At 59.5% G+C, this 53,332-nt stretch carries 51 protein-coding genes and 3 pseudogenes; 24 read left to right on the top strand and 30 right to left on the bottom strand.

Going from position 1 to position 53,332, the window contains the following annotated elements; genetic code table 11:
- Nucleotides 1–130: 130 nt before the first annotated feature.
- Nucleotides 131–1,327 carry an MFS transporter gene (locus tag M5B99_RS24980; RefSeq protein WP_248806563.1) on the bottom strand — a complete coding sequence of 399 codons (1,197 nt, stop codon included), beginning with the start codon at nt 1,325–1,327 and terminating at the stop codon, nt 131–133.
- Between the two features lie 142 nt (nt 1,328–1,469).
- On the opposite strand from M5B99_RS24980, the pseudogene M5B99_RS24975 reads away from it, so the two are divergent.
- A pseudogene (locus M5B99_RS24975) lies at nt 1,470–1,826 on the top strand (succinylglutamate desuccinylase); the annotation flags it as partial.
- A gap of 21 nt (nt 1,827–1,847) precedes the next feature.
- Here M5B99_RS24975 and M5B99_RS24970 read toward each other — a convergent pair.
- Nucleotides 1,848–2,987: an aKG-HExxH-type peptide beta-hydroxylase gene (locus M5B99_RS24970; RefSeq protein ID WP_248806561.1), complete on the bottom strand. Its 1,140-nt coding sequence runs from the start codon at nt 2,985–2,987 to the stop codon at nt 1,848–1,850.
- 204 nt (nt 2,988–3,191) lie between these two features.
- Nucleotides 3,192–3,449, bottom strand: coding sequence for an Os1348 family NHLP clan protein (locus M5B99_RS24965; RefSeq protein ID WP_248806560.1), 258 nt, complete (start codon nt 3,447–3,449; stop codon nt 3,192–3,194).
- A 348-nt stretch (nt 3,450–3,797) separates the two neighbouring features.
- Between M5B99_RS24965 and lexA the strand changes: the two genes are divergently transcribed.
- The 4 genes from lexA to M5B99_RS24945 are packed head-to-tail and all read left to right on the top strand — an operon-like array spanning nt 3,798 to nt 9,550.
- Entirely contained in the window at nt 3,798–4,418 is a 621-nt protein-coding gene (lexA, locus tag M5B99_RS24960; protein WP_248806559.1) for a transcriptional repressor LexA, read from the top strand.
- Entirely contained in the window at nt 4,415–5,047 is a 633-nt protein-coding gene (gene imuA / locus M5B99_RS24955; RefSeq protein ID WP_248806558.1) for a translesion DNA synthesis-associated protein ImuA, read from the top strand. The genes lexA and imuA overlap by 4 nt, the downstream gene beginning before the upstream one ends.
- A 7-nt stretch (nt 5,048–5,054) precedes the next feature.
- Entirely contained in the window at nt 5,055–6,473 is a 1,419-nt protein-coding gene (locus tag M5B99_RS24950) for a Y-family DNA polymerase (RefSeq protein ID WP_248806557.1), read from the top strand.
- On the top strand, nt 6,470–9,550 hold the full coding sequence (locus M5B99_RS24945) for an error-prone DNA polymerase (RefSeq protein WP_248806556.1): 3,081 nt from the start codon (nt 6,470–6,472) through the stop codon (nt 9,548–9,550). Before M5B99_RS24950 ends, M5B99_RS24945 begins: the two co-directional genes overlap by 4 nt.
- Nucleotides 9,551–9,812: 262 nt before the next feature.
- On the opposite strand, the gene M5B99_RS24940 is transcribed toward M5B99_RS24945, so the two are convergent.
- Nucleotides 9,813–10,037: a YgdI/YgdR family lipoprotein gene (locus M5B99_RS24940; protein WP_248806555.1), complete on the bottom strand. Its 225-nt coding sequence runs from the start codon at nt 10,035–10,037 to the stop codon at nt 9,813–9,815.
- Nucleotides 10,038–10,196: 159 nt separating this feature from the next.
- Here M5B99_RS24940 and M5B99_RS24935 point away from each other — a divergent pair, with 159 nt between their 5' ends.
- Entirely contained in the window at nt 10,197–10,898 is a 702-nt protein-coding gene (locus M5B99_RS24935) for a glutathione S-transferase N-terminal domain-containing protein (RefSeq protein ID WP_248806554.1), read from the top strand.
- A gap of 63 nt (nt 10,899–10,961) precedes the next feature.
- Here the strand turns inward: M5B99_RS24935 and M5B99_RS24930 are convergent, their stop codons facing one another.
- Nucleotides 10,962–11,576, bottom strand: a complete 615-nt coding sequence (locus M5B99_RS24930) for a TetR/AcrR family transcriptional regulator (protein WP_248806553.1) — start codon at nt 11,574–11,576, stop codon at nt 10,962–10,964.
- Nucleotides 11,577–11,679: 103 nt separating this feature from the next.
- Here M5B99_RS24930 and M5B99_RS24925 point away from each other — a divergent pair, with 103 nt between their 5' ends.
- Nucleotides 11,680–12,267 (top strand): hydrolase, encoded by a 588-nt coding sequence (locus M5B99_RS24925; RefSeq protein ID WP_248806552.1) that lies wholly within the window; start codon nt 11,680–11,682, stop codon nt 12,265–12,267.
- Here M5B99_RS24925 and M5B99_RS24920 read toward each other — a convergent pair whose 3' ends face one another.
- Together M5B99_RS24920 and M5B99_RS24915 are read right to left on the bottom strand one after the other, a co-directional pair.
- Complete coding sequence (locus M5B99_RS24920; protein ID WP_248806551.1) at nt 12,268–13,107, bottom strand: NAD-dependent protein deacetylase; 840 nt, start codon at nt 13,105–13,107, stop codon at nt 12,268–12,270.
- A gap of 100 nt (nt 13,108–13,207) precedes the next feature.
- A pseudogene (locus tag M5B99_RS24915) lies at nt 13,208–13,402 on the bottom strand (FKBP-type peptidyl-prolyl cis-trans isomerase); the annotation flags it as partial.
- Between the two features lie 30 nt (nt 13,403–13,432).
- Between M5B99_RS24915 and M5B99_RS24910 the strand changes: the two are divergent.
- The 3 genes from M5B99_RS24910 (at nt 13,433) to M5B99_RS24900 (ending at nt 16,116) form a co-directional block, all read left to right on the top strand.
- Complete coding sequence (locus tag M5B99_RS24910; RefSeq protein WP_248806550.1) at nt 13,433–15,055, top strand: recombinase family protein; 1,623 nt, start codon at nt 13,433–13,435, stop codon at nt 15,053–15,055.
- Between the two features lie 142 nt (nt 15,056–15,197).
- Nucleotides 15,198–15,521 (top strand): hypothetical protein, encoded by a 324-nt coding sequence (locus tag M5B99_RS24905; RefSeq protein ID WP_248806549.1) that lies wholly within the window; start codon nt 15,198–15,200, stop codon nt 15,519–15,521.
- A gap of 286 nt (nt 15,522–15,807) precedes the next feature.
- Nucleotides 15,808–16,116, top strand: coding sequence for a Rap1a/Tai family immunity protein (locus M5B99_RS24900; protein ID WP_248806548.1), 309 nt, complete (start codon nt 15,808–15,810; stop codon nt 16,114–16,116).
- Between the two features lie 254 nt (nt 16,117–16,370).
- On the opposite strand, the gene M5B99_RS24895 is transcribed toward M5B99_RS24900, so the two are convergent.
- Complete coding sequence (locus M5B99_RS24895) at nt 16,371–16,940, bottom strand: recombinase family protein (RefSeq protein ID WP_248806547.1); 570 nt, start codon at nt 16,938–16,940, stop codon at nt 16,371–16,373.
- A 109-nt stretch (nt 16,941–17,049) separates the two neighbouring features.
- Nucleotides 17,050–17,289, bottom strand: a complete 240-nt coding sequence (locus M5B99_RS24890) for a hypothetical protein (RefSeq protein WP_248806546.1) — start codon at nt 17,287–17,289, stop codon at nt 17,050–17,052.
- A gap of 380 nt (nt 17,290–17,669) precedes the next feature.
- Here M5B99_RS24890 and M5B99_RS24885 point away from each other — a divergent pair, with 380 nt between their 5' ends.
- A complete protein-coding gene (locus M5B99_RS24885; RefSeq protein ID WP_248806545.1) occupies nt 17,670–18,647 on the top strand; it encodes a hypothetical protein in 978 nt (325 codons plus the stop codon).
- A gap of 662 nt (nt 18,648–19,309) precedes the next feature.
- On the opposite strand, the gene M5B99_RS24880 is transcribed toward M5B99_RS24885, so the two are convergent.
- The 8 genes and pseudogenes from M5B99_RS24880 to M5B99_RS24845 form a co-directional block, all read right to left on the bottom strand.
- Nucleotides 19,310–19,939 (bottom strand): replication/maintenance protein RepL, encoded by a 630-nt coding sequence (locus M5B99_RS24880; protein WP_248806544.1) that lies wholly within the window; start codon nt 19,937–19,939, stop codon nt 19,310–19,312.
- Nucleotides 19,940–20,659: 720 nt separating this feature from the next.
- Nucleotides 20,660–22,882, bottom strand: coding sequence for a hypothetical protein (locus M5B99_RS24875; RefSeq protein ID WP_248806543.1), 2,223 nt, complete (start codon nt 22,880–22,882; stop codon nt 20,660–20,662).
- On the bottom strand, nt 22,879–23,253 hold the full coding sequence (locus M5B99_RS24870) for a hypothetical protein (protein ID WP_248806542.1): 375 nt from the start codon (nt 23,251–23,253) through the stop codon (nt 22,879–22,881). Before M5B99_RS24870 ends, M5B99_RS24875 begins: the two co-directional genes overlap by 4 nt.
- Nucleotides 23,254–23,478: 225 nt before the next feature.
- Complete coding sequence (locus M5B99_RS24865; RefSeq protein WP_248806541.1) at nt 23,479–24,033, bottom strand: hypothetical protein; 555 nt, start codon at nt 24,031–24,033, stop codon at nt 23,479–23,481.
- A gap of 199 nt (nt 24,034–24,232) precedes the next feature.
- A complete protein-coding gene (locus tag M5B99_RS24860) occupies nt 24,233–24,640 on the bottom strand; it encodes a hypothetical protein (RefSeq protein WP_248806540.1) in 408 nt (135 codons plus the stop codon).
- A gap of 63 nt (nt 24,641–24,703) precedes the next feature.
- Nucleotides 24,704–24,862 carry a hypothetical protein gene (locus tag M5B99_RS24855; RefSeq protein WP_248806539.1) on the bottom strand — a complete coding sequence of 53 codons (159 nt, stop codon included), beginning with the start codon at nt 24,860–24,862 and terminating at the stop codon, nt 24,704–24,706.
- Nucleotides 24,863–25,522: 660 nt separating this feature from the next.
- Nucleotides 25,523–25,720 (bottom strand): annotated as a pseudogene (locus M5B99_RS24850) (FKBP-type peptidyl-prolyl cis-trans isomerase); the annotation flags it as partial.
- The gene (locus M5B99_RS24845) at nt 25,717–26,202 is read right to left on the bottom strand and encodes an RrF2 family transcriptional regulator (protein ID WP_248806538.1); all 486 of its coding nucleotides are present in this window, start codon (nt 26,200–26,202) and stop codon (nt 25,717–25,719) included. The gene M5B99_RS24845 and the pseudogene M5B99_RS24850, both read right to left, overlap by 4 nt.
- Nucleotides 26,203–26,341: 139 nt before the next feature.
- Here M5B99_RS24845 and M5B99_RS24840 point away from each other — a divergent pair, with 139 nt between their 5' ends.
- On the top strand, nt 26,342–27,250 hold the full coding sequence (locus M5B99_RS24840; protein WP_248806537.1) for an NAD(P)/FAD-dependent oxidoreductase: 909 nt from the start codon (nt 26,342–26,344) through the stop codon (nt 27,248–27,250).
- Between the two features lie 85 nt (nt 27,251–27,335).
- Here M5B99_RS24840 and M5B99_RS24835 read toward each other — a convergent pair whose 3' ends face one another.
- Nucleotides 27,336–27,602 (bottom strand): hypothetical protein, encoded by a 267-nt coding sequence (locus M5B99_RS24835; RefSeq protein WP_248806536.1) that lies wholly within the window; start codon nt 27,600–27,602, stop codon nt 27,336–27,338.
- Between the two features lie 111 nt (nt 27,603–27,713).
- Here M5B99_RS24835 and M5B99_RS24830 point away from each other — a divergent pair, with 111 nt between their 5' ends.
- Both M5B99_RS24830 and M5B99_RS24825 read left to right on the top strand, forming a co-directional pair.
- The gene (locus M5B99_RS24830) at nt 27,714–28,733 is read left to right on the top strand and encodes a branched-chain amino acid aminotransferase (RefSeq protein WP_248806566.1); all 1,020 of its coding nucleotides are present in this window, start codon (nt 27,714–27,716) and stop codon (nt 28,731–28,733) included.
- A gap of 145 nt (nt 28,734–28,878) precedes the next feature.
- Complete coding sequence (locus M5B99_RS24825; RefSeq protein ID WP_248806535.1) at nt 28,879–29,784, top strand: LysR family transcriptional regulator; 906 nt, start codon at nt 28,879–28,881, stop codon at nt 29,782–29,784.
- 212 nt (nt 29,785–29,996) lie between these two features.
- Here M5B99_RS24825 and M5B99_RS24820 read toward each other — a convergent pair whose 3' ends face one another.
- The 3 genes from M5B99_RS24820 to M5B99_RS24810 form a co-directional block, all read right to left on the bottom strand.
- Entirely contained in the window at nt 29,997–30,770 is a 774-nt protein-coding gene (locus M5B99_RS24820) for a substrate-binding domain-containing protein (RefSeq protein ID WP_248806534.1), read from the bottom strand.
- A 204-nt stretch (nt 30,771–30,974) separates the two neighbouring features.
- Nucleotides 30,975–32,273, bottom strand: a complete 1,299-nt coding sequence (locus M5B99_RS24815) for an MFS transporter (RefSeq protein WP_248806565.1) — start codon at nt 32,271–32,273, stop codon at nt 30,975–30,977.
- Between the two features lie 332 nt (nt 32,274–32,605).
- Nucleotides 32,606–33,484: a LysR family transcriptional regulator gene (locus M5B99_RS24810; protein ID WP_248806533.1), complete on the bottom strand. Its 879-nt coding sequence runs from the start codon at nt 33,482–33,484 to the stop codon at nt 32,606–32,608.
- Nucleotides 33,485–33,728: 244 nt separating this feature from the next.
- Between M5B99_RS24810 and M5B99_RS24805 the strand changes: the two genes are divergently transcribed.
- From M5B99_RS24805 to M5B99_RS24795, 3 genes are all read left to right on the top strand, one after another.
- Nucleotides 33,729–35,042 (top strand): MFS transporter, encoded by a 1,314-nt coding sequence (locus M5B99_RS24805; protein ID WP_248806532.1) that lies wholly within the window; start codon nt 33,729–33,731, stop codon nt 35,040–35,042.
- 164 nt (nt 35,043–35,206) lie between these two features.
- Nucleotides 35,207–35,761 (top strand): phosphonate metabolism protein/1,5-bisphosphokinase (PRPP-forming) PhnN, encoded by a 555-nt coding sequence (gene phnN, locus M5B99_RS24800; RefSeq protein ID WP_248806531.1) that lies wholly within the window; start codon nt 35,207–35,209, stop codon nt 35,759–35,761.
- Nucleotides 35,762–35,937: 176 nt separating this feature from the next.
- Nucleotides 35,938–36,750, top strand: a complete 813-nt coding sequence (locus M5B99_RS24795; protein ID WP_248806530.1) for a hypothetical protein — start codon at nt 35,938–35,940, stop codon at nt 36,748–36,750.
- Here the strand turns inward: M5B99_RS24795 and M5B99_RS24790 are convergent.
- Nucleotides 36,747–37,664 carry a LysR substrate-binding domain-containing protein gene (locus tag M5B99_RS24790; RefSeq protein WP_248806529.1) on the bottom strand — a complete coding sequence of 306 codons (918 nt, stop codon included), beginning with the start codon at nt 37,662–37,664 and terminating at the stop codon, nt 36,747–36,749. The genes M5B99_RS24795 and M5B99_RS24790 overlap by 4 nt on opposite strands.
- 143 nt (nt 37,665–37,807) lie before the next feature.
- On the opposite strand from M5B99_RS24790, the gene M5B99_RS24785 reads away from it, so the two are divergent.
- Both M5B99_RS24785 and M5B99_RS24780 read left to right on the top strand, forming a co-directional pair.
- A complete protein-coding gene (locus M5B99_RS24785; RefSeq protein WP_248806528.1) occupies nt 37,808–38,818 on the top strand; it encodes an aldo/keto reductase in 1,011 nt (336 codons plus the stop codon).
- Nucleotides 38,819–38,926: 108 nt separating this feature from the next.
- The gene (locus tag M5B99_RS24780; protein ID WP_248806527.1) at nt 38,927–39,343 is read left to right on the top strand and encodes an SRPBCC family protein; all 417 of its coding nucleotides are present in this window, start codon (nt 38,927–38,929) and stop codon (nt 39,341–39,343) included.
- A gap of 23 nt (nt 39,344–39,366) precedes the next feature.
- On the opposite strand, the gene M5B99_RS24775 is transcribed toward M5B99_RS24780, so the two are convergent.
- Nucleotides 39,367–40,761, bottom strand: a complete 1,395-nt coding sequence (locus M5B99_RS24775) for a sensor histidine kinase (RefSeq protein ID WP_248806526.1) — start codon at nt 40,759–40,761, stop codon at nt 39,367–39,369.
- Nucleotides 40,739–41,422 carry a response regulator transcription factor gene (locus tag M5B99_RS24770; protein WP_248806525.1) on the bottom strand — a complete coding sequence of 228 codons (684 nt, stop codon included), beginning with the start codon at nt 41,420–41,422 and terminating at the stop codon, nt 40,739–40,741. The genes M5B99_RS24775 and M5B99_RS24770 overlap by 23 nt, the downstream gene beginning before the upstream one ends.
- Nucleotides 41,423–41,738: 316 nt before the next feature.
- Between M5B99_RS24770 and M5B99_RS24765 the strand changes: the two genes are divergently transcribed.
- Nucleotides 41,739–43,361, top strand: a complete 1,623-nt coding sequence (locus M5B99_RS24765) for a glucan biosynthesis protein D (protein ID WP_248806524.1) — start codon at nt 41,739–41,741, stop codon at nt 43,359–43,361.
- 103 nt (nt 43,362–43,464) lie between these two features.
- Here M5B99_RS24765 and msrA read toward each other — a convergent pair whose 3' ends face one another.
- Genes msrA through msrB form a run of 3 tightly spaced genes read right to left on the bottom strand, consistent with a single transcriptional unit; the run spans nt 43,465 to nt 46,565 of the window.
- Nucleotides 43,465–44,193 carry a peptide-methionine (S)-S-oxide reductase MsrA gene (gene msrA, locus M5B99_RS24760; RefSeq protein ID WP_412548761.1) on the bottom strand — a complete coding sequence of 243 codons (729 nt, stop codon included), beginning with the start codon at nt 44,191–44,193 and terminating at the stop codon, nt 43,465–43,467.
- A 20-nt stretch (nt 44,194–44,213) separates the two neighbouring features.
- Nucleotides 44,214–46,019 (bottom strand): cytochrome c biogenesis protein DipZ, encoded by a 1,806-nt coding sequence (locus M5B99_RS24755; protein ID WP_248806523.1) that lies wholly within the window; start codon nt 46,017–46,019, stop codon nt 44,214–44,216.
- Nucleotides 46,020–46,046: 27 nt separating this feature from the next.
- A complete protein-coding gene (msrB, locus tag M5B99_RS24750) occupies nt 46,047–46,565 on the bottom strand; it encodes a peptide-methionine (R)-S-oxide reductase MsrB (RefSeq protein WP_248806522.1) in 519 nt (172 codons plus the stop codon).
- A 159-nt stretch (nt 46,566–46,724) separates the two neighbouring features.
- Between msrB and M5B99_RS24745 the strand changes: the two genes are divergently transcribed.
- Nucleotides 46,725–47,441: a response regulator transcription factor gene (locus M5B99_RS24745; protein ID WP_248806521.1), complete on the top strand. Its 717-nt coding sequence runs from the start codon at nt 46,725–46,727 to the stop codon at nt 47,439–47,441.
- A complete protein-coding gene (locus M5B99_RS24740) occupies nt 47,438–48,898 on the top strand; it encodes a sensor histidine kinase (protein ID WP_248806520.1) in 1,461 nt (486 codons plus the stop codon). Before M5B99_RS24745 ends, M5B99_RS24740 begins: the two co-directional genes overlap by 4 nt.
- A 2-nt stretch (nt 48,899–48,900) precedes the next feature.
- Here the strand turns inward: M5B99_RS24740 and M5B99_RS24735 are convergent, their stop codons facing one another.
- A complete protein-coding gene (locus tag M5B99_RS24735) occupies nt 48,901–49,491 on the bottom strand; it encodes a TetR/AcrR family transcriptional regulator (protein WP_248806519.1) in 591 nt (196 codons plus the stop codon).
- Between the two features lie 114 nt (nt 49,492–49,605).
- A complete protein-coding gene (locus tag M5B99_RS24730) occupies nt 49,606–50,523 on the bottom strand; it encodes a LysR substrate-binding domain-containing protein (RefSeq protein ID WP_248806518.1) in 918 nt (305 codons plus the stop codon).
- 94 nt (nt 50,524–50,617) lie between these two features.
- Between M5B99_RS24730 and M5B99_RS24725 the strand changes: the two genes are divergently transcribed.
- Nucleotides 50,618–51,499, top strand: a complete 882-nt coding sequence (locus M5B99_RS24725; RefSeq protein ID WP_248806517.1) for an EamA family transporter — start codon at nt 50,618–50,620, stop codon at nt 51,497–51,499.
- A gap of 11 nt (nt 51,500–51,510) precedes the next feature.
- Here M5B99_RS24725 and M5B99_RS24720 read toward each other — a convergent pair whose 3' ends face one another.
- On the bottom strand, nt 51,511–52,641 hold the full coding sequence (locus M5B99_RS24720) for a patatin-like phospholipase family protein (RefSeq protein WP_248806516.1): 1,131 nt from the start codon (nt 52,639–52,641) through the stop codon (nt 51,511–51,513).
- A gap of 378 nt (nt 52,642–53,019) precedes the next feature.
- Here M5B99_RS24720 and M5B99_RS24715 point away from each other — a divergent pair, with 378 nt between their 5' ends.
- Nucleotides 53,020–53,313 (top strand): hypothetical protein, encoded by a 294-nt coding sequence (locus M5B99_RS24715; protein ID WP_412548760.1) that lies wholly within the window; start codon nt 53,020–53,022, stop codon nt 53,311–53,313.
- Nucleotides 53,314–53,332 lie beyond the last annotated feature (19 nt).

The following is a 53,332-nucleotide window of genomic DNA, read 5'->3' as shown; positions in this document are numbered from 1 at the left end:
TGGGAACACAGCTTCCACAGTGGATTGGGGTAACCACAAGTTCTGTGTGCGCCGCAACCTGTGGGAGCGGAGCTTGCCCGCGAAGAGGCCCCTGAAGCCGCTAGAGATGCCGGCAGACCTCAAGCATCCGTTATGCCACCGCCATCTGCCGCTTCCGACGGCTCGCAACCATCAGGAAACTCAGCAACGCCACTAGCGGCATCGCACTGCCCAGCGCCATGATCGCCAGCCACCCGCCTTGCTCATACAGCACGCTGGCCAAGGCCGAGCCAGTGGCGCCGCCGATGAAGATGCTGGTCATATACAAGGCATTCAGGCGACCCCGGCTGGCGGCATCGAGGGCATAGACGGAGCGTTGCCCGAGCACCATGTTCATCTGCACCGCGAAGTCCAGCAGCACGCCGGTCACGGCCAGGCCGATCACACTGTAGGCCGGATGAATCAGCGCCGGTGCAAAGCTCAGGGTTGCCAGCAGCATCGCCAGCCAGGAGGCCCGGTGCGTATGCCCGGCATCCGCCAGTCGACCAGCCATTGGCGCCGCCAGGGCACCCATCGCCCCGACCAGGGCGAACAAGGCGATCTCCGACTGCGACAAACCCTGCACCCGCGACAGCTCCAGCGGCACGGCGGTCCAGAACAGGCTGAAGGTGGCGAACATCAGGCCCTGGTACCAGGCGCGCTGGCGTAGTACCGGCTGGTCACGGAACAGTTTTCCCAGCGACCCCAGCAGTTGCCCGTAGGTAGCGCTGTGGCTGGGCTGACGCTTGGGCATGGTAGTGAGGATCACCAGCATGATGAGCAGCATCAGCACGGCAGCGGCGATAAACACCGTGCGCCAGCCGAAATGGTCGGCGACCACGCTGGACAACGGTCGCGCCAACAGGATGCCCAGCAACAGGCCGCCCATGATCCCGCCGACCACGCGTCCGCGTGATTCTTCGGGAGCCAGGTGCGCGGCCAGGGGAATCAGAATCTGTACCGACACCGAACTGAAGCCGATCAGCAGCGACACCACCAGGAACACCCCGGGCTGGCGGGCCAGGCCGGCGGCCACCAGGCTGATCACCGCGACCAGCGCGGTGCCGATCATCAGCTTGCGGTTTTCCAGCAGGTCGCCCAGCGGCACCAGGAAGAACAGGCCCAGGGCGTAGCCGATCTGGGTCAGGGACACGATCAGGCTGGCGCTGTGGGCGGAAATACCGAGGTCCGGCGCGATCAGTTCAATGATCGGCTGGGCGTAGTAGATATTGGCCACGATGGCACCGCAACAGAAGGCGAACAGCATCACCAGGGCGCGGGTCATCACGGGGGCGGGGTGGTTATTCATCGGCGAAGGCTCTGGAACGGACGGAAAGCGAGTCTAGAGATTGGCGGACGACGGTGTAAGAGGGTCACAGGCATAGTCGATATCAGCCTGGTTGATTGTCCAGAGGTTTCTGTGGTGACTGTCCGACCGCCATCGCCAGCAAGCCGGCTTGTATGCCTGGCTGTGTACCGTCGGGGTGATCGACGAGGCGCCGTTGCTGGTGGATTGGCCGGTGCAGACGGTGGAAATGGGGCATATGGAGACGATGCTCGCGCCCCGGCCCGGGGTCCTGGTCTTCGAGAAAGAGCTGGGCGACTTTGTCGCGCAAGGGCAGCGTTTTGCGCGGATCGTGGGGCGTCCCGGGGATGCCTCTTCCGAGGTGGTCCTGCACGCGGCCCAGGCCGGTCGGCTGGTTACCCGCCACCGGGACAGGCTGATAGCGCAAGGCTCGGTGGTGGCGAAATTCACCGGTAGCCGGGGGTCGCACAACTGGACGGGAGGTTTGCTCGATCCCAACTAGGCCTCCCGCCACCGGTGGCTCCTACACGGCCATGCCCAGGCTGCCCGCCGTCGCGCTCGAGCGGCTCAGCAGGCCGGCATGGCGATTGTGCAGGGCATGCACCTCCTGGGCGAGATTGTCCAGGAAGGTGCGCCCACGCGGCGAGAAATCGTCGCAGGCCTCGAGCTCCGGCAGGGCCTTGATCAGCCCACGCAGGATACCGAGCATCCGTTCTTCGGCCCGCTGCATTTCCACGGCCGGGCGCTGACGCACGCGTTCCAGGTATTTGACCTGGGCAAGCGCGGCGAAAAAGGCATGGAGATAACCCTGGAGATCCCGTTGCAGACCGGACCAGGGCAGGCTGAACAGGCGTTCCCCGGCGCGCTGTTCGTCGATGATCGGGCAGACTTCGACCAGGCTGTACAGCAGTTGGTGGGTGGTCTCATGGACCAGCGACTCCTCGATATCTAGGATCGAGTGATCCTTGGCCGAGAGCAGGATAGTGCCGGTATAGCGCGCTGCCGAGCAGCTGCGGAAGGTCCCGTCGGGCAGGTAGCAGATCAGCTTGACCAGATGCCGGAATTGCTCGTAGCAGGCCGGCCAGGTATTGGCGATGCGTGACAGGGCGACGCTGACCACGTCGCGGAAGAAGTGGATGGAGTAACCGCTGCGCTCCAGGTGCCTGCGGGTGCTTTCGTCTTCGGGGAACTCATAGCTGGGCGGTGTCGCGGCGGCGATCAGCGGATCGACGTTGAAGCGCCGGATCGGTGGATGGTTCGAGTACTTGTGATCGACCGCGGTCTGGGTGATGCGTTGCAGGACCGCCGGCAACTCCAGGAGCATGTCCTGCAAGGACGCGGTGTCCTGCGTCAAGTCGGTCAGGACCGCATTGGCATGCTGGAACGCCAGGGCCATCCAGATCTGGAACACCGGGTCGTTGATGATCAGGCGGCGCTGGGAGACCGGCAGCAGGATCAGGTTTGTCGCGCTGGAAAAAAACGGATTGAGTCGGAGGCTGCCTTCCAGGCGTTGGAAGCATTCGGCATAGAGCGCGGCGAAGGTGCTGTAGCGCTGCAGGCTGAGCCGATCGAGCAAACGGTGAAAGCGGTCCGGGGTGGCGTCGGGTAAAAACGTGTTGTACTGGAAAAGGTCGTCGAGTTGGGAATGCAGTCGGGTGGTCATGTCGTTGTCCTCGGAGGTAACTCGATGAATGACGAGCGCGCGATAACCCTCTTTCAAGAAAGAGAAAGGCCGGGATTTAAAGAGTTGGCAGTGTTCGGTTGACAGTGAAACTCAATAACTGTTTGTCAGGCGTTAATTCAATGGGATGTAACAAGAACTTCGTGATGGACATCCCTGTGATGGATCACGGACACCCGTCGCGATTCAATCCGTTCGAACCTGTTGCTGATCGAAGCCAGCATGGGCCGCGAGCGGGCGGCGCAGGGCTTTCGCGGCCGTGGTCAGGTGGGCAAGGTCCAGGCCCTTGAGCGCCACTACCTCGTCGATACGCAGGGTCATGCCCAGGTCCTTGGCGGTACTGGTTGGATTCGTCTGCAACTCGGTGGCGAATGACTCGTCCCTTATCGCGAGCCCCAGAAGGACAGCGAGACGTTCCGGGTGGTGGGTATTGGAATGGGGCATGGTGGTCTCCGGATAACGGTTGAAACTTTTATAAGCGAAGCAGTCCAAGGGCTGTTTTCAAGGGGGGAAGTGCTCGAGTGAATATAGCAAGAAGCTTGTGTTTTTCAATGTGGAATTATTGATTTTACGGAAGTTTTAAAAAGTCGAGTATGCGCCTGATATGGAGGGGCTTTATTGAAAGAGTTTTCAATGTTTTATAAGTAGGATGGTTCTGTAGTCATATTCATGCACTGAAGGCGGATATCCATTCTGTTGTTCTGGCCTGGCCATTCGCCGTTACCGGACCATGGCGCACAGGCCCGTGTCTCGACTGACGGCTCTTGTCAGGAAAATCCCACAGGAGTACAAATGTACTCCATGACGACTTTAAGCCCCCGCCGTTCCGCCATCCTGACCTTTATCCGCGAGCGCATCGTGCGTAACGGTCAGCCTCCGAGCCTTGCCGAGATCGCCGAGGCCTTTGGTTTCGCCTCCCGCAGCGTGGCGCGCAAGCACGTGGTGGCCCTGGCCGAGGGCGGTTTTATCGAGGTCAATGCCCATCAGGCGCGGGGCATCCGCCTGCTCGACCAGGCGCCGCGGGCCGCGTTGCTGGATATCCCGCTGCTGGGCCGGGTCGCGGCCGGCCGGCCGATCGATGTCGATGCCCAGGAGCATCGCCGCTTGCTGCTCGATCCCGCACTGTTTTCCCGTGCACCGGATTACCTGCTGCAGGTGCAGGGCGACTCGATGATCGGCGATGGCATTCTCGACGGTGACCTGGTGGCGGTGCGCCGCACGGGGGAGGTGCGCAACGGCCAGATCGTCGTGGCCCGGCTGGAGGGCGAGGTCACCATCAAGCGTTTCGAGCATACGGCCACGGGCATCCGCCTGCTGCCGCGCAACCCGGCCTATGAACCTATCGTTGTCGATCCCGAGCATCAGGAACTGACCATCGAAGGCGTGTTCTGCGGTCTGGTACGGCCGGCATGAGGGGCGCGATGGTGGCCCTGGATACACTGCTCGACGAGCGCCGGGTATGGAAAGGCCGGGCGGTCGCGCCGCTGGCCGAACCGCCGTCCGATCGTCAGCCCAGCGGCCATGGAGCCCTCGACGCGGCCTTGCCCGGAGGGGGCTGGCCATCGGCAGCACTGACGGAAATCCTGATTGCCGGGGAGGGTGTCGGCGAGTTGCAACTGGTCTGGCCGACCCTGGCGCGGTTATCGGCCCGGGGCGAGCGGATTGTCCTGGTGGCGCCCCCCCATGTGCCCTATCCCCAGGCGTGGTTGAGCGCGGGGGTGGACCTGCGGCAGTTGGCGGTGATCCAGGCGGCACCGCGGGATGCCTTGTGGGCGGCCGAACAGTGTCTGCGTTCCGGCAGTTGCGGCGCGGTGTTGTGCTGGCCGCAACAGGCCGATGACCGGGCCTTGCGGCGCTTGCAGGTAGCGGCGGAAACCGGTCAGACCCTGGCCTTCGCCTACCGCTCGCTGGCGGAGGCGATCAACCCCTCGCCGGCGGCCCTGCGGATTGCCGTCGAGGGTCGCCCCGCGCAGTTGCGGGTGCTCAAGTGCCGGGGCGGGTTGGCCCACTCGGCACCGATTGCCTTCAGCACCGGGCATTGAGGCGGGTATGCGTTGGGTCTGCATTGTTTTTCCGCAATTGGCCTTGGACGGAGTGCTGCGGCGAACCCCTGAGCCTGAAGCGCCGCTGGCGCTGCTGACGGGCTCGCCGCAACGCCGCGTGGTGCAGGCGGTGAACGCGTCGGCCCGGGCCTTGGGCCTGCGTCCCGGGCAATCGCTGACCGCCGCCCATGCCTTGACCAAGGCCTTTGCCAGTGCCGAATACGATCCCGTCGAAATCGAGCAGTGGCAACAGTTTCTCGCCGCCTGGGCCTACCGCTTCAGCTCCCAGGTCAGCCTGCGTTATCCGCGGGCTTTACTGTTCGAGATCGAATCCAGCCTGGGCCTGTTCGGGCCCTGGCCGCAGTTGGAGGCGCGTTTGCGCGAAGAACTGACCGGCCTGGGCTTTCGTCACCGGATTGTCGCTGCGCCCAACCCGGCGGCGGCCCGGGTCCTGGCCAATGCCTACGACGGCCTGGCCCTGGCGGACAACGGGTCCTTGCGACAGGCCTTGGGGCAGATGCCGATCGACCGGGTCGGTTTGGAAAATGAGGTGGCCACGGCGTTGTCGCGCATGGGCCTGCGAACCCTGGAGCAAGTGCTGGCCTTGCCCCGGCATAGTCTGGCGCGGCGCTTCGAGGCGTCATTGCTCAAGCACCTCGACAGCTTGCTCGGTGAGCGGCCGCTGGCCCTGGCGTTCTATCTGCCGCCGGATCGCTTCGCGGCGCGGATCGAGCTGAATTTCGACGTGACCTCGAACCAGGCCTTGCTGTTTCCCTTGCGCCGCCTGACCGGGGACCTGGCGGCGTTTCTCTGCGGGCGCGACAGCGGTGTGCAGCGTTTCGAGCTGATCCTCGAACATGCCGGGGGCGCGGACACACGGATCAAGGTCGGCCTGCTGAGTGCCGAGCGCGATCCTTCGATGCTCTTCGAACTGGCCCGCGGGCGGCTGGAGCAGGTCCAGGTCGAGTCGGCGGTGCGTGGTTTTCGCCTGGAGGCCGAGGACCTGCCGGCCTTTGTCCCGCAGCACCGCGAACTCTTCGAGGAGCGCCCGCAACAGTCCTTGCCCTGGGAGCAACTGCGCGAACGCCTGCGTGCCCGGTTGGGGGATGACGCGGTGCAGGGGCTGCGTTTCCAGGCCGATCACCGCCCCGAATGCGCCTGGCAGCCGCTCCCGGCAAAGACAGCCGAGCCGCTGGCTGCCGCCGGCCCGTTGCGGCCCGGTTGGCTGCTCAAGGCGCCGTTGCCACTGCCCGAGCAGGCGGCGCGGGTCCTGCTGGGGCCGGAGCGGATCGAGTCGGGCTGGTGGGACGGCGCGGATGTGCGCCGCGACTATTACCTGATCGAGACCCGCGCCGGCCGTCATGCCTGGGCCTATCGCACAGTGGGAGAAAGCGGCCCCTTGCTGCTGCAGGGCTGGTTCGCATGAGCGTCGACTATGCCGAGTTGCATTGCCTGTCGAATTTCAGTTTCCAACGCGGGGCTTCCAGCGCCCGGGAGTTGTTCGAACGGGCCAGGGAGCAGGGCTATCAAGCCCTGGCGATCACTGACGAATGTACCCTGGCGGGGATTGTCCGAGCCTGGCAGGCCGGGCAGGAGAGCGGCCTGCCATTGATCATCGGCAGTGAAATGCAGGTTGAGAATGGACCGCGGATAGTGTTGCTGGTAGAAAACCTGGCGGGCTACCAGAGTCTTTGCCGACTGATCACCCAGGCCCGGCGGCGTGCGGAAAAGGGCCGTTATCAAGTGTTGCGGACGGACTTTGCACAGGCGCTGCCGGGGTTGCTGGCGCTGTGGCTACCTGGACAGGTCATTAGCGACGCCGAGGGCCGCTGGTTGCGCGAGCGTTTTCCCGAACGCCTGTGGCTGGCCGTGGAACTGCATTGCGGCCAGGACGATGAGCGGCGTTTGGCGCGCTTGCTGGCCCTGGCCGGCGAACTGGCGATTCCCGCCGTGGCCAGCGGCGATGTGCACATGCATGTGCGGGCGCGCCGTGCCCTGCAAGACACCCTCACCGCCATACGCCTGCACACCCGGGTGGCCGATGCCGGGCAACAGTTGCATGCCAATGGCGAGCGGCATCTGCGCAGTCTCGAGGCCTTGCGCGGGATCTATCCGGCGGCCTTGCTCGCCGAAACCCAGGTCATTGCCCGGCGTTGTAGCTTCGATCTCGGTCAACTGCGCTACCAGTATCCCCGTGAACTGGTGCCGCAAGGGCAGACCCCGACGTCCTGGCTGCGTCACCTGACAGAAGAGGGCGTTCGCCGGAGATGGCCCGAAGGGATCAGCCTTCGGGTCCGGGACCTTATCGAAAAAGAGCTGGCATTGATCGCCGAGCTGGAATACGACAGTTATTTCCTGACGGTGCAGGATATCGTCGACTTCGCCCGCAAGCAGGGCATTCTCTGCCAGGGGCGTGGTTCAGCGGCGAACTCGGTGGTGTGTTATGCCCTGGGGGTCACTGAGCTGAACCCGGATCGCACCAATATGCTGTTCGAGCGCTTCCTCTCCCGCGAGCGCAACGAGCCGCCGGATATCGATGTCGACTTCGAGCACGATCGTCGCGAAGAGGTGTTGCAATACGTGTTCCGGCGTTATGGCCGGAACCGGGCGGCCTTGACGGCGGTAGTCAGCACCTACCATGGCGCGGGGGCGGTACGGGATGTGGCCAAGGCGTTGGGCCTGCCGCCGGATCAGATCAATGCCCTGGCCGACGCCTGTGGCCACTGGAGCGATGAGCCGCCGGCGCCGGAACGCTTGCGCGAAAGCGGCTTCGATCCCGACAGCCCGGTATTGCGGCGAGTACTCGGCCTGACCCGGCAACTGATCGGTTTTCCCCGGCACCTGTCCCAGCATCCGGGCGGATTCGTGATTTCCGAGCAGCCGCTGGACACCCTGGTCCCGGTGGAGAACGCGGCCATGGCCGAGCGCACCATCATCCAGTGGGACAAGGACGACCTGGACAAGGTCGGCTTGCTCAAGGTCGATGTCCTGGCCCTGGGCATGCTCAGCGCGCTACGGCGCTGTTTCGACCTGGTGCAGCAGTATCGCGGCGGGCCGCGCTGGACCCTGGCGAGCTTGCCACCGGACGATGAGCCGACCTACGCGATGATCGGCCGGGCCGACACCATCGGCGTGTTCCAGATCGAGTCGCGGGCGCAGATGTCGATGTTGCCACGGCTCAAACCGAAAAATTTCTACGACCTGGTGATCGAGGTGGCGATTGTCCGGCCGGGGCCGATCCAGGGCGGCATGGTGCATCCGTATCTGCGCCGGAGGAACAAGGAGGAGCCCGAGACCTATCCATCGCCGGAACTGGAAGAGGTCCTCAAGCGCACCCTCGGCGTGCCGCTGTTCCAGGAACAGGTCATGCAGATTGCCGTGGTGGCGGCGGACTACACCCCGGGCGAGGCCGATCAGTTGCGCCGTTCCATGGCTGCCTGGAAGCGCCACGGTGGGCTTGAGCCGCACCGTCTGCGGCTGGCCGAAGGCATGGCGAAAAACGGCTATGCACCGGAGTTCGCCGCGCAGATCTTCGAGCAGATCAAGGGCTTCGGCAGCTACGGGTTTCCCGAATCCCATGCTGCCAGCTTTGCCTTGCTGACCTACGCCAGTTGCTGGCTGAAGTGCCATGAGCCGGCGGCATTCGCCTGTGCGCTGATCAACAGCTGGCCGATGGGCTTCTACAGCCCGGACCAGATCCTTCAGGATGCCCGGCGTCACCACTTGCAGATCCGCCCGGTGGATGTGCGGGCCAGTGCTTGGGATTGCAGCCTGGAACCGACCGATGGTCCGCAACCGGCGCTGCGCCTGGGCTTGCGGATGATTCGTGGGTTTCGCGAAGAGGATGCGCAACGGATCGAAATGGCACGCAAGGCCGGGGACTTCGAGGATATCGCCGACCTCGGTGAGCGGGCAGGGCTCGATACCCGGGCCCAGGAGCTGCTGGCCGATGCCGGTGCCTTGCAGGGCTTGGCGGGCGACCGCTACCAGGCGCGTTGGGAAGTGGCCGGGGTCGAGGCGCAGCTTGGGCTGTTCGCCGGGCTGTCGAGGGCAACCGAGGCACCGGTGGCTTTGCCGCGGCCGAGTGTCGGCGAGGATCTGCAAGCGGATTACGCCAGTCTTGGCACGACCTTGGGGCCGCACCCGCTGGCGTTGTTGCGCGGGCAATTGAAGGCTTTACGCTGTCGCAGCTCGCGGGAACTGTTGGCGGTTGAGCACGGGCGGCCGGTGAGCATTGTCGGCCTGGTCACCGGGCGCCAACGGCCGGGCACGGCCAGCGGGGTGACCTTTGTCACCCTGGAGGACGAATTCGGCAACGTCAGCGTGGTGGTTTGGCGCGACTTGGCCGAGCGGCAACGGCAGGTTCTGGTGGGCGCGCAGTTGTTGAAGGTGGACGGGCGCCTGGAAACCGAAGGCGATGTCCGGCATGTGATTGCCGGGCGCCTGAGCGACCTGGGCTCGATGCTGGCGGATATCACCGTGCGCAGCCGGGATTTTCGCTGAGGTCTGGATAATGGGGCGTCTGTGCCGGCCCCTTCGCGGGCAAGCTCCGCTCCCACAATGTTTACGTCGGACCTGAATCTTGTGCACGATGGAGATCCAATGTGGGAGCGTGCCGGCCCCTTCGCGGGCAAGCTCCGCTCCCACAATGTCCGCGTCGGACCTGAATCTTGTGCACGACGCAAATCCAATGTGGGAGCGGAGCTTGCCCGCGAAGAGGCCCTCAAGACCACCCGATGTCTACGACCAAACCCTGCCCTCAATGTCAATCCTTCGGCTTGACCGTCGCCACATCGGACGCCTTGACTCGCACCTGCTTGCCGGAAATATCCTTGAACTCATAGAAACCATCGGCTGAGTGGGTTTGAGGGGCGTCCTTGGTCAGGTACTGGGTACCGTTCTGCAAGGTCACCACGGTGGGCGTGGAGCAGCCCGCCAAGGTCAGTAACGCAGCTGCCAGTAATGGCAGGCTGAGAATTTTCAGATACATGATGCCCTCTCTGTTTCAGTGATTGACGGCTTATGGCGCAAAAAAATGTCAGGCCCGACGCTACAGGCACGGCCATGGGCTGTGCCTATAATCAGCGCCCTGACGGGGGGAAGGTCCTGACCCGTTGCCGCATTCCCTACCGCTTGCTGGAAGCTTTCCATGACTGATCTTTCCGAGTTCACCATCACGCATAAATGGCCTGCACAACATCCAGACCGTCTCCAGCTCTATTCGTTGCCTACGCCCAACGGCGTCAAGGTCTCGATCCTGCTCGAAGAACTGGGCCTGCCGTATGAAACGCACCTGGTCAGTTTCGCCACCAATGACCAACTGACGCCGGAATTCATGGCGTTGAACCCCAACAACAAGATCCCGGCCATCATCGATCCCAACGGTCCCGACGGCCAGCCGCTGCCATTGTTCGAGTCCGGGGCGATCCTGATCTACCTCGCCGAGAAAACCGGGCGCTTCATGTCCAAGGACCTGGCCCGGCGTTATGAAACCATCCAGTGGGTGATGTTCCAGATGGGCGGTATCGGGCCGATGTTCGGCCAGCTCGGTTTCTTCCACAAATTCGCCGGTAAGGACTACGAGGACAAGCGCCCGCGCGACCGTTACGTCGCCGAGAGCAAGCGCCTGCTGGGGGTGCTGGATCAGCGTCTGGAAAGCCGCCGCTGGATCATGGGTGACGACTACGGCATCGCCGACATCGCCACCTTCCCTTGGATCCGCAACCTGATCGGTTTCTATGAAGCCGGCGACCTGGTGGGCATCAAGGATTTCCCTCATGTGCTCCGCGCCCTGGCGCAGTTCGTGGCACGCCCGGCGGTGATCAGGGGCCTGAGCATTCCATCGGCATAAGAAGAACGCGCAGGGGGACTCAATGGAACTGCCGAAGGTGGACCCAGGCGGTCTCGGCAGTTCCTACAGCGAGTCCAGATGCTGGCCCAGCAGGCTCTTGAATGTCCGGACGACGCCCTCGGCGATTTCGGCGGACTCGTGGGCTTTGAGCGATACGGCGATTTTCATCAGCTCCAGCAGCATCACCGCCGTCAGTGCATGGCGCTCGGCCGGCAGCGGCGGTTGCGCCTGGGCCAGCAGCCCGGTTAGCAGCGACAGCAGGCCCGAGCGCGTCGCGGCCTTGGTTTTCTTGTCGATATCGCGCCGTTCGGCCAAGGCGATGAACGCCGGATTTTCCTCCAGGAAGAATGACAACTCCTCCAGTATCCGCTCGGCCAGCTGACGCGGGCTCAGGCCGGACGCCTGCTGCGCCAGGCTTTCCAGGCGACCCCGCAGCACCTCCAGCTGCGCGCCGTGCAGGGCCTGGGCCAGCAGTGCCTTGGTGGGAAAGTATTGGTACAGCGAACCAATCGACGCCTGGGCCAGGGCGGCCACTTCGGTCATGGTCGCCGCGTCATAACCGTGTTCGGCAAAGACCCGGGCGGCGGCCGCCATCAACTCGGCCACGCGCTGCTTGCCGCGCTCCAGCCGTGGCGTGTGGATGCTGACATTTTTTTTACTTGAAGTTTGTGAGGGCATCCTCATATCCTGATTGTGAGGCTGTCCTCATATTCTAACCGCAGCTTCGCCGTTCGCGCTTGCCAGGTTGCGCAAGCCGACACCTGTCGACCAGGAGATCATCATGTCGCTTACGCTCGATCCTCGTACCTGTGCTCTTGTGATCATCGACCTGCAGCAGGGGATCATGGCCATGCCGGTTGCGCCCCATGCTCCGGAGGCGGTCGCCGAACGGGCGGCGCGGCTCGGTGCACACCTGACCCAGGCGGGCGGCCTGGTAGTCGTCGTGCGTGTGGGCTTCGCCAGCGACTACGCCGACAAACTCAACCAGCCGGTGGATATACCCATGGCCGTGCCGCCGGGTGGTTTGCCGGAAGATTGGGCGCTACTGAGCCCTGTGATCGCTGCCTTGAACGCCCCGGTGCAGATCACCAAGCATAGCTGGAGCGCCTTCTACGGCACCGAACTGGACCTGCAATTACGTCGTCGCGGGATTACCACGGTGATCGTCTGCGGCATTGCCAGCAACTCCGGCGTTGAGTCCACCGCCCGCGACGCTTGGCACCACAACTACGCCGTGGTGGTGGCCGAGGACGCTTGTGCGGGCCTTGGGGAGGACACCCATCGCTTCTCCATGGAGAAGGTCATGCCGCGCATTGCCCGGGTCCGCTCGACCCAGGCGCTGATCGAGGCGCTGCCGATCCGTTGCTGATCAGCCGAGGTGCTCGGCCAGCAGCGGCAGCAACTGTTCGCATGAGGCTTCGAACTTGAAGTCCAGTAACTCATCGGCGCGGGTCTTGCCCAGGTTGATGGCGATCAACGGCTTGCCGTGTTCGGCCATCAACTTGCACAGGCGAAAGGCCGAATAGGCCATCAGCGACGACCCGATCACCAGCAACCCCGCCGCCTGTTCGGCGCAGGTCAGGGCCCTGGCGGCGGTGAGCGGGGCGACATTTTCGCCGAAGAACACCACGTCGGGTTTCAAGCGCTCGCCATCGCACTGCGGGCAGCGGGGCACTTGAAAGCGCGACTCGAAGGCGCTGTCCAACAGGGTGTCGCCGTCCGGTGCCTGGACCGCCTCGACCCCGGCGAGATAAGGGTTCTGTGTCTCCAGGGTGAGCTGGACGGAATCGCGCTCCAGACGGGCGCCGCAATCCAGGCACAGGACTTTGTGCAGGCTGCCATGCAGTTCGATCACATTGTGACTGCCGGCCTGCTCATGCAAGGTGTCGACGTTCTGGGTGATCAGGCCGCTGAGGTGGTGTCGCGCCTGCAGGCTGGCCAATGCCCGGTGGGCGGCGTTCGGCCGGGCCATGCGCACCCGTGGCCAACCAAGCATGGCCCTGGCCCAGTAGCGGCGTCGGGCCTGGGGTGAACCGAGGAATTCCTGGATCATCATCGGTGGTTTGCCCCGGCGCACACCTTCGCGGTCGCGGTAATCCGGGATGCCGGAGGAGGTGCTGATACCGGCACCCGTGAGCACCAGAAAGGGCTGTTCGGTCATCAGTGGCAAGAGCGTTTCCAGGGCCGCGCTGACCTGCGGGTCGGGCATGGGAATATCTCCGGTGAACGAGTGGCTGATGCGGCGACGATCGGCGCTCGCCTTGGTACGAATCGCCGTGATCGATACTCAAGGATAGACGCAGGAGGGCTCAATCGTCCCGCGTCAGCACTTCCAGCAACTCGATTTCAAAGGTCAGGTCGGCGCCCGGTGCGACGAGCGAGCCCATGCCGCGTTCGCCATAGGCCAGGTGCGCCGGCACGCACAGTCGGCGCTTGCCGCCGACCTTCATGCCCATCAGGCCGATATCCCATGTTCTTCGTATGTAACCCTTAATGACTGGTATCATACCGACCATCAAGGGCAGGGCACCGACATGCAAAAGAAGCAGGCAATCTCATACGTTCGATTTTCAAGTGCCCGTCAGCGGGATGGGTCCAGCGTAGAACGACAGGAAGGCATGATTGCTGAGTGGATGAGGAAGAATGAAGACGATTATGAACTGAGTAAACTGAGCTTCAAAGACCTAGGCAAGAGTGGATTCCATGGGGAGCACATCGAAAAAGGTGGGGGATTCGGGAAGCTCCTCGTTGCTGTAGAGCAGGGTGCTATCAAAGACGGTGCTGTGGTGCTTGTAGAAGCTCTCGACCGTACAGGTCGCCTAGAACCACTGGAGATGCTGACTCAGGTCATTGCACCGATCCTCAAGGCTGGCGTCTCTATCATCACACTGGACGATGGCACCGAGTACACCAAGGCATCTGTAGGTGGTACTCAAATCTTCCTACTAGTGGCAAAGATTCAGGCTGCACACGGCTACTCAGAAACTCTCTCAAGGCGAGTGACGGCCTCATATGCGAAGCGTAGGGACAAAGCTAGGACGGAGGGTGTTACCCCTGAACGTATTACACCTGTATGGCTAAACAGCGATGGTACGGTACGTGATGAAATAGTCCCTTGGATCAAAACCGCATTCGAGTTGTACGTTTCAGGAATGGGCAAGGCCACCATTGCCAAACGAATGCGTGATTCCGGTGTTGAGCGTCTGGCTAAATGCAGTGGTCCGACCGTCGAAGGCTGGCTACGGAACAAGGCTGTGATTGGCAAATGGGAAACGCTGGCCGGGACACCTGACCATCAGATCATCGATGCCATATACCCTGAAGTGATTGAGCCATCCCTGTTCTACAAGGCTCAGACCCATGCTGAAGACGTGAAGACAAAACGACCAGCGAAAACAGCCAAGCACTTCCTTGTGGGACTGGTACGGTGCGGATCATGCGGGAAAAACTACATCATTCAGAACAAAGACGGCATGCCTCACTCTATGCGTTGCCGCACCCGGCAGAACCTGAAGGGCTGTGATAACTCCCATATCGTGCCCAAGCCTGTAATGGATGCGATTTATAGGTACACATCAGCCAGGGCCGCCAATGAAGCAATGACCCGTCAACAGATGGGCGTAGACGAAAAGGAGATAGCAGTTCAAGAGGGTAAGCTGTTAGAGCTGAGCAGACAGTTCGATAACCTTGCCAAGACAATCAGAGAGCTTGGGGCAGAACCTGAGTTCATGGAAGCTTACAAGAAGGCCAAGGCAGAACGTGAAGCAACAGAGAATTCTCTAATCATCCTACGCTCAACCGTGGCAACACCAATCGGGAATTACTGGCGGGAGAAGGGAGAGGTGTCGGACCTTGAAAGAGACGACCCACAGCTACTGGCTGCCATGCTACGTACCGTCGATTATTCAATTACTGTCAATCTAGATGGACGGATTACATCATCTCATTCTGATGTCGTCTATAGGTATGCGGGTGTTGATCGACGTGCTAACCAATACAAGCTCATGGCAGGCGATAAACTGATCCTTGTTCTTAAAGAGCGTGATGCCAACCGGCTGGATACAGAGAAGTGCGATCCGATTGAACCAGCCGAGGTAGGGGGAGAATCGTGGATGGACGAGGAAGACCACGAAAACCTTCGTCTCCAGTACGAATGACCTACCACAAACGATCGACACCGTGATCATGCTCCTCAGCTACAATCACCTGGAGACGTCTTTTAGGAACGTAGTGGCGTACTGCCCGAATCAACCCAGTGCAGCAAAAGCAGTGTCTAGACCAAAGCTTCAAGGAGGAGTCATGACAAGAGATCAGTTGATTGATGCTGTATTGGCAGAGATGGAGCGAGTATGGGGAGAGAACGGTTTCGGAGGTGAAACAGAAGAGTATAAATGGCTGTATGAAAATTACGGCATATCTGAAGAAGACGACATTCATTGGCAGGATGTCTGCAATGACTGGGGCGGGACACTACAGGAGTCACTGGAAGGCTTGGGGGAAGAAGTAATTGCCGAGGCAATCGAATTTATTAATGACGACACCCGTGTAGTAAAATTTCTCGAAAAATTCCTAAAGCAATACCGAAGCTCTACTGCTGTGTACTATCAAGAGTCAGAGGGTTAACTCTTGTGAACTCCGTTCACGGGGTATCCCGTCCACAGTGTGCTCCCGTAAGCTCTCGCTTACCCGTGCAAGCTGGATAGACGTCGTAGCACTCTGTCTATCCATATTGCGACGGTAATGCAAATGGACTACAGCCCACGTAATATGTGGCTTTCAGCACATTCACAATTTTGAACCGTACACGAGACGAATCAATGACCGGCCAACCACAAACAGGGGCACGATGATGAAAGCAGGGACAGCGGTAGCGGTGACACTGGTAGTGGCAATGGGATGCAGTCAGGCCATGGCTGATGGAAACGCATTGCTAACCCAGTGCCAACAATTCATCAAGGCCTCTGACAGAGATAGAGATTTTGACCGAGGCCAAGCTGGCATGTGTGTCGGGTTCATTGAAGGAGTTTTGAGTACAACAGCGTTTTTCAGCGAAAACTTAGAGAATCAAGCCAAGCTCTGTGTACCGAGAGATGCTACAAACGGCCAACTTGCGAGGGTTGTTGTCAAGTATCTGAAAGACAATCCCGCGAAGCTTAATCAAGGCAAAACCGGTCTAGTGTGGCTTGCAATGAAAGATGCCTACCCTTGCACTAAATGACTGAGCTTTTTTCCTAACCCTATCCGCCGCCCAGGAACAGAGTGCACTGAACGAGCTGATCAGACCATCTGGCTGGAAAATAATGAATTTCACGGTAGGTGATGAGTCCGGTCCGGGGTAGGCATTCCAGTTGCCGAGTGATTCTAAAATAACTCTCAGAGGCTGCGTGAAGCTGCGTGAGAGGAAATTACGTGTAAATACCTCTATGCCACACACATCTTCTCAACGTGTCTCAGGGTTGATCTCAAGAGGTTTCAGGCCTTGTTCCAATGACGTTTGACAGTGGCAATACCGATCTTCAGTTCTGTCGCTACCTGTGCTTGTGTCTTGTTCTGTGACTTCAAGCATTGCACAGAGGCTGTCGTGTCAGTGGCTTCAGGACGACCAAGTTTCTTACCTTCAGACTTTGCACGGGCCAAACCAGCTTGTGTACGTTCGATCAACAGGTCACGTTCAAACTCTGCTACAGCATTCAACACTTGCATGGTCATTTTGCCTGCTGGTGAGGTCAGGTCTACCCCTCCAAGGGCAAGGCAGTGCACACGGATGCCTGTAGCTGCTAGATGCTCAACTGTCTGACGTACATCCATAGCGTTACGGCCAAGACGGTCTAGCTTGGTCACGATCAATACGTCTCCTGACTCCATCCTATCCAGCAGCTTCTGAAAGCCTGACCGTTCCTTGGCTGCAATGCTGCCTGAGATTGTTTCCTCTACTACACGGCTGGCCTGCACATCAAAGCCTGCTGCCTTCACTTCTTGCACTTGGTTCTCTGTGAACTGGGAGGAGGTGCTGACACGACAATACAAGAAGGTGCGGGACATGTGGGTGACTCCTTGGGATCGTTTAACGTGGTATCAGTGTACCAAGGTATCACAAAATCAAGAAGTCTATTTTTATGATGCTGGATACCGCCTGTCTGGAAGGTATCGTTTAACGGTCGTTTGATGAGCCCAGGTCGGCCTGTTCATACAAGGGGCCGGTCAATATCTGAATATCACCTTCCTTCGTACTGCAAGCTCCCTGGTATCCGTCTTGTACCTCCTCATCGAAGTAGGCCCACCGGAGAGTCAACAACCGTTCAAATACAGGGACATCCGCACCTGTTATGTCGGTGAGCCCTTTATGAATCCGGGTCAGCAGTTCACGTAACTCTTCTGTACTGGTAGACATTCTCAACTCCTTATAGATAGCCGATAGAGGCTATGTGAGTGAAAGCTCTGGCAGCATAGATGTCAATTCGCCATTCTCTGGCACTAACGTGCAGTCTGGCAGACTTAAGGAGGGGTTGGGATGATCAATCTGGCGTTTTGTGACTAAATTTGTACTTTTAGTCATAAAACAATCATTTTGATGAGAATCAGAAACTATCTTAACAAGTGCCTATACCACACCCCCGGAAATACTGGGGCAAGCCAAGTTCTAAAACATTATGGAGATTGAACTAGGGTGAGAAATCATGGGTTTGTATGAGTTATTTGATAGTTGTCTACTTCAACTCCTGATGGCGCTGTGCTAGCCTGTGGTGATGTAATATCACTGGACTAGCTAAATTGAAGATAAGATTTCTGGTGCTGGCAGTTGGATTATTGGCTGTAACATCGATACCTGTTTCAGCAAAAAATAAACCCGGCGGAAATGAGACGGCTCTAGATCCATTTCAAGTGAACTTTAAAGATAAATACTTTCTTTCTGAAGGGTGCGATAAGTATTTAGCTGGCTATGACTCAGCAGTGCAAGCGGAAATTAAAAAAGAAACTGAGCCTATGATTGCTGAGGACTTGCTAATGTTTGTATCCGGCGGGAACACTGCAACCAAAATTCTACAGAAAGAATTTAAAGAAAAAAATATTGAATTCAGTGCCTCTCTGGTCGGCGGGTATGACAGGCTGAAAGATAGAAAATATCATAAGGATTTTTCTATGCTGTATAGTGATGATATCTATAGTCATAAAGCCGCCCTGGATGCAGGGGCGGCCCTCCGTGCTCGTAAAAAAAATAAAATACAGCCAGAGAAAGTAACGGTGGGAGGTAATTACGCGATATGCATGATGGCTTCTGCCGCTGCAGGCAAGGGTAGGTTTGCAAATTACACTGAGAAATATGTCGATTACATTCTTGCTCGACCTGAGAAAGCTGCAATAGGATACTTCGAGATATCTACAGATAAGGCATATGCTACAAATAAAGTTGGTACAGGGAATTCGTTTGTAGAGCCGAAAACCTGGGAGGGCTCTCGCTTTTTTGTTGTAAATGCCTCATTCAAGAACCTCGATACAGAGTCCAGGCTACCTGCCGAGGGTAGTTTGCTTGTCAACTACAACGGAAAGGATTATGTATTTGATACTGTCGAGCCAATAATGCTTGAGGGTTACAATATATGGTTTAGAGGTGTAAATCCGTTAATTACCATGAAGACCAAGATTGTTTATAGAATTCCTAATGAGATTGAGGGTGAAGTGTTCTGGCGGCCGGGAAGAAATTCAAGTGGCACTCGTCTTTGGGTTGGCAGGGTTAGTGCCGTCAAGTAACTATGAGCACAGTTGTGGCATGTGCATAGCTCAAGGAAGGGGCGAAGCCTGATGGGGGGGCGTGCATTTGACTCTCCAACTACTACTTCAGGCTCTAGCTCTCAGGTTGCACTACCTTGAAACTGAGCACAGAACGGAGTTCTAAACTGAGTACTTTAGAAGAGGCGATAGCCTTGAAGGTTAGCGGATAGAATGATGATAATCAATCCGCCTATGCAAAGTGTACTACCTGTGACCTAGCGGTCTGAGAGAATCAATTTCAATAATCAATATGATCAGCCTGCGGCTGGCCTTTGATCTTGATCTTGTTTACTGTGCACAAGAAGAATACGGCAGTATTCATGTGTGCTCACTGTAGCGTTAGCGAATGGATACCCCAGACCGTAGGTCTGAGTAATACCTTTCTTTTCTGGCAGATTGATTATCATCAATATATCTGCCTGTACCCTTCGAAGCTATCGCCTCTCTTGCAAGGGGATTAAACGTGAAGTTCCTTCACAGGGTAAACCTGTAAGCTCTCGCTTACCGTGCAATCCCTTCGACGAAGGTCGCCGAAGAACTCTTTTATATAATAGGAATTTTTCGACCCTCTTGTATTACGTGGCTTCCAGCCCAATTCTTGCGTAGGTTTTTTAAATTACCTACGGGAGGATTACGGGAAGTTACGCTGCAATGGCGAGGTGCTCGCCTGCTCCAGTCTCAGTGTGCAGGCTGCCTACCGGGCGATACCACTCTTGGATATAGTGCCCCTGGGCCTTGTCGTGGCCTCGAAAGACCAATCGTGGATTCAAGGATAGTTTGATCTCGCCCTTACGGATATTGTCACTCCGTGACGTGGACACTCTGAGCATGTTGGCATCCATCAACACCTTCAGCTTCTTCATCAGGTTTGATTCAGCGGTGCCCAGTGACTTAGCCAAACCCGCCTGAGTCATGAAGATGACATTACGATAGAGAACAAGATCGTGCAACTTCTCCAGTAAGCGTAGCTGTGGGATGGTGATACGGCAGTCAACACCAGTGCGACGCCATAGGCCATGGGCATAGTCAACTTGTTCGTGTAGCGGGTGTAGTTCGTGGGGCGGCAATGTACGTCGATCAAAGTGGCTCAGATGATCCTGGAAGTCGTCCACACTTCGGCACTTGCCCAGTTCACGTTGGTAGTTGATAACACCAGAGAATACAGAAGGCTTACTATCGTGCCCGTGGATTTCACCAGTGTGTTTGTCAATGATCAAACCGTCAGCACTGATGAGGGTGGTTGCGGTAATCAGTGGATGTACGTCATGCATGGTGGGGCTCCTTGTTCAGTTCTGTTCAATAGGCAATTCCTCTCGGGTAGTGCCGGGTTGGTTTGTTCAAATCGCAGACGCAAAAATACCGCGCTCCAGGCTCACTGTGTTTCAGTGGTGGATGCGGTTCGGTTGGCTGCGATGTCGGTGAAAAATATAGGAAGATGGTCGCTGTGTCAAGCGTAGATGTTGTGAGTCAGTCTGTAAGCTCCTGTAGGGCTGTCTGGCGGCATTCAATAAATGAGACAATCCAACGTGGCACCCCGTACTTGCTTTCGACCATATGACGCCATACACGTTTTCCTGTTGATGCTGCCAGAGCGTATGCTGCTGTCATGGCTTCTGATTGTGTTCTGTAATACATGTTTACTCTCCTGTTGTTATTGAGGTGGGTTGGGGTATTGCAGCTTGAGCTAATCGTAGAGTGATCTGACGATCCACCCATAACTGCATATCTGCACGATCTTGACTTCGATCTACTACGGTCTGCTTGTAGAAATTCAGGGTGAATTCATTGCTAGCGGCAATGGCGTTACGCTCTGCCATCAGGGCATACTTTCTATTCTCTTCTTGAGAGTGGGCGTATGAGTAGAGTGTGAGTCCGCCAATAGCCGCGATTTGGAAGGCGGCTATATACAACATGGCTTTGATTAAAATAGGTGATCTCCTAATAAAGTGGTTAGAGGAAAAAGCGGCCAATAGTCAACCGCTAATCGTTATTTACTGAGCTTTCGTGCCGATGGCTGTATTGGATGTATCGAACACTGCCCGCAGTTCGCTATGAACTACACTTCTAGCGTGCTCTGCAATCTCATGAGGATCAGCACCAGTGCTAGTATTCACGGTAATGTTAGTTATCGGAGCATTAGTAGTAGTGTTGTTCGTCGTATTGTTATTCGTGACTGAAGGTGCTTGAGAAGCTTTGTAGAATGCATCATTACTAGACATGATTCCTGTCGCTTGCGGATTGTTGTTAGCATCAGCCACAGCCATCTTTACCATCCCCTGAAGTATTGGTGTTTGCATCAGGTCTTCTAACTTTATAGGTAAACGGCTTGTATCAAACTTCGAAGTGTCCAGTGTAGGAACTGGGCTGAATGGATCAGGGGCTGATACTTTCAAGTTGCTTGCTGGGCCGACCTTATCCTTATCTTGATCAACATTAAATAACCATCGCCATAAAACGTCAACGGGATCACGGATGTTATCCCTATCAGCACTAACTGTTTTTCCAGTTAAGGCACTTGGGTCTACGGCAGGTCCTTCAACAGTCCCGACAGAAGCGACATCGGCAGCACGTTGAGCAGAGTCTTGAACCGTACCGTCAAAATTCTTCCCTACTAATGTACGGAGCAGCCCTGTTTGAAACTGCGTCAAGGCCCGATCAAAATCCTTGAGGGCGTTATTCACTGGTGCCATGGCAGCCACTAGTTCCCGTTCAGCCGCGATACGATCACCGAGGGCTCCTATGAGCTGAGGATCTTTCTGGATGTTATCGGTCTGTAAGAACTTGTCATTCTTCAATCGTGCCTCTTGTGCTTCAATACTGCCCTTGTGTCGTGCCAATACTTCAGGGTTATTAATAACAGCTTGATGGATGCCAGCATAAAAAGCGTCTGCGGTTAACTTCCCGGCCTTTTGTTGTTTATAGAAGAACTCTTGGGCCTTATCATCTTTACCCTTGTAGCCAAGAGCATGAGCTGTCCCCACATACACATCTTGAGATATCTTGCCACCTAGTTCTGCCATTAATGGGCGGGTGTTCTGGCCTGTTGCATGGCCTTGAGCCAAAATATGGTCAAGGTGAAGTGCGATACGCCGCTGGTTAGCATCTGAGACATTACCAATACGGAATGCGGCATATCGATCGTCCAGAACATCGGCGGCTTTTTCAGGTGAGTAGCCATGCTTCATAAGACTGGCGGAACTATTGTTGTACTGGCGAGCTGACTCCGTATCGATTTCCATCCCGTAATCTGTGAAAGTCTCTTTATACCGCTTGTTAAGAGTGTCACGAACCTTGGGATCTTCAGAGGCCGACATTAGAGCAAAGTCGAATTGTTGAGAATTAGCTGTACTTTCCTGTCTATGCTCCACTCGGGCTGTAAGCATGCTGGCAGCACTTGAGATGGCGTATACAGCCATTGCGATACCGGACAGGGCACCAACCATGCCCAGGCCACCTGACTCTGCTACAACAGGTGCTGGAGTGTCCTGGCGAGCTTGCCACACTGTTTGGCGATTTTCTGCCCATTTAAACTTAGCCGCCTGCCGGGCAGTATTCTCTTCCAGTTTAAGCTCACGGGCCTTTCGATCAGCCATACGCTGTTGATAACGCTCAGTGGCTCGCTGACCTCGTTCTCTCGCTTGTTGTAAAATTAGTTCGGCTCTTTGAGTCGCTGAGAGGGCCGCTACTTGTTTCTCTTGTAATAGGAGAGTCTTGGCTTGCTGTTGACGTAGAATTTCCTCTAGGCGTGACTGACGTAATTTGGCGGTCTCTACACTATGCTGATTTTTTAATTGAATTCCTTGGGTTCTCAAGTGCTCCTGTTCAACTTTGGCGGACTTGGTTTCCAACACTGCCTGAAGCTGTTTCTGCTTGAGGGATTGTGTACTTAGGAAAGCTTCTTCCTTGAGTCCGGAAAATTTCAGCTTACTCTGTTGAAGCTCGGCTGCAAAAGTAGCTCTCTGTGCCTTGGCTAGTTCGGTTTCCAACTTCAATGTACGGCCCTTGGACTGTTCCACAGACGCATCTAACTTTTGCGTAGAACTCTTAGGAGAGACTCCCCCTAGCTTCGCAGCTAGTTTATCCGCTTGGGCACTGAGGGCGGTCATACGTTTAGAGATTTGATTCAGACTATTGTCGAATCTAGTTAGGCCACTTAGGTCAACTAGAAAGCTAAGATTGCCCGTTAGCTGGGCAATTGATTCGTGGAGGCTCATCGGCTTGCTCCAAACGAATGACCCGGGGTTGACTGGTCATAGTCGACTAATTTCTTACTCACAATGCTGTTGAAGATTTTGACACCATGCCCGCGATACAATACCGTAAACTCTTGACAATCACCTGAGTCACCCAGGTAGCTCTCAACAGTCTCGATTACTACCTTGCTCCCGCTCACCAATAGAACAACTCCACCAGAAACCTTGAACCAAACGTACTTAAGGCTCTTCCTGCCAAAATGGCCGGACATCAAACAGCGAAGGTCTTGTGTTAGCTGCTTCATATTTATATCTGCTCCGGCGAGGAGAAAGGCACTCCGCTGAGTCCCCTCCTGAGCAATGTAATTAATATGCTGTTGTAACTTACGCATTGGACAACTTCCTCTTGGTTTGTGACTCTCGGTTCAGTTGTAGGATATGTTCAATCAGGGCTGAACCCTCCAACTTGGTAGAGGACTTACCACTTACTTCTAAGATTTTTTCGTATAGGGCTAATAGCTCTTCATAGCTCCTGTTAAGTGTCGGGGTCTCAGCAACTACCTCTAGGGCCTTCGGTTCCTCTGGTGCATACTTTGCCTTGAGAATTTCATGCGTACTCATTGTGCTACTCCTTCTTCAGTTAGCTTCCCCTCTGCAATCAACTGGGCTTTTAGTTTGTCACGGGCTGCTAGCAACTCCTTACGTTTGGTGGCTTCCAGCTTAGTGATGCGTTTAGCTTCGGCTTCAATCCGTGCCTTCTCTTCATTTGCCACCATCATGGCAACCTGCTCAACCAGATGACACTCAAGTGCAACGTCAATGTCTGTCTGATACTGAGTCCGTACTTGGTCGAAGATAATGGCGAGGTCAGCTTGCTGTGCTTCCTCAGTTTTATGCATACGGATTTTCATGTAACTAGGGAAGCCTGAAACTACTGTGATTGCCTCGGCTTTCATTAGGTCTAGAGGGATAAAGCCTTCACAACGTTTCTGGTGATACATCTCAACGCCTTCAGCAACTGTATTGCTTACGAACTCAACAATACCGCCTACATTGCCAACCCGGTCAGGAGATTCAATTGTTTTACGGTAGGTGGTTTCAGCATGTTGGCAACGAGCTTTATATTCGGCGGTACTGAATACGTGTTGCATAATTGGGGTGGTAATAGACATTGTGTGTTTCCTCATATTAGTGTTTGCCCGACAGGGCGATATTGGTCTACGGCCCAGGAAGGGCTGAGATGGTGATGTTTTCAATGGTTTGATATGCGGTCTATAAGGGCTGTAGAGCACGTTTAGCTGCAACTGGCACTATGGCCTTAATTGCAGGAGAAACGCCTTCATAGCCCCGTATAATCGTTTGTAGCTAGTCTCAGTATCCGTAACGGATCATATAGGCACGGGCGGCTACAATTCCGGTGTGGAGTGCGTCACTAAGGTCATCAGCACTGGCTAGAGAATGTTGAACTAGGTAGTTTCTAACTTCTTCTTCTCGGGAAGGCTTATGCTTATCTTGTTCAGCACGGATTCGCTGACTCATTGGCTTAGCGCCACCCTTGCCCTTGGTCACACGATCATTAACAAACGAAGACTTCTGCATCAACTCACCGATGTCCAGTAGAGTGTCAGCGTCCTTCTTCAAGTGACGATAATAAAAGTCCAACGACTTCTCATTGCTGAGAACGAATGTCTTGAGCGCAGTGTTAGCAGGGATGTACGAGGATGTTACTATTCCAACAATCAGATTGGATGGAGCGTTAACAACGAAGTATGTTGCCATGGTGGTGTTTTCCTTATCATAGTGGTGAGTTATCTCCTTTCTTGGTGGCGTGGGTGTTGTTGGTTATCGAGCTTCGTTCGGGTAATAGAGCTTCACTGCAAACAGCGGCACTTGAAGCTCATCTGCAATCTGCTGCGGGCTCATGTGGTGGCAGTGCTTCAGTACGTAACTCCGTAGGTATTCGAGTGAGTCAGCCTGTCGTTGTTCTTCAGCAGTATTCATGTATTAGATTCTCCTGTGGTTGTTGTGATTGATGTTCTGGCAATTGCACCAGTTGACGTTTCTTGGAATTGAATGCATTAACCCTGCATAGGGTCGAGCAGTACACTTTGGTGATGCGTTTTACTTTGTGCGTTATGCCGCATTGCGGGCATAGGCGTTCTACGGCCATGAGTTCTCCTTGGCTGGATATGTTTGACGGTGTGATGTTTACGCTAAGGACACGAGAGCAAAAATAAAGACTCTAATTAGAGCCTTTAAAGGATTCACATCATGTCGGGGATGTTACGAGCATTACGAGGGGGAATTCTTGTATGTCTGGACCAATCCATAATCCTGATGCGAGACACACTATCACAGCGACAGTTTCGTTAACTGCCTAAGAGTTTTGCCATCCACTCTGTAAGGATCAGGAAACCATCGAAGGTGGCCTGTAAAGAGGGGATGTTTATTTCTCGCTCTCTACATGTCCTATTATACACATGTTTCCGAAAATTGCAAGCATTATCTTGCAAAAATAGCAACTATTTTATTCAAATTAGAATGCTTTAATCATGGTCGATATGGCATAAGTCTTATTCTGCGTGGCTTCTAGCGATGTCCATCTGATGCTGGCATATCTATTTTCTGACAAGCGGTATGAATTTTAAAAACCTACATAGAAAGGTGTTGCTCCCAGCCCTTGATCACTCGTCCCGTGCCGATCACGCATTGGAACGGCTTGCCCCGGCCATGGGACGAGTCGAACTCGCTACCATCCTCGAGTGTGCCTCGATAGTGCGTGGTGATCAACGCGCCCTTGACCACGGCCTTGCCGTCGCCTTCCAGCAGGTCCGTCACCTGCAATTCAGTGTTTGTCATGACTTCTCCAGGGACGGTAGCCCATGCAGGATTTCCAGGTCGGGGTTTTCCAGGCGTTTCTGTGCCAGGCGTCGGTCGAAATCACTCGCCAGCTCGGCCAGGGTGACTTGCCCCAGGCGCGTGATCAGCAGCGCTTCGGCTTCCTGCAGGACATCGGTCAGCCGGGCGTTGACCGCCTGTTCCACCAGGCACTGCGGTTCTTCTCGCGACAGGCCCATGGCAAACACTTCGGGCGCGCCGAGGGCCCGGTGGATATCCAGCAAGGTGATCTCGCTCAGGGGCCGGGCCAGGGTCCAGCCGCCGCCGTGGCCTTTTTCCGAGTGCACATAACCGTGATCCCGCAGCCCGGCCATGGTTCGGCGGACCACTACCGGGTTGGTGCGCAGCATCTGCGCAATGGTCTCGGAAGTGGTGCGCTGGTCGTGCTGATCCATGTGGATCAACACGTGGAGCATGCGGGAAAGGCGACTGTCGTTGCGCATGGGCGGTTTCGCAGGAAAAAAACAGAGCACAGATATAGCAAAATCGACCGTCCGTAACAAGACGAGTTACAGGAGTTGACGTGGGACTATTACGTAACTTATAAAGTTCCGTAAATTCGATCCAAGAGGTGTTCTGTTCATGTCGCATTTTGTAGTGGTGGTGGGTGCCAGTTTTGCCGGGTTGTCGGCGGCCATGCAGTTGGCTCGGGCCCGGCAGAGGGTATTGCTGATCGATTCCGACCGGCCGCGTAATCGGTTCGCGGCGACGGCCCATGGCTTCCTGGGACAGGACGGCCAGTCACCCCGGGCGATTCGGGACGAGGGGCTGCGTCAGTTGTTGCGCTATCCGAGCATTGAGTTCGTGCAAGGTGAGGTGGTGTCGGCGCGCCAGGTCGATGCCGGGTTTGCCGTGGTGTTGGCCGATGGGCGGGAAGCGCTGGCGGCCCGGTTGGTCCTGGCCACCGGCCTGCGCGATGAATTGCCGGCGATTCCCGGTCTGCGGGAGCGTTGGGGCAGCACGGTGCTGCATTGCCCGTATTGCCATGGTTATGAAGTCCGTGATTTGTCCTTGGGAGTGCTGGCGACCATGCCGTTTTCCGCGCACCAGGCCGGGATGATCCCCGATTGGGGGCCGACGGTGTATTTCACCCAGGGGATCCATGAACCCGATGCCGAGCAACTGATCCATCTGCAAGCGCGCGGTGTACGGATCGAGCGGACCCCGGTGGTCGAGTTGCTGGGCCAGGCGCCGGCGCTTGAGGCAGTGCGCTTGAGCGATGGTCGGCTGATCGAGGTCCAGGCGCTGTTCACCGGGCCGAAAACCCATATGGCCAGCCCGCTGGCGGAACAGTTGGGGTGCCTGTTCGAGGAGGGGCTCCAGGGCTTTTACATACGGGTCGACGAGCGCAAGGAAACCAGCGTGCCGGGGGTGTTTGCCGCCGGTGATGCGGCCAGTCCGATGCATAACGCGACGCTGGCTTCAGCGGCCGGGGTCATGGCCGGCTTCGCTGTTCATCAGTCGTTGATGGCCGAAACCGCGACCCATTAAAAAAATATGGGCGCACGTTCCGTTCGGAGCAAGATGGCCACTGACCATTTATCCGTCGTGTACCTATGTTCAAATTGGCTGTTTTTCAATGATGGCCCCATGGCTTGAGGCTGTTGTCGCAGTGCTCGTGATTGCGTTGATCGGGGTGCTGCTCTGTCGTGAGCGCAGGGCTCGCCGGGAACTGGCCGAGTGCCGGGCACAGTTGCACCAGTTGAGCGAATGTGGCCGACAGTTCGACACCGGTGACGAAATCGAACGCTTCAAACCCGCTTTGGACGCCAGGCCGCGTCACCGCTCCCTGCCGGCTGAAGGTCGCCCGCTGGGGGACCGGGCATAAACGCATGTAGGACATGCACGTCGTCCAGGCTGCGATTTCCTGTCTGAATAGAGTATTGTGGTTGCCTGCGAAAAAAATGTCATAAGCCTGAGCGATTCAGGCGGTTATCAGATGATTGAGGGTGCCATGGGTCAGGAAAGCATTAACTGGGACAAGCTGGGTTTCGATTACGTCAAGACCGACAAGCGCTACCTGTCGTACTACCGTAACGGTGAGTGGGACAAGGGTACGCTGACCGAAGACAACGTCCTGCATATCAGCGAAGGTTCGACCGCGCTGCACTACGGCCAACAGTGCTTCGAAGGCATGAAGGCCTACCGTTGCAAGGACGGTTCGATCAACCTGTTCCGCCCTGACCAGAACGCCGCGCGCATGCAGCGCAGCTGCTCGCGCCTGCTGATGCCGCACGTACCGACCGACGTGTTTATCGAAGCCTGCAAGCAGGTGGTCCGCGCCAACGAGCGTTTCATCCCGCCTTACGGTACCGGCGGCGCGCTGTACCTGCGCCCGTTTGTGATCGGCGTGGGTGACAACATCGGCGTGCGTACCGCTCCCGAGTTCATTTTCTCGATCTTCTGCATCCCGGTCGGCGCCTACTTCAAGGGCGGTATGAAGCCGCACAACTTCGTGATCTCCAGCTATGACCGTGCCGCTCCACAAGGCACCGGCGCGGCCAAGGTCGGTGGCAACTACGCCGCCAGCCTGATGCCGGGTGCCGAAGCCAAGAAGCGTGGCTTTGCCGACGCCATCTACCTGGACCCGCTGACCCACTCGAAGATCGAGGAAGTCGGTTCTGCCAACTTCTTCGGCATCACCCACAACAACGAATTCGTCACACCGAAGTCGCCTTCGGTCTTGCCGGGCATCACCCGTCTGTCGCTGATCGAACTGGCCGAATCGCGTCTGGGCCTGAAGGTCATCGAGGGCGATGTGCTGATCGACAAGATCGCTGACTTCAAGGAAGCCGGTGCCTGCGGTACTGCCGCGGTGATCACGCCGATTGGTGGCATCGAGTACAACGGCAAGCTGCACGTGTTCCACAGTGAGACCGAAGTCGGTCCGGTGACCCAGCGCCTGTACAATGAACTGACCGGCGTCCAGACCGGCGACGTCGAAGCCCCGGCGGGTTGGATCGTCAAAGTCTGATCCGGGCAGTCTGAAGAGCCTGGTCTGAGTCATGAGGCCGGGCTTTTTATTGTCGGATGAATGACGCACATTCAGTTCGACCCATGCATCGAATCAACGGACTCGTGCGTTAAACTGATCAATCAGTTTCCGACGAGTCAGCCCGGTGGCCATCAACTTCGATTTGAACGACTTGCAAGCCTTCCGTGCCGTGGTCGAGCAGGGCAGTTTTCGCAAGGCGGCCCAGGCGATCAACATTTCCCAGCCGGCCTTGAGTCGGCGTGTGGACAAGCTCGAGGAGGCCCTGGGGGTCCGGTTGTTCGAGCGTACCACCCGGCGGGTCAGCCTGACCCAGGTGGGCAGGGCGTTCGCGCCGACGGTGGAGCGGCTGTTGGACGACCTGGACCTCGCACTGCTGGGCATCACCGACGTGGCTTCGACCCGGCTTGGGCATGTCACTGTGGCGTGTGTACCTTCGGCGGCCTATTACTTCATGCCCAAGGTGGTGGCCCACTATCACCGGCAATACCCGAAGATCAAGGTCAAGGTGCTCGACTCCAGCGCCAATGACGTGCATGCCGCCGTGCTCAGTGGCGAGGCGGATTTCGGCCTGAGCTTCACTGGTAACCTGCAAGCGGAAATCGAATTCGAGCTATTGGTCGAGGAGCGTTATGTCATGGCCTGTCGCCGCGATCATCCATTGGCCGGCCGGGCCAGCGTGACCTGGACCGAGCTGTACCAGCAGGACTACATCAGCCTCGACAGGACTTCGGGCAATCGTTTCCTGCTCGACCAGGCGCTGGTGGGCATCGAGGCGCAGAAAACCGGGGTGTGTGAAACCCGGCACGTCACCACCATGATCGGTCTGGTGGAGGCGGGATTGGGGATCGCGGCGGTGCCGACCATGGCGATGCCGGTGGGCGATGAGCATCCGATTCTCACCAGTGTGCCGCTGATCGAGCCGGAGGTGATGCGCAAGGTCGGGCTGCTCAAGCGCCGGGGACGAGTGCTGACCCCGGCGGCGCTGGAGCTGGAGCGGCTGATTGTGGAAATGAAAGTTTCGCATGTGTAGGCCCGGCTTGCCGGCGATGGCGTTGGAGCGGACGCCGCAAGGCTTGAGGGCTTCATCGCTGGCAAGCCAGCTCCTACAAGGGGCGATGTCGAACGTAGGATTTGCGTACGACACAAGCCCGTAGGAGCCGGCTTGCCGGCGATGGCGTCAGTATGGGCACCGAATGACTTGAAGATCCTGTCGTCGGAAGGACTGTCACAAGGCGCGTGTCCTCAATGCGCAATGGAGTCCAGCCCGGTGGCCTTCACGGTGGCCTGGGCTGCCGGAGCGGCGAGGTAGTCAAGCAAGGCCTTGGCCTGTGCGGGATGCTCGGCCCCCACCGGAATCCCGGCGGCAAACCGCGTCACCGACTGCACCGATTCCGGGATCTTGCCGACATAGGTCACCCCTGGCACCGGCAGCAGTTCGCTGACCTGCTGGAAGCCCAGTTGATAGTCACCGTTGGCCACCACCGAAGCCACCGGGATTTTCGGCACCATGGTCGCCTTGGGCTTGAGTTGCGTTTCAATGCCCAGGCGCCTGAACAGCTGATCCTGGATATACACGCCACTGGCACTGTCGGAGTAGGCCACGGACTTGGCCTTGAGCAAAGTGTCTTTCAACTCTTGCTCGGTACCGATGGTCGGCTGGGCACTGCCGGCGCGCACCACCAGGCCGATCCGCGAGTCGGCCAGTTCGACCCGTGAGCCGGGCAGGACCTTGCCTTGCTTGATCAATTCGTCGAGGGCATAACCGACCATGATCAGCACATCGGCTTTTTCACCGCGCTCCAGCCGGTTGGGAATGGCTTCCGGGGCCTTGCCCATGGACGGACCGAGAATGGTGTCGAGGGTGTTGCCGCTGTCAGCGGCGAATTTCGGGCCGAGGAGCTTGTAGGCAGCGGTGAAGCCGCCGGAGGTCATCACGCGGATTTCTTCGGCCTGGGTCGCCAGGCTTGCCAGGGTCAGGCTGCCGAGCAGGGTGAGTTTGAGAATCACTGCTTTCATCGGATCTCTCTTGTTTTTTGGTATTGAAAAGGCGGGCTTGGGCTCAAGGCTCATGAGTCTGTGGTGCCTGTTCCGCGGTCTTTGCGGGCAAGCTCCGCTCCCACAAGTTCTCGGTTATACACAGATCAGGCGTACAACTCGGACACTGTGGGAGCGGAGCTTGCCCGCGAAGAGGCCCTTCAGGTCACCCTAAAAACACCGGACTTACATCGCTGGCTGGAACTGCACCCTGGCCTTGCGATAGAGAAACAGCGTCGCGCACAGGGCGCAGAGCGCGGCGAAACTCATCCAGTAGCCCGGCGAGGCCTTGTCCCCGGTGTACTGGATCAGGGCGGTGGAGATCGCCGGCGTGAACCCGCCGAACACCGCTGTCGCCAGACTGTAGGCCAGGGAGAAACCGGCCACCCGGACTTCCACCGGCATGATCTCGGTCAGGGCCGCGACCATCGCGCCGTTGTACATCCCGTAGAGGAACGAGAACCACAGCAGCACCAGCAGCATGCTGGTGAAACTCGGCGCCTGGACCAGCAGGGACAGGGCCGGATAGGCCGTGGCCAGGGTCATCCCGGACATGGCCAGCAGCACCGGACGGCGACCGATACGGTCGGAGAGGGCGCCGCCCAGGGGCAGCCAGCAGAAGTTCGAAACCCCCACCAGTAAGGTCACCAGCAGGCTGTCGGCGGTGCTCAGGTGTAGCACGGTCTTGCCGAAGGTCGGCGCATACACGGTGATCAGGTAGAACGCGGTGGTGGTCAGCGCGACCATCAGCATGCCGGCAACCACTATGACCCAGTTCTGCGCCAGGGTGTTGAATACCTCGCGCATGCCCGGACGGTGCTTGCGCTTGGCGAACTCCTCGGTTTCCGCCAGGTTGCGACGCAGCAGGAAGATAAACGGCACGATCATGCAACCGACCAGAAACGGGATGCGCCAACCCCAATCGGCGACCACGCTGGCCGACATCCACTGGTTCAATCCGTAGCCCAGGGCCGCCGCGATGACCACGGCCACTTGCTGGCTGCAGGACTGCCAGGCAGTGAAGAAACCCTTGCGGCCCGGTGTGGCGATTTCCGACAGATAGACCGAGACACCGCCCAGTTCGGCGCCGGCGGAGAAGCCTTGGAGCAGGCGGCCGATCAAGACCAGGGCCGGGGCCAGCAGGCCGATGCTTTCGTAGCCGGGCACGAGCACGATCAGGATGGTGCCGCTGGCCATGATCGACAGGGTGACGATCAGGCCTTTGCGCCGACCGACGTCATCGATATAGGCGCCGAGGATCACGGCACCCAGCGGCCGCATCAGGAAGCCGGCGCCGAACACGGCAAAGGTCATCATCAGCGAGGCGAACTCACTGCTGGCAGGGAAGAAGGCGGCGGCGATATAGGTGGCGTAGAAGCCGAACAGGAAGAAGTCGAACTGTTCGAGGAAGTTGCCCGAAGTAACGCGAAATACCGCGCCCGCCTTGGCACGGGCGGAACTGGCGGTCGGTGTCGTGGCGTGCATCGTGAAGGTCTCCAGCATTTTTATGGCCTGCATCGCAGTGCAGATTTTTATTGGACGGGATACTGGAGCAGCGCTATAGATTTGATAAGTGCATTTTTAGAATGGATTGATGCGCATGGCGGATTAATACTGAATATTTCCGCTCAAGGTGTGGCGGGTACTGTGGCGAGCGGGCTTGCCCGCGTTCGGCTGCGCAGCAGTCGCAAAACCAGCTACCTCGGTCTACCTGATGCAGCGGATTCGCAGGTTTCAGGGCCGCTTCGCCGCCCAGCGCGGGCAAGCCCGCTCGCCACAAGGACAGGCTCGGCTTGAGGTCTTCTTGTGGCGCTGTCTCAGGCAAAGCGCCTGACCATGAACTCGATAAAACTGCTCAGCTTGGGCGTCATCTGCTTATCCGGCAGGTAAACCAGATGCAGTGGCCGATCCAGGGTCTCGTGGTCGGGCAGCAGGTGGACCAGGCGCCCGTCCTTCAGGGCGTCTTCCACCAGTGTCTGCGGTAGCAGGACGATACCGATGCCTTCCAGCGCCGCGTTCATCAACGCGGTGCCGTTATTGGCCGCCAGTTGCCCGTCTACCCGGATACTCTGGCTGCTCGCACCGTGGAACAACCAGTCGCGCTGCGGCGTGGCCCGCAGGAATACCAGGCAGTTATGTTGCCGCAGATCCTCCGGCACCTGCGGCGTACCGTGGGCTTGCAGATACGCTGGTGAAGCGCAGGCGATGCGCCGGTTCTTGCTCAGCAGGCGCCCTACCAGCCCGCTGCTGGGCAATTCGCCGTAGCGAAACACCAGGTCGTAACCATCCTCCACCAGGTCAACCACCCGATCGTTGAACTTCAACTCGATCTCCACTTCCGGGTAGGCCTTGAGGTAGGCGGCGATTGCCGGGATCAGCCGATCCGAGGCCAGGGTCGGCGAGGCACTGACCCGCAAGCGGCCGCGGGGATGGGCGCGCTGTTCCCGGGCAATCAATTCGGCGTGTTCGATCTGCCCGAGGATCGCCAGGCACTGGGTGTAATAACCCTGGCCGATCTCGGTCAGGCTCTGGCGCCGGGTGGTGCGATGCAGCAGGCGCGTGCCCAGGTGTTTCTCCAGGCCCTGGACATGGTTGCCGACCATGGTCGAGGAAATCCCGATGGACTGCGCCGCGGCGCTGAAGCTGCCGTGATCCACCACCTTGACGAAGACCTTCATGCTTGCCAGAACGTCCATTGCCAACCTTTTATTGGGAGTGATCCAAGAAAGCGCTAGTTTATCAAGTGAGACTAGGGGATCACCATGGGCGCAGACGCCGGCTGAACCCGCGCTCGATGTCGTATAGCCGTGGTTCAGCAAAACGTCGTCATCGATATTGGGCAAAACGCTATGATCCGCTCTGGTCAGCGGGTTTCGGGGGTGTGCGATCAGCGGCTTATCGGGAATTTTCAGACCGCGTTTATCGCGTCAGGTCAGTGGCATGTTGGCGATCCTGATCTCCATCGCCCTGGCTTCGCTGGACACCGCCATCGCCAACACAGCGCTGCCGGCCATCGCCACCAGCCTGCACACCACACCGGCAGCCTCGGTGTGGATCATCAACGCCTACCAGTTGTCGGCGATGGCGACCATCCTGGCCTTCGCCTCGTTCGGCGGCGTGATCGGCCATCGCAAGATCTATCTGTTCGGTCTGGTGTTGTTCACCGTCTCATCGGCGCTGTGTGCAATGTCCAGCACCCTCACCGAGTTGACCCTGGCCCGGGTCCTCCAGGGCGTGGGGGCGAGCGCGATCATGAGCGTCAACGGCGCGTTGATCTTCAGTCTGTTTCCCCCGGAAAAGCTCGGCAGGGGCATGGGCCTCAATGCTCTGGTGGTGGGCATGTCGTTCGCCGCCGGGCCGACAGTGGCCTCGCTGATCCTGTCCGTGGCCAATTGGCCCTGGCTGTTCGGGGTGAATATTCCGATTGGCCTGGTCGCCCTGGCCATGGCCATTCCGTCGTTGCCGCATACACCGCCCAACGGTCAGCGCTTTGCCTGGGGGACGGCCGGCCTGAGTGTCGTGACCTTCGGCTCGCTGATCTATGCGCTGGGGGAGGGCGCGCAGTTTGCTGGCGCGCTGCCGATCTGTCTGGCGTTGCTGGTCTGTGTCTGCGCCGGTGGCCTGATGCTGCGTCGCGAGGCCGGGCACCCGGCACCGATGTTTCCGATCGACCTGCTCAAGCGTCCGATGTTTGCCCTGTCGGCCCTCACGGCCGTTTGTTCCTTCGCCACCCAGGGCCTGGCCTTCGTTTCGCTGCCGTTTTTCTTCGAGACGGTATTGGGCCGTGACCCGGTTCAGACCGGCTACCTGATGACACCCTGGTCGGTGGTAGTGGCGTTGATCGCGCCGTTTGCCGGGCGTCTGTCGGACCGCTATCCGCCGGGCCTGCTCGGCGGCATCGGCTTGGGCGTGTTGTCGCTGGGCATGTTGTCTCTGGCGATGCTGCCGGCGGATCCGAGCGTCCTGGAGATCGGTGTGCGCATGGTGATCTGTGGCCTGGGCTTCGGTTTCTTCCAGTCGCCGAACCAGAAAGCACTGATGACCAGTGCACCGCGTGAGCGCAGCAGCGGGGCGAGCGGGACGATTGCCACCGCGCGTTTGCTCGGCCAGTCCACCGGGGCTGCACTGGTGGCGCTGAGTTTCGGTTTGTCGAGCCACTCCGGACCTATCCTGGCGCTGTATATCGGTGCCGGCTTTGCCGCCGTGGCCTGTCTGGCGAGCTTCTCCCGACTGGCGGCGCGCAACCCGGCTTGACGCCGGTGCAACCGCCCGGTCCAGGTTGGGTGTTGCTGCTTGTCGAGCTGTTGTAGACGCGTCTGCCTTGTCCCCCCTTCTGTCCTCGAACACGCCTGTGGTCAGTGCCTGATTGTCGCGAGTGTTGTACTGTGCGCGCGACAACCCATGGGGGGGGACTGTGGATGGCTGGCCGATTGATCTATCTCATCGGGCCTTCGGGCTCGGGCAAGGACAGTTTGCTCGATGCCGCCCGCGACCCCCTGGCCGCGCATGGCTGCCGGATTGCCCGGCGGGTCATCACCCGTTCGGCCGAGGCGGTGGGCGAGGCGGCGCAGTCGGTCAGTGCCGGGCAATTCGCAACGTTGCAGGCCCAGGGCGCCTTTGCCATGAGCTGGCAAGCCAATGGCCTGTGCTATGGCATCCCGCGCCTGGTCGACGACTGGCTGGCCGCTGGCCTGGATGTGCTGGTCAACGGCTCACGGGGCTATCTGCCCAAGGCGCGCGCGCGTTATCCGGATTTGCAGGTGATCCTGCTCACCGTCGACCCGGCGGTCTTGCGTGAGCGGTTGCTGGCCCGGGGGCGGGAGAGCTTGCCGCAGATCGAGGCGCGCCTGGCGCGCAATGCTGAGTTCACCGCCTTGCTATTGGCGGCGGAGGATCCCTCGATGAGTTTGCTGGATAACTCCGGCCCCCTCCGTCAAAGCCTGGAAACGTTGTTCAGGCTGATCGGAAAATAGTGGGACTTTATAAAGAAGCAGCGGTCTTTTAGGAAGCTTCTTATTGTTTTTGTCGTTTTTAAATAAATGGAAAACTCAAGTAATAAATTGGCCTTTTTTTACCTCGTTGAACACGGCTCGGGACTGATACTTTAATTGAAGATTCCCGGGTTTTTTAACGCGAGAGGTAGGCCGATATGAGTGTGGAGCGAGACAAGTTTGCCGCCAGGGTGAAAGAGCTTTCCCAGTACAGTCTCAAGATGGACAGCGTGCTCCTGGACATGGCCCTGGCACTGTCCGGACTCATCCCCTATGGCACGGGGGCCAGCGTGGCACCACTGGTGGGTTCCTACAAGATGGGGCAGCCGAGTTCGGCCCTGGTGGATAATCCCTATTTCGTTGTGAATGGTGTTGACGCGCGGCCTTCACCCAAGACCAAACACCTGTTGCAGCATCGTAAAGTGCGTAATTATGTACAGTCCTTTACCGGAACGGCAGCGGCGCTCGGCAGCACGGCGTTGCCCGTCAATCCTTATGCGTTGATTCGCGAGGGAAGTTCCGCCGGGGTGTCCGCCATGCACTTGCATCGTTTTTCTGAAATGGCCAGGAACTGCCGGCAGAGTAAAACCTTGTGTCGGTGGTTTGAATTATTGAAACTCATGAAAACCCATAAGTTGTTCAACAAAGGCCTCGGGGTCGGCTTGGCGGCTATTCCTGGTGGGGTATCGTTGGCCGTCAGCCTGCCTATCAAACTCTGTCTGGTGGCGAAGAATACCGGCGTGGCGGCCCAGGAGTCGGCGCTGTGCAAGATCATTGCAATGGAGCTGCACTGGCGCGCCTATCAGGAGCAGAACCTGTTGAAGGGCAGTGGCGGCGGCCCGGCGACCGCCATCGTCCGCGAACTCATGACACGTCGCGGCGTAATGTACGGCTTTTCCCATAACTACATGGCACTGATCCAGGAGCCGGCAGGCTGGAATGCCTTTGCCGCCAAGATCATGGACATCTAGAGGCGTGTCGGCAGGTCGATCGCAATCGCGCCCTGCACCAGCACTTCCCTGAAGGTCGCCACCAGCGGCCGCAAGTTGATCCGGTGCCAGGCCGCCCACAAGGGCGTGGTGTAGATCATCCAGGGCAATTCCCGCAGTACCACGCCCTGGGGCGTGTTGTGTCGCAGGCTCTGCTGGATCATGGTCAAGCCCAGCCCCGCTGCCACCAGCCCCAGCGCTGTCAGCGGTTCATTGGCTTGCAGCCGGACATTGGGGTTGAATCCGGCCTTGATGCAGGCCTGGATGAAATCGTCCTGCCTACCGGTGCGCTGGGGGTGCTGCACGGCAATCCATTCCTGTTCCAGAAAGTCCGCCGGGGTCAATTCGCTCAGTTGCGCCAGCGGATGCCATTCCGGCAGGGCCAGCAGCATGGGGTCGTCGAGCACGCGGGCGCTGTTCAGGTCCGGGTCATCCGTCACAGGCGGCTCGCTGACCAGGGCGATATCGAGGCTGCGCTGGCGCAGGCCTTCCAGTTGCTGTGCCGAATTGAGGCTGTAGAGGGCGATATGCACATCCGCCCGCTCGGCGCGCAAGCTGCGCAGGGCCTGGGGCAACACACCCGAATGCATGGCGTTCTCGATGTAGCCGATGCACAGGCCACCTTCTTCGCCACGACCCAGCCGTCGCCCGAGGGACTCCAGCCGGTTGGCATGGGTCAGGAAGGCCCGGGTCTCGGCGAGAAAGGTCTGGCCGTCGGCGGTCAGGCGGATGCGTTGCAGGCTGCGCTCGAACAGGGTCAGGCCCAGGCGTTCCTCCAGCTGGGCGATTTGCCGGCTCAGGGGTGATTGGGAGATATGCAGTCGCTCGGCGGCCCGCCCGACGTGCTCTTCTTCGGCGACGACCACGAAATAGCGCAGCTGGCGTATATCAATCATTTCAGACCTTTCAGGACTCAAGTTGTGCAAATTATGTCTTGGACGGTCAAAAGTACGCAACCTAGTATTGATCCCGACAGCGAGATCCGCGTCACTCCGGTAGGTGAGGCGGACTCATCATTTCCATTCAAAGGATCATTACGATGAGCATCAGAGACAAACTGCCAGGTACCCTGGGTTTCGGGACCGCCCCATTGGGCAACATGTTTCGCGCCATTCCCGAGGAAGAGGCCCTGGCCACCGTCGATGCGGTCTGGGCCCAGGGCGTGCGTTACTTCGACACGGCACCGTTCTACGGTTCGGGGCTTTCGGAAATTCGCCTGGGCGAGGCCCTGGCCAAGCACCCACGGGATCAATACGTGCTCAGCAGCAAGGTCGGCCGGCTGGTGCTGGATGAAGTGGAAGATGTCGCCGCCCGCGACCTTGGGGAAAAGGCCGGAGTCTTCGAACATGGCCGTCCCAACAAGATGGTCAATGACTACTCCGCCGATGCCACGCTGCGCTCCATCGAGGGTAGCCTCGAGCGCTTGAAGACCGACCGTCTGGACATCGTCTGGGTGCACGACATTGCCCAGGACTTCTATGGTGACGAATGGCTGGAGTATTTCAACCAGGCGCGCAAAGGTGCCTTCCGAGTGCTCAGCCGTCTGCGCGAGGAGGGCGTGATCAAGGCCTGGGGCCTGGGGGTGAACAAGGTAGAACCGTGTGAGTTGACCCTGCAACTGGACGAAGCGCAGCCCGACGGTTTCCTGCTGGCGGGGCGCTACACCCTGCTGGATCACGAGCGGGCCCTGCAGCGCTTGATGCCCGAGGCGCTGGCACGGCAAGTCGATATCGTCGTCGGTGGCCCCTACAGTTCCGGGGTGCTGGCCGGCGGGACGCATTTCGAATATCAACCGGCATCGTCACAAATTATGGCTAAAGTTGAACGGATAAAGACCATCGCGCAACGCTTTGGGGTGAGCCTCAAGGCCGCGGCCTTGCAGTTCTCCCTGGCCAATCCGGCCGTGGCGGCGGTGATTCCCGGCGCCAGCCGGCCAGAGCGGATCGCCGAGGATGTGGCGGCCCTGCGGGAGCCGATCCCGCTGACGTTCTGGCAAGCGTTGCGTGACGAAGGGTTGGTGGCGGGCAATGCACCGTTGCCGCTGGTCTGAAACCAGAAAGGAGCTTATGCCTGTCAAACGGTCCGATAACGTCGCTGGCGTCAGTGGTTCCAGTACCGGGATCAGACCGGCTATCCCACTTATCCCTGGAGATTATTCATGGCCGCAACATCCGTAACCCTCGAAATCGGTGCGCCACCGGAGCAGGTCTGGCAACTGATGGGGGGGTTCGACTCCCTGCCGGACTGGCTACCGTTCATTCGTCAAAGCCGCCTCAGCGAAGGCGGGCGTGTGCGCAGCTTGCACACGGCGGACGGTGTGCTGATCGTCGAGCGCCTGGAAGCGTTTGACAACCGCGCCCGGCGCTACAGCTATTCCTTTATCGAGCAACCGTTCCCGGTGGCCGACTACCTGGCCACGATGCAGGTCCGTGAAGGGAATGATCCGCACACTTCGATCGTCGAGTGGGCGGGAATCTTCACCCCGGTGGACGTCAGCGAAGAAGAAGCGGTGGAACTGTTCCACGGGATCTATGCCGAGGGCCTTGCGGCCTTGAGGGCCAATTTCCCGGGCTGAACCCAAGGCTTGGGTCTTGGGGTTCAATCCATGCTGATCAGGCTGTTCCGGCAGTTGAGGATCAAGCGTGCACCGGTCTGTTCGGCACTGCCGATGTCGAGGGTGAAGCCGTGCAGGTTGACGATGGCGGCGACAATCGACAGGCCCAGGCCGAAGCCGCCGTGCTGGGCACCCTCGTCGCAGCGATAGAAGCGCTGGAACACCGCTTCGCGCTCGGACACCGGGATACCGGGGCCGGAATCGAGGACTTCGATGCGGGTACTGCCCGCATCGTTGCTCGCCATCAACACCACCTCACCGCCCGGTGGGGTGAACTTGATGGAGTTGCTCAGGAGGTTGGCCAGGGCTTCGAACAACAAGGCCCGGTCGCCAGTGATCGCTGGCAGTGTCTCGGGCGCTTCGAGGCGCAGGTGGATCTCGGCTTCCTCGGCCAACGGCAAGTAAAAGTCATGCAGCTCGTGCAGCAGCGGCAAAGGGTTCAGCACCAGGAAGCCGGAGCGCCGCTGATGGTCTTCCAGTTCGGAGATGCGCAACAAACCGCGAAAACGCGCCATCAAGGTATCGGTCTCGGCAATCACCCCATCCAGTTGCAAGGACTCCGGCGAACCCTCGGCGGTCTGTTGCTGGATCCGATACAACTGGGCGCGCAAACGGGTCAGCGGCGTGCGCAGGTCATGGGCAATGTTGTCGCAGACCCCCTTGACCTCGTGCATCAGCCTCTCGATCCGGTCGAGCATGGCGTTGACGATCGCCGCCAGCATATCCAGCTCGTCGCGGCGGTTTGACAGCGGCAGGCGATGCCCCAGGTCGCCGGCGATGATCGACTCGGCGCTGACCTGGATCGCGCGAATCCGCCGGATCGGTTGGCGACGCAGCAGGTGCCAGCCGGCAACGCCGGGCAGAATGGTCAGTGATACCGCCCAGAACAGGGCGTGGAGAATGATCCGGGTGATGCCGAACAACGAGCCGTTGTCGCGTACCAACACCAGCCAGCGTCCGTCGTGGGTCTGGGTGACCACCGCATCGCAACTGTCCTGGGGCAGGTTCGGGTCGTCGGAGTCGATGCAGTTGGCCAGCTCATGGATCCTGCCGTCCATGGGCAGCTCGTCGGGGATTTCCTGGATCGGCCCGCTCAGGTGTATTTTCTGCTCGTTGAACAGGCCATAGGCGTCCACCCCGCGCATGTCGAAGGTCATGCTGGTGGTCAGTGCTTCCATCAGCGGTTGGCCCTGGAAACGCGAAAACAGGTGTTGGCGTTGCATCAACGAATGTCGGGCGAGGGTACTCAGGTAACCGGATACCTCGTAGTACAGCACCCCCATCAGGCTGCAGCTCCAGGCCACGAACAGGAAACTGTAGAGAGCCAGCAGCCGGCTGGTGGAGGAGCGCCAGCCTTTAGAGGGGTTCGGCAATGACATAACCCGAGCCTCGCACGGTGCGAATCAGCGGCGCCAGGCCCGGGCCGTCGATCTTCTTGCGCAGACGACCGATATGAACGTCGATCAGGTTGGTGCCGGGGTCGAAGTGATAGCCCCAGACCTCTTCGAAAATCATCATCCGTGAGAGGATCTGTCCGGTGTTGCGCATCAGGAATTCCAGCAGCTTGTACTCGGTGGGCAACAAACTTAGCAACTGATCGGCCCGGGAGGCTTCGCGGGTCATCAGATTGAGCTCGAGATCGGCCACTCGCAATGAAGTCTCGAATTCCCGTGCCGGGCTCTTGCGCCGCAACAGCACTTCGACTCGCGCCGCCATTTCGTCGGAGGCGAAGGGCTTGGTCAGGTAATCGTCGCCGCCGGCGCGCAGGCCGCGTACGCGTTCGTCGACATCGGAGAGGGCGCTGATCATCAGGATCGGCGTGGCCACCCCGATGGTCCGCAGCGTGGTGACGATGGCCAGACCATCGAGTTCCGGCAGCATGCGATCCAAGGTGATCAGGTCATAGTCGCCGCTGACAGCGCGGACCAGGCCTTCGCGGCCATTGTCGACCCAGTCAACTTCTAGCCCGTGGCTGCTCAGTTCAGCCACGATTTCCTTGGCGGTTACAGCATCATCTTCGATGGTCAGGATGCGGGTCATGGATTGCCTCGACGGACCTTCAAAACAAGTGGGCAAGTGTGCCAAGAACCGCGTGAAAACATTCTGAAAAAATCTTCACGGGCCCTGGGCAGCTGTTCACAGGGTGCCTCGGGTCTCTTGAGAGGCTGGAAACATATAGCCACACCTTGGCTGAATAAAGGCTGTCAGTAAGTTTTCTGTAGGATGTTGCGAACCGTAACCGGGATTTGTTATCTGTTACCTGTAGCCGCATTCGTTCGCAGTCTTGAATGAGCGCTTCTTTTGATCCGGCGCCCCAGGGTTCCGGATGTCCGGCAGCTTCTGTACAGGTCTTTTTATGCACCGCCGCAATCTTCTGAAAGCTTCCATGGCCCTGGCGGCCTATACCGGCCTGTCGGCCAGTGGTCTGTTCGCGGCTCGGGCGCTTGCTGCCACCGCGAATGGCGAGATAGAACACTTCGACTTCGAGACACTGCAGGCCCAGGCGAAGAAGCTCGCCGCGAAGGACTATGTCAGCACCCGCCAGGTGTTGCCGCAGTCCCTGGCGGACATGACCCCGCAGCAGTTCAATGCCATTCAGTACGATGCCCGGCATTCGCTGTGGAATGAGCTCAAGGGCCAGTTGGACATGCAGTTCTTTCACGTCGGCATGGGTTTCAAGCAACCGGTGCGCATGTACAGCGTCGACGCGCAGACGCGCCAGGCCCGCGAGGTGCATTTCCGTCCGGCGTTGTTCAACTATGCCCGCAGCGGCATCGATCCGTCGCGGCTCAAGGGCGACCTGGGATTCTCCGGTTTCAAGCTGTTCAAGGCCCCGGAAATCGATCAGCACGACATTGTCTCGTTCCTCGGCGCCAGCTACTTCCGCGCGGTGGACAAGACCGGGCAATACGGCCTTTCGGCCCGCGGGCTGGCGATCGATACCTATGGGAAGAAGCGCGAGGAGTTTCCCGACTTCACCCATTTCTGGTTTGAAACCCCGGATAAGGACAGCACCCGCTTCGTGGTCTATGCCTTGCTTGATTCGCCGAGCGCCACCGGGGCCTACCGTTTCGACATCGATTGCCAGGCCGAGCAGGTGGTGATGGCGGTCGACGCCCATATCAATGCACGTACCGCCATCGAGCAGTTGGGCATCGCGCCGATGACCAGCATGTTCAGTTGCGGCACCCATGAGCGGCGGATGTGCGACACCCTTCACCCGCAGATCCACGACTCCGACCGCCTGGCCATGTGGCGTGGCAATGGCGAGTGGATCTGCCGGCCGCTGAACAACCCGGCGACCTTGCAGTTCAACGCCTTCGCCGACAAGGACCCGAAGGGCTTCGGCCTGGTGCAGACTGACCATGAGTTCGCCAGCTACCAGGATACCGTCGACTGGTACAGCCGGCGTCCGAGTCTGTGGGTCGAGCCGACCACGGCTTGGGGTGAAGGCTCTGTCGATCTGCTGGAAATCCCCACCACGGGCGAGACCCTGGACAATATCGTGGCGTTCTGGACGCCCAAGGAACCGGTGGCGGCGGGGGCTTCGCTGAACTACGGCTACAAGCTCTACTGGAGTGCGATACCGCCGGTGGGAACGCCGCTGGCACGGGTGCACGCGACCCGTTCGGGCATGGGTGGGTTTGTCGAAGGCTGGGCGCCGGGCGAGCATTACCCCGAGGTCTGGGCCCGGCGCTTTGCCGTGGACTTTACCGGCGGCGGCCTGGAGCGTCTGCCCCTGGGGGCCGAGATCGAGCCGGTGGTGACGACGTCTCGTGGTCAGGTAAAGGATTTCGATGTCCTCAAGCTGGACGAAATCAACGGCTATCGGGTGACGTTCGACTGGTACCCGAGCGACGATGGGGTCGACCCGGTGGAGTTGCGGCTGTTTATTCGCACCCGTGACCGGACCTTGAGCGAAACCTGGTTGTACCAGTACTTCCCGCCGGCTGCGGACAAGCGGCGCTATACCGGATAAGGAAGTTTGGAGTCCGAACACGGTCCTGTGGCGAGCGGGCTTGCCCGCTCGCCACAAATCGTGGCCAGACTCAAGATTGCTCTTGAGTCTGCAGCATTGGTCATCAATTGACGTCCGGCACCAGCACCGGATCAGCCCGGTACAGCTGCGGCTCCAGGCGCTTGAGGTTCTCCACCTTCGGCAAATCGTTGATGGCGATATACGGCGCGTTCGGGTGCAACGTCAGGTAGTTCTGGTGATAACCCTCGGCCGGATAGAAGACCTTGCCGTCCTCGATCCGGGTGACGATCGCGGCAGGGAATGCCTTGGCGGTATCCAACTGGGCGATATAGGCCTTGGCGATGCTTTCCTGTTCGGCATTCATCGGGAAAATCGCCGAACGGTACTGCGTGCCACTGTCCGGCCCCTGGCGGTTGAGCTCCGTCGGGTTATGGGCCACCGAGAAAAACACCTGCAACAGCTGCCCATAACTGACCTGGCTCGGGTCATAGGTCACCTGCACCGATTCGGCGTGTCCGGTCGAGCCTTCGCCCACCGATTCGTATCGTGCGGTATCCGCCGCGCCGCCGGTATAACCCGACACCGCGTTCTCGACCCCGCGCACATGCTGGAACACCCCCTGCACGCCCCAGAAGCAGCCGCCGGCAAACACCGCCGTGGCCTTGCCGTGGGCGCCGGCCGCCTGATCCAGGGCCGGTGGGGCGATCTGCACCGCGTCCTCCGCCGACCAGGCCAGGCGCTGGAACAGCAGCACCGAGAAGGACAAGGTGGCGATCCCGGCGAATATCAACAGCGGCGACTTGGTTTTTCGTTGCATCAGTGGCGTTTTCATCGTGTTCATCCTCGTGGCGATCAACCGAAGGTAAAGGCGTAGGCTTGTACGCCGGGATCGAGAAACTCAATGGAGAAGGTATGTTCGCTGACGTCTCCGGCCTGACGGACCAGTTGGTACAGGCGCTGTTCAGTCACCATGCCTTCGCCGTTGGCGTCGGTGTCGGTGCCGTGGTTGGCGCCGGGCGTCGCGCCGTCGATACGCACCTTGAAGCGCACCGGCTTGCCATCCGCGCCCGGACCCAGTACCAGGTGCAGGTCACGGGCATGGAAGCGGTAGACCACCTGGCCTGGGGCCTGGTTGAGCGTCACCTGCTCGGCATGGGCGGTCCATTGGCCGTCCAGGCCCCACTGGTTCAAGGCCGGCTGTTTTGGCGCCGCGTAGTTTTTCGATTGGTCCGCCACCTGCTCGCCCGGCGAAGCGAAGTTCTCGGCGCGGTCATAACCCAGGTAGGTTTCCGGCGATTTCACTTCGGCTTCGTCGGCGGCCTGCATCACGCCCTGGGCCTGGGCACTGACCATGCCGCCGGAGACATTCTGCTGGCCGGCTTCTTTCAGCAGTTGCTGGATCACCTGTTCGGAACCTTCATAGTCGCCTTCACCGAAGTGGTGATAACGCACGCGGCCCTGGGCATCGACGAAGTAGTGGGCGGGCCAATACTGGTTGTTGAAGCCGCGCCAGATCGCATAGTTGTTGTCGATGGCCACCGGGTACTGGATGCCCAGCTTGCCCACGGCCTGGCGGACGTTGTCGATATCGCGTTCGAAGGCGAATTCCGGCGCATGCACGCCGATCACCACCAGGCCCTGGTCGTGGTACTTCTGCGCCCAGGCGTTGACGTAGGGCAGGCTGCGCAGGCAGTTGATGCAGGAGTAGGTCCAGAAGTCGATCAGCACCACTTTGCCCTTGAGTTCGGCGGCGCTCAGCGGCGCGGAATTGAGCCACTGCACGGCGCCCGACAGGTCCGGCAGGCTGCCTTCCACCGGCAGCGCCCGTTCCGCACCGCCAGTTTTGGCCGCCATGGCCATCATGCTGCCGGCGGGTTGGCCGGCGTCACTGTTTACAGCCGCCATCATCGCGCCGCCTTGGTCCGGGGTTTTCTTCTGTGTCAGGTTGTCGAGCAGTTTCTGCTCGAGGCCCGAGGTGGCCACCGTGGATACCCGGGTCAGGATACCGGTGTCCAGGCCCAGGCCGATGGCGACCACACCGATCAGCATGGCCGCGCCCAATCCTCGACGCAGCCATTGGCCGGTGCCGAGGTTGCGCTTCATCGCATTGAACAACTTGCCGCCCACCAGCAGCGCGCCGGCCAGGGAGGTCGCGGCACCGGCGGCATAGGCCAGCAACAGCAAGGTGGTGCCGATGTTCGCGCCTTGCAGGGCGGCGCCGGTCAGGATCAGGCCGAGGATCGGTCCGGCGCAGGGTGCCCACAACAGGCCGGTGGCGATGCCCAGCACAAAGGACGAGCGCGCGCTGGGCGAGCCATCATGGCTTTGCGCCGAGCGCGACAGCCGGTCACCGGCGGCCACCAACGGTTGGGTCAGGCGCTCGGCCAGGTGCGGGAACAGCAGGGTAATAGCAAAAAACGCCATCAGCGCCAGGGCCAGCCAACGGCCGTACTGGTTGGCCTGCACCACCCAGCCACCGCCGACCGCCGCCAGGGTGGCGACCAGGGCGAAGGTCAGGGCCATGCCACAGAGCAAGGGCAGGCCGCTGCGCCGAAACGGCTCGCCGGAGCGGGCGAAGACGAACGGCAGCACCGGCAGGATGCAGGGGCTGAGGATGGTCAGAAGACCGCCGAGGTAGGCCAGGATAAGCAGGAACATGATGGAGTCCTTGTTGCAACGTGGGAATCAGGCCGCGCCAGGGGCGAAGGTCATGGCGACACCGTTCATGCAGTAGCGCAGGCCGGTGGGCGGCGGTCCGTCGGGGAACACATGGCCCAGGTGGCCGCCGCAACGGTGGCAATGCACTTCGGTCCGGGAGACGCCGAAGGAGGTGTCGCGACGGGTGGCCACGGCGCTTTCCAGCGGTGCGGTGAAGCTCGGCCAGCCGGTGTGGCTGTCGTACTTGGCGGCCGAGGAAAACAGCGCCAGGCGGCAGCCGGCACAGGCGAACACACCGTCGCGGTGCTCCTCGTTGAGGGCACTGCTGTAGGGCCGCTCGGTGCCTTCGTGGCGCAGCACTTCATACTGCTCGGCGCTGAGCATGGCTTTCCACTCGGCGTCGGTATGGCTGACTTCGAAGGTTTCGCCGCTATCGGCCGAGCGGCTGCCGCTGCCGAAGGTGGCACCCACGGCGCGCCAGTCGAAAAGGCCGGCGGCGAGCAGGGTGGCGGCACTGGAAACAAGAAAGCGTCTTCTGGAGGACATGGCGTCGCGTCCACGGTGATTGATCAGGCTTTCATTGTTGGACGGCGAGGGTCGCCAAATCCTCCCGTAAAGTTAACTTATTTGTGAACATTGCTGCCTGGCGATCCGGCACAATGATCCAGGCGTCGTTTCCGGCGATTACCAGCACGAAGGCTGCCCATGGATTCACCCAAGCGTATTCTGATCGTTGAAGATGACCTGCACCTGGCGGGCCTGCTGAGCCTGCACCTGCGGGACGAAGGTTATGAGGTCACCCATTGCGCCGACGGCAACCTCGGCCTGGCGCAACTGAGCAAGGGTTCCTGGGATGCGCTGATCCTCGACCTGATGCTGCCGGGCGTCGATGGCCTGGAGATCTGCCGGCAAGCGCGGGCCATGGCGCGCTACACGCCGATCATCATCACCAGCGCCCGCTCCAGCGAGATGCACCGGGTGCTCGGGCTGGAACTGGGCGCCGACGATTACCTGGCCAAGCCGTTCTCGATGCTGGAACTGGCGGCGCGGGTCAAGGCCTTGCTACGGCGGGTCGATGCCCTGGCCAAGAGCCTGAAAATCGAAGCGGGGACCCTGGAGCAGGGCGGCCTGAGCCTCGATCCACTGACCCGTGAAGCCCGGGTCGACGGCAAGCCCCTGGACCTGACCCCACGGGAATTCGACCTGCTGCATTTCTTCATGAAAAACCCCGGCACCGTGTATTCGCGCATGGACCTGCTGAACCAGGTCTGGGGCTACCAGCACGACGGCTATGAACACACGGTCAACACCCATATCAATCGCCTGCGGGCCAAGATCGAAGTCGACCCGGCGCAACCCGAACGGATTCTCACGGTCTGGGGCCGCGGCTATCGCTTCTCGCCGGTGAGTCGTCCGTCATGAACCTGACCCTGTCCCAGCGCCTGTCCCTGGCCTTTTCCATCCTGCTGCTGGCCTGTTGCGGGGCTTCGGTGTGGTTGCAGGTGCGAGCCAGCGACATGCACGAAAAAGAAGTGGTCCAGGGCCTGTCCCGGGACCTGGCCCAGAGCATTGCCCTGGACAACCGGCTGGTGGGCACCGAAGGACTGACCATGGAGGGCGTCCGCGCGCTGTTCGGCCAGTTGATGAACGTCAACCCGAGCGTGGAAGTCTATCTGCTCTCGCCCAGCGGCAAGATCACCGGCGATGCCGCGCCGCAAGGCCACCTGCATCGCGATCACGTCGACCTGGCGCCAATCCGCCGGCTGCTCGACGGCCAGCCGTTGCCGATCCTCGGTGACGACCCGCGCAGCGATGTCGGGCGCAAGGTGTTCAGCGCTGCGGCCTTGCGCAGTGGCGGCAAGGAGCTGGGCTATCTGTACGTGGTCCTCCAGGGCGAAGAGCATGATCGCCTGGCGGCCCAGGTTTCGGCCAGTTCGGTGCTGCGCACCACCTTGTGGGCCATGAGCCTGGTGGCGCTGCTGGGGCTGATCGCCGGCCTGATCGCCTTCCGCTTGATCACCCGTCCGTTGCGCCGCTTGACTGAAACCATGCGCGATTTCGATACCGATGCCGCGCCGGCGCAGTTGCCGGTGCTGTCACGGGCCGGAGCCGGACGTCGCGATGAGATCGAGGTGCTGGAAGCCAGCTTTGCGCAGATGGCCACGCGCATCGGCGAACAGTGGCGCAGCCTGACCCAGCTCGATCAGGACCGCCGCGAACTGGTGGCGAATATTTCCCATGACTTGCGCACGCCCCTGGCGTCGTTGCACGGTTATCTGGAAACCCTGTCCCTCAAGGATGCGGTGCTGGCGCCGGATGAGCGCCGGCGTTACCTGGGGATCGCCCTGGCGCAGAGCAGCAAGGTCGGGCAGTTGGCCCAGGCGCTGTTCGAGCTGGCGCGTCTGGAGCATGGCGCGGTGCGCTTGCAGGTCGAGGACTTCTCCCTCAGCGACTTGATCCAGGACGTGTTCCAGAAGTTCGAGCTGATGGCCGAGACCCGCCAGTCGAAACTGCTGGCAGTCTTGCCCCGTGGGGCGTCGATGGTCAGCGCCGACCTGGGGATGATCGAGCGGGTCCTGACCAACCTGATCGACAATGCCCTGCGCCATACTCCCGAAGGCGGCAGCATCGAGGTGGCGCTGGCCCATGGGCGCGGCAAGATCCAGGTCACGGTCAGCGACACCGGCCCGGGGATTGCCCCGACCTTGCTGGAAAACCTGTTTCGCCGGCCGTTCAATCAGGACGGCGACCGGCGTTCCGGCGGCCTCGGGCTGCTGATTGTGCGGCGCATCCTGCAATTGCACGACAGCCAGATTCGCCTGCTGTCGATTCCCGGCAAGGGCGCGGTGTTCTATTTCGAGCTGACGGCGGTGGGCTGATCTTAGGCGCCCGCATCGGTGAGCAGAAATGCCTTGGCAGCGTCGAGGAACTCGTCCGATAGCGCCTGGCCCCGGGTCGAGCGGGCCAGGGTCAGGGCGCCGACCAGCAGCGCCTGCTGCACCAGGGCTTTTTGCCGGACATGCGGATCCTTGGCATCCAGCAGTGAACTGTAGGTGTCGAGCAGGGCTTCCAGGCCCTTGACGTAGTTGCGGCGCAGTTCGCTGTCCTGGTCTTCATGGGCCAGGTCGCCGCAGAAGGCCGCCACCGGGCAACCTTCGCCGGGCGTGTCGCGATGTGCGCTGCTGAGGTAGCGCTCGACGATAGCCTGGCGCGCTTGCTCGCCATGACCCAGGGTCTCGGCTGTTTGCTGCCAGCGCTCCTCCGTCTGCTGGAAACTGCGGCTGCACGCTTCCGCGGCCAGGGCCTCCTTGGACTCGAAATGCCCATAGAAACCGCCATGGGTCAGACCCGCGGCGCCCATCACCTCGACCAGGCTCAGGCCTTTCAGGCCGCGCTCACGGAACAGCCGCGCGGCGGCGTCGGTGATGCTTTCGCGGTTGAGTTCGGCCTGTTTGCGCGAGACGCGGGGCATGATGGGGCTCCTGAAGGAATGCGGTGGTCTGCCTAGCATCCTTCAGGTTATAGATTGCTGTAAACATCTATCTGCTCTTTGCCGTGCCTCGGATGACGTCCCAGGGGCGGGCGCTCATTGGGCTTGCAGGACGATCTCTGTCGTTTGTGCCGTGCGCGGCATGATGATATTCAGCTCTTCGCCGAGAAAGCTCTGCAGGGCCTGGACTGCCGCGGCCTGGATCGCCGGCACCCGGCGGACATAGAGGGCGAAATCGACGATCGGCGGCGCCGGCAGGCCATCGGCCGGGCCCAGCACGCGCATGCTTTCGCTGCGGATATTGCCTTCCAGCAACACCGTGATGCCCAAGCCGGCCTCGACCGCCGACTGCACCGCCGGCAAGCTGGTGCTGCTGCAGACCACGCGCCAGGGGATGTTCGCCCGCTTGAGGATTTTCACCACCTGGCCATGCCACAGGCAGCCACCGCCGAAGGTCACCAGGGGCAGGCTCTGGGAGCTCAGGTCAGCGGGCAGGGTCAGGCCGCGGGCGCCGACCCAGAACAGCGACTGGGTCCAGCAGGCCTGGGGCTGGGCATTGATCGCCGAAGCGTCGCCGACGATCACATCCAGGGTGCCATCCGCCAACTTGGCGGACATGGCCGCGCTGCTGTCGATCACGATTTCCAGGGAAATGTGCGGATAGGCTGCGGAAAAGCGCCGCAACGCCCGGGGCAGGCTGCCCACCGCGATGTCCTCGAGCAGACCCAAACGCACGCTGCCAGCGATCTGGCTAGCGGACAAGGCCCGTCGGGCATCGGTCCCGGCGCCAAGGATACTATGGGCGTAAGGCAGCAGCAGGTGGCCGGCTTCGGTCAGTCGCAGGCCCCGGGGCGAGCGGTCGAACAGGCGGCGTTCGAGGTCGTCTTCCAGGCGCCGCAACTGCATGCTGACCGCCGCCTGGGTGCGCGCCAGGCGCAGGGCGGCAGCGCCCACCGCACCGGTTTCGGCGACGGTGACGAAGGTTCGTAGCAGGCTGCTGTCGAGATCGCGCATTATCAATATCTGTGAAGTCGGGATAAGAAATATCAGCTTATTTGAAGTCTGTGCGACTGGCTAGGATGGTTCGACCTTCAAAGGAGACTTCAGCATGCAGGAAAATGCCACCGGTCTACCGCTCCCTGATACCGGCAGGACCCATCGCCGAGCGCTGTTGTGGGCGGCCATGCTCTGCGTGTTGTCCATGCTCCTGGTTCAGTTCGGCGCGGCGCTGGCAACGCCGACCATGGAGACCTATGGCACGTTCAGTACCACCTGGTTGCGCCTGTGCTGGGCGGCGGCGATTCTCGCGCTGCTGGTGCGGCCACCGCTGCACAGGTTTTCGCTGTCACGCTGGCTGGCCGCCGGGAGCCTTGGCCTGGCGATGGCGGTGATGACCAGCTGCTTCTTCGCGGCGATCCAGCGCATTCCACTGGGCTTGGCGATCGCCATCGAGTTTCTCGGTCCATTGCTGGTGGCCAGCCTCGGGGTCCGCAGCTGGCGGGCCTTGATCTGGCCGCTGCTGGCCGTGACCGGGGTGTTGCTGTTGGCGCGCAACGAAGATGGCTGGGTGAGCGACCCGATGGGCTTGCTGCTGGCATTGGGGGCGGCGGCGGGGTGGGCGGCTTATATCCTGATGATGAAAAAGGTCGGTCGGTTGTTCCAGGGTTTTGAAGGTCTGTCGGTCTCGCTGTTGGCCGCCGCCCTGATTGCCACGCCCCTGGGACTTTGGCAGAGCGGTGGTCACCTGCCGTTGTTGCAGATCGCCAGCTGCGTGGGATTGGCCTTGTTCGTGCCGTTGCTGCCTTATGGCCTGGAGATGGTTGCCTTGCGGCGGATGCCGGCGTCTTCGTTTGGCATCCTGATGAGTGCCGAACCGGCGGTGGGTGCCCTGGCCGGTTATGTGGTGCTGGCTCAGCCGATGATCCCGATGCAGTTTGTCGGCACCGCTCTGGTGGTCAGTGCCAGCCTGGGCGTGCTGGCGCTGCCCTGACAGGCGCGGGTTCATGAGAGCACGAGGGGCTCCGGCGTTTTCGCGACCAGGGGCAGCAGTGGGTACTCGCGGTCGGTCGCTTGCGCCACGGCGTAGCCATGTCGGGCGATCCGTTCGAACACCTCGGGTTCGAGGCGATTCAGGGTGGTGGGGAAACCCGCGGCAAAGGCCGCATCGCTGCCTTTGACCGGCTCGACCAGGGCGCTGGCGATACTCAGGTAACCGCCACGCCCCGGGGCTTTCTTCAGGTATTCGACAAAGGTCCGGCCACGTAGCGCGCGGGTCTGGTCGGACATGATGTCGGCCAGGCGCTTGAGTCGCCAGGGACTCAGCACCCCGGCATCAAACCCCGGCCGCAATGGCGCGCCGGCGTCCGAGACAATGATCGGGTACTCGTAGCGCTTGGTCTGTCCGGTCGCCGCGTCGAAAAAAGGTTCCAGGCCGAGGTTGTCGTAGACGCCACCGTCGTAGAGCCGCAGCTTCCTGAACGGCAGTCGCACCTCGACGGCGCTGTGCGGCGGGGCTTCCCACTCGCGCCGCATCCACTGGAAACGGCGGGTCTTGAGCGACAGCGGGCCGATGCCGCCGGGGAACGCCGCCGATACCGCCAGGGCCTGGGCCAGGGGGAAGCCGCTGGTGCTGGCATAGCCGATGGAGTAGTCCCCCATATTGCTGCGCTTGAAGCGAAAGCGCTTGCCGTTTTCCGCCGTGGTGCCGTTGATCGACCAGTCGGGTCTGGCGGCGATCTCCGGCAGCAGGGCGGTCACCCCCCAGTCCTTTTGCAGGGCCAGGGCCAGCAGGTTGGCCCGGGACAGCAGGAAGCGCCAATTCAGCGGGTTGAGCAGCTGGCGCAAGGCACTCCAAAGCAGGCTGCGTGAGCACAGCTTGGTTTGCAGGGCGGGGTAGATGCGCTGCAGGAAAATCGCGGAGTCGGGCCATTGGCCGTGATTTTCGTGGAGCATCAGGCCCACCAGCAAGCTGCCGCCGGACACCGTGGAAATCTGCGTGAGCCGTTCCAGGGCCTGTTGTTCGGCGAGGTATTTGAGCACGCCGAGATGAAACGCCATGGCTCGAACGCCGCCGCCGGAGAGGGCAAGGGCATAGTCCGAACGCGGGCCAATCGAGATTGCAGGAGACTCCATGTTTCCTCTCTGGTGGGGGGCGTGGGTAATGGCTTTTCGATGGTAGTGCTTTCTTGAAGCGCGGCATAGAGCGCTCGACTCAATGTTCGTCAGTCAAATAATAATCCCTCGAAACTCCAGTCAAGTGGATGCAAATGGCGGCTGTCTATTTCTGTAGTGAAACATTGTAAGTCGGATGTAGGTCGTTTCTCTAAGTTGATCGGAAACTTCCCTGTGGTGTTTAGGGGACTAGAAATGCGCGTTTGAGATCACGCATGGTGCTGAGCAAGAAAGCAGCGCTCGCGCTTGTCACTACTTTTCCTTACTTGGGTATCAAAAGGAATTGATGGGGTGGCACGGGTCTGTTTAGACCGAGTCTACCGCCATGGATGCGTGAACATGCTCAACCCCCCGCTATGCACTTTCTTTGATCACAGCCGCCACACACTCTGGATTCGCAAGCTTGAGGCACCACTCGACGTCCTGGTCTTCGAGGGCACCGAGGGCACCGAGGGCCTGAGCCAGCTATTCAACTACAGGGTGGACTTCACCAGCACCGACGGTGATATCGCCGCCGAACAGATGCTCGGCCAGGACGCTCGTTTCAGCCTGCACACCGCGCCGCACAAATTACCTGGGCCCTGCCAGACAAATGCCAGAGCTACCGGGTGGGCCTCGACTGGCCGAGCATGAAACCCGGTCCATGGGCCTT

This window comes from Pseudomonas sp. MWU13-2100 (assembly GCF_023242365.1).
Classification (GTDB): Bacteria; Pseudomonadota; Gammaproteobacteria; order Pseudomonadales; family Pseudomonadaceae; genus Aquipseudomonas.
The sequence above is the reverse complement of the archived record's forward strand: the minus strand, read 5'-3'. Positions and strand labels throughout refer to the sequence as shown.

Coding starts and splice junctions, on each gene's coding strand:
- M5B99_RS24980 (WP_248806563.1), bottom strand. CDS start 1,327: ATGAATAACCACCCCGCCCCCGTGATGACCCGCGCCCTGGTGATGCTG.
- M5B99_RS24970 (WP_248806561.1), bottom strand. CDS start 2,987: ATGACCACCCGACTGCATTCCCAACTCGACGACCTTTTCCAGTACAAC.
- M5B99_RS24965 (WP_248806560.1), bottom strand. CDS start 3,449: ATGCCCCATTCCAATACCCACCACCCGGAACGTCTCGCTGTCCTTCTG.
- lexA (WP_248806559.1), top strand. CDS start 3,798: ATGTACTCCATGACGACTTTAAGCCCCCGCCGTTCCGCCATCCTGACC.
- imuA (WP_248806558.1), top strand. CDS start 4,415: ATGAGGGGCGCGATGGTGGCCCTGGATACACTGCTCGACGAGCGCCGG.
- M5B99_RS24950 (WP_248806557.1), top strand. CDS start 5,055: ATGCGTTGGGTCTGCATTGTTTTTCCGCAATTGGCCTTGGACGGAGTG.
- M5B99_RS24945 (WP_248806556.1), top strand. CDS start 6,470: ATGAGCGTCGACTATGCCGAGTTGCATTGCCTGTCGAATTTCAGTTTC.
- M5B99_RS24940 (WP_248806555.1), bottom strand. CDS start 10,037: ATGTATCTGAAAATTCTCAGCCTGCCATTACTGGCAGCTGCGTTACTG.
- M5B99_RS24935 (WP_248806554.1), top strand. CDS start 10,197: ATGACTGATCTTTCCGAGTTCACCATCACGCATAAATGGCCTGCACAA.
- M5B99_RS24930 (WP_248806553.1), bottom strand. CDS start 11,576: ATGCCCTCACAAACTTCAAGTAAAAAAAATGTCAGCATCCACACGCCA.
- M5B99_RS24925 (WP_248806552.1), top strand. CDS start 11,680: ATGTCGCTTACGCTCGATCCTCGTACCTGTGCTCTTGTGATCATCGAC.
- M5B99_RS24920 (WP_248806551.1), bottom strand. CDS start 13,107: ATGCCCGACCCGCAGGTCAGCGCGGCCCTGGAAACGCTCTTGCCACTG.
- M5B99_RS24910 (WP_248806550.1), top strand. CDS start 13,433: ATGCAAAAGAAGCAGGCAATCTCATACGTTCGATTTTCAAGTGCCCGT.
- M5B99_RS24905 (WP_248806549.1), top strand. CDS start 15,198: ATGACAAGAGATCAGTTGATTGATGCTGTATTGGCAGAGATGGAGCGA.
- M5B99_RS24900 (WP_248806548.1), top strand. CDS start 15,808: ATGGCTGATGGAAACGCATTGCTAACCCAGTGCCAACAATTCATCAAG.
- M5B99_RS24895 (WP_248806547.1), bottom strand. CDS start 16,940: ATGTCCCGCACCTTCTTGTATTGTCGTGTCAGCACCTCCTCCCAGTTC.
- M5B99_RS24890 (WP_248806546.1), bottom strand. CDS start 17,289: ATGTCTACCAGTACAGAAGAGTTACGTGAACTGCTGACCCGGATTCAT.
- M5B99_RS24880 (WP_248806544.1), bottom strand. CDS start 19,939: ATGCATGACGTACATCCACTGATTACCGCAACCACCCTCATCAGTGCT.
- M5B99_RS24875 (WP_248806543.1), bottom strand. CDS start 22,882: ATGAGCCTCCACGAATCAATTGCCCAGCTAACGGGCAATCTTAGCTTT.
- M5B99_RS24870 (WP_248806542.1), bottom strand. CDS start 23,253: ATGCGTAAGTTACAACAGCATATTAATTACATTGCTCAGGAGGGGACT.
- M5B99_RS24865 (WP_248806541.1), bottom strand. CDS start 24,033: ATGTCTATTACCACCCCAATTATGCAACACGTATTCAGTACCGCCGAA.
- M5B99_RS24860 (WP_248806540.1), bottom strand. CDS start 24,640: ATGGCAACATACTTCGTTGTTAACGCTCCATCCAATCTGATTGTTGGA.
- M5B99_RS24855 (WP_248806539.1), bottom strand. CDS start 24,862: ATGAATACTGCTGAAGAACAACGACAGGCTGACTCACTCGAATACCTA.
- M5B99_RS24845 (WP_248806538.1), bottom strand. CDS start 26,202: ATGCGCAACGACAGTCGCCTTTCCCGCATGCTCCACGTGTTGATCCAC.
- M5B99_RS24840 (WP_248806537.1), top strand. CDS start 26,342: ATGTCGCATTTTGTAGTGGTGGTGGGTGCCAGTTTTGCCGGGTTGTCG.
- M5B99_RS24835 (WP_248806536.1), bottom strand. CDS start 27,602: ATGTCCTACATGCGTTTATGCCCGGTCCCCCAGCGGGCGACCTTCAGC.
- M5B99_RS24830 (WP_248806566.1), top strand. CDS start 27,714: ATGGGTCAGGAAAGCATTAACTGGGACAAGCTGGGTTTCGATTACGTC.
- M5B99_RS24820 (WP_248806534.1), bottom strand. CDS start 30,770: ATGAAAGCAGTGATTCTCAAACTCACCCTGCTCGGCAGCCTGACCCTG.
- M5B99_RS24815 (WP_248806565.1), bottom strand. CDS start 32,273: ATGCACGCCACGACACCGACCGCCAGTTCCGCCCGTGCCAAGGCGGGC.
- M5B99_RS24810 (WP_248806533.1), bottom strand. CDS start 33,484: ATGGACGTTCTGGCAAGCATGAAGGTCTTCGTCAAGGTGGTGGATCAC.
- M5B99_RS24805 (WP_248806532.1), top strand. CDS start 33,729: ATGTTGGCGATCCTGATCTCCATCGCCCTGGCTTCGCTGGACACCGCC.
- phnN (WP_248806531.1), top strand. CDS start 35,207: ATGGCTGGCCGATTGATCTATCTCATCGGGCCTTCGGGCTCGGGCAAG.
- M5B99_RS24795 (WP_248806530.1), top strand. CDS start 35,938: ATGAGTGTGGAGCGAGACAAGTTTGCCGCCAGGGTGAAAGAGCTTTCC.
- M5B99_RS24790 (WP_248806529.1), bottom strand. CDS start 37,664: ATGATTGATATACGCCAGCTGCGCTATTTCGTGGTCGTCGCCGAAGAA.
- M5B99_RS24785 (WP_248806528.1), top strand. CDS start 37,808: ATGAGCATCAGAGACAAACTGCCAGGTACCCTGGGTTTCGGGACCGCC.
- M5B99_RS24780 (WP_248806527.1), top strand. CDS start 38,927: ATGGCCGCAACATCCGTAACCCTCGAAATCGGTGCGCCACCGGAGCAG.
- M5B99_RS24775 (WP_248806526.1), bottom strand. CDS start 40,761: ATGTCATTGCCGAACCCCTCTAAAGGCTGGCGCTCCTCCACCAGCCGG.
- M5B99_RS24770 (WP_248806525.1), bottom strand. CDS start 41,422: ATGACCCGCATCCTGACCATCGAAGATGATGCTGTAACCGCCAAGGAA.
- M5B99_RS24765 (WP_248806524.1), top strand. CDS start 41,739: ATGCACCGCCGCAATCTTCTGAAAGCTTCCATGGCCCTGGCGGCCTAT.
- msrA (WP_412548761.1), bottom strand. CDS start 44,193: ATGAAAACGCCACTGATGCAACGAAAAACCAAGTCGCCGCTGTTGATA.
- M5B99_RS24755 (WP_248806523.1), bottom strand. CDS start 46,019: ATGTTCCTGCTTATCCTGGCCTACCTCGGCGGTCTTCTGACCATCCTC.
- msrB (WP_248806522.1), bottom strand. CDS start 46,565: ATGTCCTCCAGAAGACGCTTTCTTGTTTCCAGTGCCGCCACCCTGCTC.
- M5B99_RS24745 (WP_248806521.1), top strand. CDS start 46,725: ATGGATTCACCCAAGCGTATTCTGATCGTTGAAGATGACCTGCACCTG.
- M5B99_RS24740 (WP_248806520.1), top strand. CDS start 47,438: ATGAACCTGACCCTGTCCCAGCGCCTGTCCCTGGCCTTTTCCATCCTG.
- M5B99_RS24735 (WP_248806519.1), bottom strand. CDS start 49,491: ATGCCCCGCGTCTCGCGCAAACAGGCCGAACTCAACCGCGAAAGCATC.
- M5B99_RS24730 (WP_248806518.1), bottom strand. CDS start 50,523: ATGCGCGATCTCGACAGCAGCCTGCTACGAACCTTCGTCACCGTCGCC.
- M5B99_RS24725 (WP_248806517.1), top strand. CDS start 50,618: ATGCAGGAAAATGCCACCGGTCTACCGCTCCCTGATACCGGCAGGACC.
- M5B99_RS24720 (WP_248806516.1), bottom strand. CDS start 52,641: ATGGAGTCTCCTGCAATCTCGATTGGCCCGCGTTCGGACTATGCCCTT.
- M5B99_RS24715 (WP_412548760.1), top strand. CDS start 53,020: ATGCTCAACCCCCCGCTATGCACTTTCTTTGATCACAGCCGCCACACA.